Source organism: Ectobacillus funiculus (assembly GCF_004138295.1).
Lineage (GTDB): Bacteria > Bacillota > Bacilli > Bacillales > Bacillaceae_G > Ectobacillus > Ectobacillus funiculus.
Genome location: NZ_SCFM01000034.1, coordinates 1 through 54,500, shown reverse-complemented (window position 1 = coordinate 54,500; position 54,500 = coordinate 1). Strand labels below are relative to the sequence as shown.

51 protein-coding genes and 2 pseudogenes are annotated in these 54,500 nt (G+C 41.1%); 13 read left to right on the top strand and 40 right to left on the bottom strand.

Annotated elements, in window-relative coordinates; genetic code table 11:
• Both EP737_RS19070 and EP737_RS19065 read right to left on the bottom strand, forming a co-directional pair.
• A partial coding sequence (locus EP737_RS19070) for an ArsB/NhaD family transporter (RefSeq protein WP_129729920.1) occupies positions 1–998 on the bottom strand: 998 nt, incomplete at its 3' end.
• Positions 999–1,413: 415 nt separating this feature from the next.
• On the bottom strand, positions 1,414–2,076 hold the full coding sequence (locus EP737_RS19065) for a DUF2642 domain-containing protein (RefSeq protein ID WP_129729918.1): 663 nt from the start codon (positions 2,074–2,076) through the stop codon (positions 1,414–1,416).
• Positions 2,077–2,604: 528 nt separating this feature from the next.
• On the opposite strand from EP737_RS19065, the gene EP737_RS19060 reads away from it, so the two are divergent.
• From EP737_RS19060 to EP737_RS19050, 3 genes are all read left to right on the top strand, one after another.
• The gene (locus tag EP737_RS19060; RefSeq protein WP_129729916.1) at positions 2,605–3,933 is read left to right on the top strand and encodes an amino acid permease; all 1,329 of its coding nucleotides are present in this window, start codon (positions 2,605–2,607) and stop codon (positions 3,931–3,933) included.
• 685 nt (positions 3,934–4,618) lie between these two features.
• A complete protein-coding gene (locus EP737_RS19055; protein ID WP_129729914.1) occupies positions 4,619–5,452 on the top strand; it encodes an undecaprenyl-diphosphate phosphatase in 834 nt (277 codons plus the stop codon).
• Between the two features lie 215 nt (positions 5,453–5,667).
• On the top strand, positions 5,668–6,963 hold the full coding sequence (locus tag EP737_RS19050) for a hemolysin family protein (protein ID WP_129729912.1): 1,296 nt from the start codon (positions 5,668–5,670) through the stop codon (positions 6,961–6,963).
• Positions 6,964–7,123: 160 nt separating this feature from the next.
• Here the strand turns inward: EP737_RS19050 and EP737_RS19045 are convergent, their stop codons facing one another.
• Positions 7,124–7,723: a DUF2238 domain-containing protein gene (locus EP737_RS19045; RefSeq protein ID WP_129729910.1), complete on the bottom strand. Its 600-nt coding sequence runs from the start codon at positions 7,721–7,723 to the stop codon at positions 7,124–7,126.
• A 430-nt stretch (positions 7,724–8,153) separates the two neighbouring features.
• Entirely contained in the window at positions 8,154–9,011 is an 858-nt protein-coding gene (locus EP737_RS19040) for a manganese catalase family protein (RefSeq protein WP_129729908.1), read from the bottom strand.
• Positions 9,012–9,229: 218 nt separating this feature from the next.
• Here EP737_RS19040 and EP737_RS19035 point away from each other — a divergent pair, with 218 nt between their 5' ends.
• Both EP737_RS19035 and EP737_RS19030 read left to right on the top strand, forming a co-directional pair.
• Positions 9,230–9,655 carry a MarR family winged helix-turn-helix transcriptional regulator gene (locus tag EP737_RS19035; protein ID WP_129729906.1) on the top strand — a complete coding sequence of 142 codons (426 nt, stop codon included), beginning with the start codon at positions 9,230–9,232 and terminating at the stop codon, positions 9,653–9,655.
• Positions 9,656–9,788: 133 nt separating this feature from the next.
• Positions 9,789–10,415 (top strand): FMN-dependent NADH-azoreductase, encoded by a 627-nt coding sequence (locus tag EP737_RS19030; protein WP_129729904.1) that lies wholly within the window; start codon positions 9,789–9,791, stop codon positions 10,413–10,415.
• Positions 10,416–10,496: 81 nt separating this feature from the next.
• Here EP737_RS19030 and EP737_RS19025 read toward each other — a convergent pair whose 3' ends face one another.
• The 13 genes from EP737_RS19025 to EP737_RS18965 all read right to left on the bottom strand — a co-directional run bounded on the left by EP737_RS19025 (position 10,497) and on the right by EP737_RS18965 (position 23,630).
• On the bottom strand, positions 10,497–11,249 hold the full coding sequence (locus tag EP737_RS19025) for a sulfite exporter TauE/SafE family protein (protein WP_129729902.1): 753 nt from the start codon (positions 11,247–11,249) through the stop codon (positions 10,497–10,499).
• 230 nt (positions 11,250–11,479) lie between these two features.
• Complete coding sequence (locus tag EP737_RS19020; protein ID WP_129729900.1) at positions 11,480–12,673, bottom strand: NAD(P)-dependent malic enzyme; 1,194 nt, start codon at positions 12,671–12,673, stop codon at positions 11,480–11,482.
• 64 nt (positions 12,674–12,737) lie between these two features.
• A complete protein-coding gene (locus EP737_RS19015; RefSeq protein ID WP_410776219.1) occupies positions 12,738–14,099 on the bottom strand; it encodes a 2-hydroxycarboxylate transporter family protein in 1,362 nt (453 codons plus the stop codon).
• 91 nt (positions 14,100–14,190) lie between these two features.
• Entirely contained in the window at positions 14,191–14,898 is a 708-nt protein-coding gene (locus EP737_RS19010) for a response regulator (protein ID WP_129729896.1), read from the bottom strand.
• On the bottom strand, positions 14,895–16,490 hold the full coding sequence (dcuS, locus tag EP737_RS19005; RefSeq protein WP_129729894.1) for a DcuS/MalK family sensor histidine kinase: 1,596 nt from the start codon (positions 16,488–16,490) through the stop codon (positions 14,895–14,897). Before dcuS ends, EP737_RS19010 begins: the two co-directional genes overlap by 4 nt.
• A gap of 225 nt (positions 16,491–16,715) precedes the next feature.
• Complete coding sequence (locus EP737_RS19000; RefSeq protein WP_129729892.1) at positions 16,716–17,207, bottom strand: HPP family protein; 492 nt, start codon at positions 17,205–17,207, stop codon at positions 16,716–16,718.
• A gap of 274 nt (positions 17,208–17,481) precedes the next feature.
• Positions 17,482–18,705 (bottom strand): cardiolipin synthase, encoded by a 1,224-nt coding sequence (gene cls / locus EP737_RS18995; protein ID WP_129729890.1) that lies wholly within the window; start codon positions 18,703–18,705, stop codon positions 17,482–17,484.
• A 382-nt stretch (positions 18,706–19,087) separates the two neighbouring features.
• Positions 19,088–19,885: an ABC transporter permease subunit gene (locus EP737_RS18990; protein ID WP_129729888.1), complete on the bottom strand. Its 798-nt coding sequence runs from the start codon at positions 19,883–19,885 to the stop codon at positions 19,088–19,090.
• A 17-nt stretch (positions 19,886–19,902) separates the two neighbouring features.
• Positions 19,903–20,700 (bottom strand): ABC transporter permease subunit, encoded by a 798-nt coding sequence (locus EP737_RS18985; RefSeq protein ID WP_129729886.1) that lies wholly within the window; start codon positions 20,698–20,700, stop codon positions 19,903–19,905.
• A gap of 4 nt (positions 20,701–20,704) precedes the next feature.
• A complete protein-coding gene (locus EP737_RS18980; RefSeq protein WP_129729884.1) occupies positions 20,705–21,589 on the bottom strand; it encodes an ABC transporter ATP-binding protein in 885 nt (294 codons plus the stop codon).
• Between the two features lie 15 nt (positions 21,590–21,604).
• The gene (locus tag EP737_RS18975; protein ID WP_129729882.1) at positions 21,605–22,228 is read right to left on the bottom strand and encodes a TetR/AcrR family transcriptional regulator; all 624 of its coding nucleotides are present in this window, start codon (positions 22,226–22,228) and stop codon (positions 21,605–21,607) included.
• A gap of 342 nt (positions 22,229–22,570) precedes the next feature.
• Positions 22,571–23,029 carry a hypothetical protein gene (locus tag EP737_RS18970; RefSeq protein ID WP_129729881.1) on the bottom strand — a complete coding sequence of 153 codons (459 nt, stop codon included), beginning with the start codon at positions 23,027–23,029 and terminating at the stop codon, positions 22,571–22,573.
• A gap of 361 nt (positions 23,030–23,390) precedes the next feature.
• Positions 23,391–23,630, bottom strand: a complete 240-nt coding sequence (locus EP737_RS18965) for a spore germination protein (protein WP_129729879.1) — start codon at positions 23,628–23,630, stop codon at positions 23,391–23,393.
• 172 nt (positions 23,631–23,802) lie between these two features.
• On the opposite strand from EP737_RS18965, the gene EP737_RS18960 reads away from it, so the two are divergent.
• Positions 23,803–24,231 carry a cell wall hydrolase gene (locus EP737_RS18960; RefSeq protein WP_129729877.1) on the top strand — a complete coding sequence of 143 codons (429 nt, stop codon included), beginning with the start codon at positions 23,803–23,805 and terminating at the stop codon, positions 24,229–24,231.
• A gap of 106 nt (positions 24,232–24,337) precedes the next feature.
• Here EP737_RS18960 and EP737_RS18955 read toward each other — a convergent pair whose 3' ends face one another.
• The 4 genes from EP737_RS18955 to EP737_RS18940 all read right to left on the bottom strand — a co-directional run bounded on the left by EP737_RS18955 (position 24,338) and on the right by EP737_RS18940 (position 27,399).
• Positions 24,338–25,087: an SDR family oxidoreductase gene (locus EP737_RS18955; protein ID WP_129729875.1), complete on the bottom strand. Its 750-nt coding sequence runs from the start codon at positions 25,085–25,087 to the stop codon at positions 24,338–24,340.
• Positions 25,088–25,281: 194 nt separating this feature from the next.
• Positions 25,282–26,724 carry an MDR family MFS transporter gene (locus EP737_RS18950; RefSeq protein ID WP_129729873.1) on the bottom strand — a complete coding sequence of 481 codons (1,443 nt, stop codon included), beginning with the start codon at positions 26,722–26,724 and terminating at the stop codon, positions 25,282–25,284.
• Between the two features lie 75 nt (positions 26,725–26,799).
• Complete coding sequence (locus EP737_RS18945) at positions 26,800–26,988, bottom strand: hypothetical protein (RefSeq protein ID WP_129729871.1); 189 nt, start codon at positions 26,986–26,988, stop codon at positions 26,800–26,802.
• A 90-nt stretch (positions 26,989–27,078) separates the two neighbouring features.
• Positions 27,079–27,399 (bottom strand): hypothetical protein, encoded by a 321-nt coding sequence (locus EP737_RS18940; protein ID WP_205650980.1) that lies wholly within the window; start codon positions 27,397–27,399, stop codon positions 27,079–27,081.
• 679 nt (positions 27,400–28,078) lie between these two features.
• Here EP737_RS18940 and EP737_RS18930 point away from each other — a divergent pair.
• Positions 28,079–28,270 (top strand): annotated as a pseudogene (locus tag EP737_RS18930) (rhamnulose-1-phosphate aldolase); the annotation flags it as partial.
• A 43-nt stretch (positions 28,271–28,313) separates the two neighbouring features.
• Here EP737_RS18930 and EP737_RS18925 read toward each other — a convergent pair.
• The 5 genes from EP737_RS18925 to EP737_RS18905 all read right to left on the bottom strand — a co-directional run bounded on the left by EP737_RS18925 (position 28,314) and on the right by EP737_RS18905 (position 34,607).
• Positions 28,314–29,921, bottom strand: coding sequence for an AraC family transcriptional regulator (locus tag EP737_RS18925; RefSeq protein WP_129729867.1), 1,608 nt, complete (start codon positions 29,919–29,921; stop codon positions 28,314–28,316).
• Positions 29,908–31,722, bottom strand: coding sequence for a cache domain-containing sensor histidine kinase (locus EP737_RS18920; RefSeq protein WP_246040305.1), 1,815 nt, complete (start codon positions 31,720–31,722; stop codon positions 29,908–29,910). Before EP737_RS18920 ends, EP737_RS18925 begins: the two co-directional genes overlap by 14 nt.
• A gap of 11 nt (positions 31,723–31,733) precedes the next feature.
• Entirely contained in the window at positions 31,734–32,783 is a 1,050-nt protein-coding gene (locus EP737_RS18915; protein ID WP_129729863.1) for an autoinducer 2 ABC transporter substrate-binding protein, read from the bottom strand.
• A 120-nt stretch (positions 32,784–32,903) separates the two neighbouring features.
• Positions 32,904–33,272, bottom strand: a complete 369-nt coding sequence (locus EP737_RS18910) for a sensory rhodopsin transducer (protein WP_129729861.1) — start codon at positions 33,270–33,272, stop codon at positions 32,904–32,906.
• A 21-nt stretch (positions 33,273–33,293) separates the two neighbouring features.
• Positions 33,294–34,607 (bottom strand): MFS transporter, encoded by a 1,314-nt coding sequence (locus EP737_RS18905; protein WP_129729859.1) that lies wholly within the window; start codon positions 34,605–34,607, stop codon positions 33,294–33,296.
• Between the two features lie 283 nt (positions 34,608–34,890).
• Here EP737_RS18905 and EP737_RS18900 point away from each other — a divergent pair, with 283 nt between their 5' ends.
• Positions 34,891–35,673, top strand: a complete 783-nt coding sequence (locus EP737_RS18900) for a DeoR/GlpR family DNA-binding transcription regulator (RefSeq protein WP_129729857.1) — start codon at positions 34,891–34,893, stop codon at positions 35,671–35,673.
• A 395-nt stretch (positions 35,674–36,068) separates the two neighbouring features.
• Here EP737_RS18900 and rhaA read toward each other — a convergent pair whose 3' ends face one another.
• From rhaA to EP737_RS18870, 6 genes are all read right to left on the bottom strand, one after another.
• Complete coding sequence (gene rhaA / locus EP737_RS18895; RefSeq protein ID WP_129729855.1) at positions 36,069–37,325, bottom strand: L-rhamnose isomerase; 1,257 nt, start codon at positions 37,323–37,325, stop codon at positions 36,069–36,071.
• 24 nt (positions 37,326–37,349) lie between these two features.
• Positions 37,350–38,768, bottom strand: a complete 1,419-nt coding sequence (rhaB, locus tag EP737_RS18890) for a rhamnulokinase (RefSeq protein ID WP_129729853.1) — start codon at positions 38,766–38,768, stop codon at positions 37,350–37,352.
• A 242-nt stretch (positions 38,769–39,010) separates the two neighbouring features.
• On the bottom strand, positions 39,011–39,979 hold the full coding sequence (locus EP737_RS18885; RefSeq protein WP_129729851.1) for an AraC family transcriptional regulator: 969 nt from the start codon (positions 39,977–39,979) through the stop codon (positions 39,011–39,013).
• Between the two features lie 66 nt (positions 39,980–40,045).
• The gene (yidC, locus tag EP737_RS18880; RefSeq protein WP_129729849.1) at positions 40,046–40,804 is read right to left on the bottom strand and encodes a membrane protein insertase YidC; all 759 of its coding nucleotides are present in this window, start codon (positions 40,802–40,804) and stop codon (positions 40,046–40,048) included.
• A 24-nt stretch (positions 40,805–40,828) separates the two neighbouring features.
• Positions 40,829–41,113 (bottom strand): hypothetical protein, encoded by a 285-nt coding sequence (locus EP737_RS18875; RefSeq protein WP_129729847.1) that lies wholly within the window; start codon positions 41,111–41,113, stop codon positions 40,829–40,831.
• A gap of 544 nt (positions 41,114–41,657) precedes the next feature.
• Positions 41,658–43,727, bottom strand: a complete 2,070-nt coding sequence (locus tag EP737_RS18870) for a bifunctional aldolase/short-chain dehydrogenase (protein WP_129729845.1) — start codon at positions 43,725–43,727, stop codon at positions 41,658–41,660.
• 713 nt (positions 43,728–44,440) lie between these two features.
• Between EP737_RS18870 and EP737_RS18865 the strand changes: the two genes are divergently transcribed.
• Positions 44,441–44,902, top strand: a complete 462-nt coding sequence (locus EP737_RS18865; protein WP_129729843.1) for a hypothetical protein — start codon at positions 44,441–44,443, stop codon at positions 44,900–44,902.
• Between the two features lie 5 nt (positions 44,903–44,907).
• Positions 44,908–45,054, top strand: a complete 147-nt coding sequence (locus EP737_RS25725; RefSeq protein ID WP_165350859.1) for a hypothetical protein — start codon at positions 44,908–44,910, stop codon at positions 45,052–45,054.
• A 125-nt stretch (positions 45,055–45,179) separates the two neighbouring features.
• Here the strand turns inward: EP737_RS25725 and EP737_RS18860 are convergent, their stop codons facing one another.
• A complete protein-coding gene (locus tag EP737_RS18860) occupies positions 45,180–45,830 on the bottom strand; it encodes a nucleotidyltransferase family protein (protein WP_129729841.1) in 651 nt (216 codons plus the stop codon).
• Positions 45,766–46,785 (bottom strand): XdhC family protein, encoded by a 1,020-nt coding sequence (locus tag EP737_RS18855; RefSeq protein WP_129729839.1) that lies wholly within the window; start codon positions 46,783–46,785, stop codon positions 45,766–45,768. The genes EP737_RS18860 and EP737_RS18855 overlap by 65 nt, the downstream gene beginning before the upstream one ends.
• Positions 46,786–47,058: 273 nt before the next feature.
• On the opposite strand from EP737_RS18855, the gene EP737_RS18850 reads away from it, so the two are divergent.
• A complete protein-coding gene (locus tag EP737_RS18850; RefSeq protein WP_246040304.1) occupies positions 47,059–47,307 on the top strand; it encodes a spore germination protein in 249 nt (82 codons plus the stop codon).
• Positions 47,308–47,329: 22 nt separating this feature from the next.
• Positions 47,330–47,572, top strand: coding sequence for a spore germination protein (locus EP737_RS18845; protein WP_129729835.1), 243 nt, complete (start codon positions 47,330–47,332; stop codon positions 47,570–47,572).
• A 119-nt stretch (positions 47,573–47,691) separates the two neighbouring features.
• On the opposite strand, the gene EP737_RS18840 is transcribed toward EP737_RS18845, so the two are convergent.
• The 5 genes from EP737_RS18840 to EP737_RS18820 all read right to left on the bottom strand — a co-directional run bounded on the left by EP737_RS18840 (position 47,692) and on the right by EP737_RS18820 (position 52,154).
• On the bottom strand, positions 47,692–48,930 hold the full coding sequence (locus EP737_RS18840; protein WP_129729833.1) for a multidrug effflux MFS transporter: 1,239 nt from the start codon (positions 48,928–48,930) through the stop codon (positions 47,692–47,694).
• Between the two features lie 58 nt (positions 48,931–48,988).
• Positions 48,989–49,378 (bottom strand): hypothetical protein, encoded by a 390-nt coding sequence (locus tag EP737_RS18835; RefSeq protein ID WP_129729831.1) that lies wholly within the window; start codon positions 49,376–49,378, stop codon positions 48,989–48,991.
• Between the two features lie 390 nt (positions 49,379–49,768).
• Complete coding sequence (locus EP737_RS18830; RefSeq protein WP_129729829.1) at positions 49,769–50,932, bottom strand: ROK family protein; 1,164 nt, start codon at positions 50,930–50,932, stop codon at positions 49,769–49,771.
• Between the two features lie 32 nt (positions 50,933–50,964).
• A complete protein-coding gene (locus EP737_RS18825; protein WP_129729827.1) occupies positions 50,965–51,504 on the bottom strand; it encodes a chromate transporter in 540 nt (179 codons plus the stop codon).
• Positions 51,505–51,527: 23 nt separating this feature from the next.
• Positions 51,528–52,154, bottom strand: coding sequence for a chromate transporter (locus EP737_RS18820; RefSeq protein ID WP_129729825.1), 627 nt, complete (start codon positions 52,152–52,154; stop codon positions 51,528–51,530).
• A gap of 392 nt (positions 52,155–52,546) precedes the next feature.
• Here EP737_RS18820 and EP737_RS18815 point away from each other — a divergent pair, with 392 nt between their 5' ends.
• Entirely contained in the window at positions 52,547–53,521 is a 975-nt protein-coding gene (locus tag EP737_RS18815; RefSeq protein ID WP_129729823.1) for a ring-cleaving dioxygenase, read from the top strand.
• Positions 53,522–53,887: 366 nt separating this feature from the next.
• On the opposite strand, the pseudogene EP737_RS18810 reads toward EP737_RS18815, so the two are convergent.
• Positions 53,888–54,370, bottom strand: a pseudogene (locus EP737_RS18810) (gfo/Idh/MocA family oxidoreductase); the annotation flags it as partial.
• Positions 54,371–54,500 lie beyond the last annotated feature (130 nt).

The window sequence follows — 54,500 nt, the reverse complement described above, 5'->3', positions numbered from 1 at the left end:
ATCGGTTCGCACATTTTCACTAGAAGTTCTGTTAGTCCCGAGTTATGCAGACCATAAATGAGCACATACATGGAAAAAGCAAAAATGAAGATATGCCAAGGAGTTTTTTTCAAGATATCAATAGGTTTTGTACGTAGGTAATACCATCTCCATATAAGCAAAATGAGGGAGCCAAGTACCGCCACAAATTCAATTGGGATTGAGAAAAATGATGCTATAAAAAGGGAGCTGCGCATGAGAAAAACAAAGAGTAAAATCTTTAACATAAATTTTGTACGCTGCCGTTTGGTTTCAACTACAAGATGTCCTTTTAACGGATGAAAGTTTTTCGTGAAAAACATTTGTTCAATGTCATACGCTGAGTTTGGCAATCGCTTAGGAAGCTTTCGTTTTACCAATATATACATTAGCCAGGACATAAATAGCAGGCCCAACGCTGTTGGAATAAACATCATTGCTGTCTGCATATAAAGTGTCATATGAAGAATCTTCAATGCGATTAAGTTCACGATATTACTTACACCAATAGGGGTGCTTGAAGCTGTGGCAATTAAAGCGCCAGTTAAAAGATATGGAATTTGATGGTGTGGTTTGAGTTGAAGATTTTTGAGGAGTAAAATTAAAATGGGAGTGGTAATTAAGATACTGCCATCATTATTAAACAAAAGTGTCATCAAAAAGCACAGTAGCTGAATGTACCAATACAAACGGTATCCCGAACCTTTTGCTGCACTTGCAAGTCGTGCTGCTGACCAGTGGAAAAAGCCGAAGCTTTCCAGTATAACTGCCATAACAATCGTTGAGATAATCGTAATTGAAGCGCCGCCAATTTTTTGTAGAATGTCTAGAATATCAGCACGGGATACAACGCCTGTTAATAGAATAATGGTTGCACCAATTGCAGCCGGCCAAGCTTCGCTCATTCCCCTTGGTCTCCAGAATATCACTATTGTTGTCATAAGGAATACGAGTACTGAAATTATGATATGAATATCCATTGTTATATTATCTCTTCCTTTTTGGAATCGCAAATCACTTAGTATTTGCTTGTCTGATTCTTATCATACTATAATATATGCAAATCTACGAAAACAGAGATAGACAATAGACCTAATAGGCGCTCAAGATGTACGCTTGTCCTCTATGCTTTATTACAGGATGGTATAGGTGTTTGCAGATTATATAAAGGTCTTCCTGTTATGAGCAGGCCCTCTGTACGCATGAAAATATGCTTTTCCATATCGCACGGTCAATCTAAGAGTTTCCTCAATTCACTCTTTAGTTGGATTGCCATTAGCTAAAAGACTGCGCATACACATAAATGCTCTGAGAATTGATCCCAGAGCATTTATGTGTATGCACAGTTCACATTCTTTAAACCATTATTCAGCCTGATCTGCTCCTCTGTGTATATTACGGTACATGAGCAGACTTGATATGAGAAAGTTTTAAATACACTGTTTCGCCGCCTGCAATGACAAGCTCAATAATAGAATCCCTCACTTTCTTTACCAACCCGATCTTCGCTGGATCCTCTCCTATATCAAACACTACAAGCTCTCCTTCCCATTTTTTTACTTGTTCCTCGAATGATCGAAGCAATGGGGCAGCTGCTGGAATGACAGGAAGCTTTTCAGTGCTTAAAGTATACGGAGGCGTTTTTAGATTATAAGGAATCAGCCATTTTAGATGCTGTAAGGAAATCAGCATCGTTTTGTAAACAGGAGAGTAAAAAGCAAAATAATCACTGCGAACGCTCATAACATATCCGTGTAATGATATATTGCCTGTCACATAAATTTCAGTAAACAGTCCTTTTGCATTTGTTAAAATGGTACGATACGAAATGGCTTCTACATCTTTTGCTAAAGAAATTTCAGTAGGGTTACTAAGCTCATCATTTATAACTGGGCTAAGATTCACCCGATGGACATGCAACAAAGGGATATATACAAATCTTTGTCCATCAAACAATACAAGAATATCTTTCCCGGTCTCAATCAATATTCCTTGAAAAAAGGCATTTGCCGATATGATTACATCAACTTGTTTGCCGCACAAGGCTGTTATGCTCAAGAAGAACCCCCCTCACGCTGAACACAGGATAGTGGTATATTATATACAGAAACAGTACATTTTAGAAAACATTATTGCAATTTTACGAAGCAATATAATATTTCTTTTCTCTGTACTGTATAGAATAGTTTCTTCAAATGAAAAGAGCATGTTCGGGACAAAAGATTTTGTACATTGCACTTAAGATTGTGTTCTATACCATGAGTAGGTGTTCAGATAAGGTTATAGGATGTATCAAACGCGGGAACGGATGAAAGATGGAGTGGTCTGTTTTATACAACATCCCCCACGTTTTCTACCTTGCGTTTTTCTACACATCACTGCCAAAAGAAGAAATGCACACCCTTGACAATCTTCCAACCCTATCCTTATAATCAAAATCGGACATTATAGCAGAATAAATTATAGTAAAAGCACTAAAATATGAGCTTTTATTCCTACTTCAGGTAGTGCCGTAAAGTTTTTTCGTCCCTGCTGTTATCAGTGGGGATTTTTCAATTGTCATTACTATAAAAGGTGGAATTTTACATGAAAAAAAATAGTTTACAACGTGGGCTGCAGCCTCGCCACGTCCAGCTTATGGCAATGGGCGGGATGATTGGAACTGGTATTTTTAAAGGAAGCTCGGATACCATTTCAGCCGCCGGCCCCGGCATTATTGTTTCATATTTGTTTACAGGTTTTCTGCTTTTGATTGTTATGACCGCTTTAGCGGAAATGGCAATTGCTTATCCAGGTTTAAATATTCAAGGAATGATCCAAAAGGCTTTTGGTTCTCGCTTTTCCTTCGTCGTCGGTTGGCTCTATTGGGTAAACTGGATTTTGGTTATTATTGTCGAAGTATTGGCGGCGGCAAGCTTTTTGCAATACTGGCTCCCAGCAGCTCCATTATGGCTGCTCAGTTTAATATGTACCATACTCATTCTGTCAGTTAATTTAATCAGCGTCAAAATGTACGGAGAGATAGAGTTTTGGCTTGCAGGGATTAAGATCATCACGCTCATATTATTTATTGTCATCGGGGCTGCTCTATTATTTGGGCTCTTCCCAAATCAAGAGGCTGTATATTTTGGGAACTACATAAGTCACGGCGGCTTCCTTCCAAAGGGATGGGGAGGTGTTTTTGCAGCTCTCTTAATCGTAGTTTTCTCCTTTGGAGGTTCTGAATTAATTGGATTAACTGTAACAGAAATGAAACATATGGAACAAACGCTTCCGAAGGTCATCAAGGGCACTATGTTCCGCGTGATTTTGTTTTATACACTTCCTATTCTGGTTATTTGCGGGCTCATCCCTTGGAATGAAATCGGAACGCAAGGCAGCCCTTTCGTTCAGGTTTTCTCTGCGACCGGACTACAGGGCGTTGCTCATATTATGAACTTTGTATTATTGACTGCCTTGCTATCTGCTGCAAATTCAGGAATGTACGCTACATCTCGCGTGTTGTACTCCCTAGCGCAGAATCAAGAAGCGCCCGCTTTATTCTCTTTTGTAACGAAGCGCGGTGTTCCTATTTGGGGAATTATCGTCAGCGGTATTGCTTTACTTATTGGTTCTTTTATCGCTTATCTTACACCAGAGCATGTTTTTTCATATTTAATGTCTATTCCAGGCTTTACGATTTTGTTTATTTGGACCAGCATCTGCCTTGCTCAATTGAAACTGCGCAAGCAATATCCTAGCACCCCGTATTTTCGCTTATGGCTGTTTCCATATAGCACATTATTTGCAGCAGTAGCCTTAGCTACCATTTTTTTCTTTTTCTTGTTCACGGGAAATATTATTAACTCTGGTATATGCATCAGTATTCTAGTTCTTTTATCCCTCTTATCCGTTTTGATCGGGAGAAAGAAATAAATAGAAACTGTTTAGGCCTCTCCACAGGATGACAGCCTTCGCTTGAAGAAGAGGACATTCTTTTCTAAATTAAGCCGCATCCAGCGGCTTTTTCTGTTTTACACTTTAAAGAAGCATCGATTTCTAGCTGGAAGACAATTCGACATGTTTGGAAATTTTAGGAATAAAATATATGAGCAGGACTCGTCAATCTGCGAGTTTTCTTCGTATTGCTCAACTTTTTCCTGCACTTTATTGTTATAGACACCATTAAAATCTAACCAGATGAATATTCAACATAAGAAATGGAATTCATATGGAATTGTAAAAATTAAAATACAAATCTAGAATTCGATTGGCTTTTTGCCAATATTTGATACAATACAATAGGTGCCTTATGAAGGAAGAAATTTGGGATGCTGAAAGATAAAGAAAACTTGCCAACTGGCAGGCGAAGACAAAGGCGTAGTTTCACTTACACTGTATTTCTAGCAGTTCCGACTACGTCGAATTAGCTTCCAGCTGGAAATTTATACTTTCTTGCAGTGCAAAAAACAACTAGGCAGCTTATAAAATCTCCCGATGTGCTGCATAGTTGCGTTTATTAGCTTTTTATATGCACATTTCCTTATATCTCTTCATTTGTTGCCATGACGTACGAGCTTTATCTAAGTACGAATAATGAACTAAGGGGTAGTTGAACACAATGGATTTTCTTACGATTTTAAAAGCTATCATTTTAGGAATTGTAGAAGGATTAACAGAATTTGCGCCTGTTTCATCAACTGGCCATATGGTAATCGTCGACGATATGTGGCTGCAATCCGAACAATTTCTAACAAAGTATGTTGCAAATACGTTTAAGGTTGTTATTCAGCTCGGTTCGATTTTAGCTGTTGTAGTTATCTTTAGAGACCGCTTCATTGAGCTATTAGGATTAGGCCGCCGACATAAAGGTACCAATGTTCACCAGCCGCAGCGCCTTAGGCTTACACAAGTTCTTGTAGGTTTAATTCCCGCTGGTGTTTTAGGGGTATTACTGGAAGACTATATTGATGAATACTTATTTTCAACTGCTACTGTTTTAATCGGTTTAGTGCTCGGTGCTATCTTTATGATTGTTGCCGATCGCTTGGGAGGAAAGGAACCAAAAGTTCAGACTGTTGACCAAATTACCTACAAGCAAGCATTCGCAGTGGGACTGTTTCAATGTCTCTCCTTGTGGCCGGGCTTCTCTCGATCAGGCTCAACAATTTCAGGAGGTGTTTTGCTCGGAATGAGTCACCGAGCAGCTGCTGATTTCACCTTTATTATGGCAGTTCCTATTATGTGTGGTGCAAGCCTTCTATCCTTATTGAAAAATTGGCAGTACTTCACAATGGATGCATTGCCGTTTTTTATCGCAGGCTTTCTCAGCGCCTTTATATTCGCGCTAATCTCCATGCGCTTCTTCCTGAAGCTAATCAACAAAATCAAACTCATGCCATTTGCAATTTATCGAATTGTTTTAGCGGTTCTTATCTATATTGTTTACTTTTAATGAAATGGGCTTGGTCTTTTGACCAAGCCCATTCCATTAAACATGGATAAGATTTCGAAATAAACTATAGGGAGAGTATTATACAGTCCAGCTAAAAACTACAAATAAACATTATTTATATTCCCGCAAAGCTAATATTTCCTTTTTTTCAAATACTCTCCTATTCCTTGTAATGGTATAATGAAGGAAAATGGTTTGGAGGAGATTCGCCACCTATGGAAATCGCGATATTGCTTTTACTGGTTTTCCTCAACGCGTTTTTTGCAGCATCAGAAATCGCCCTTATTTCTTTAAATGATAATAAAGTAAAGTATATGGCGGAGGCTGGTGATAAAAAAGCAAAGATGCTTCGCAATCTACTCAGTGAGCCGAGCAACTTCCTGGCAACAATTCAGATTGGGATTACCCTTGCTGGATTTATGGCAAGTGCCTTTGCCGCAGGAAGCTTTGCAGAGCAATTATCTGCTCTTCTTGTTGAAATCGGCATACCCCTCCCAAAAAATATTCTCGAAACAATATCTGTTATCATCATCACCTTGTTTCTCTCCTATTTTACATTGGTGTTAGGCGAACTAGTACCAAAGCGTTTGGCCATGCAAAAAGCCGAGCTTATTTCAATGCTTGCTGTCATTCCTTTAACAATACTCTCTAAGATCTCGGCCCCATTTGTAAAATTACTAACATTCTCCACGAACCTAATCGTCCGCTTTTTCGGCGTTGATCCGAATGCGGAGCCGGAAAAAATCACCGAAGAGGAAATTCGCATGATGATTGACGTCGGTGAAGAAAAGGGCACCATTCAACCGACAGAAAAAATGATGATTAACAATATCTTTGAGTTTAACAATAAAACAGTTTCAGATTTAATGACGCATAGAACAAATATCGTCGGCATCCCAATGCAAGCTACATTAGACGAACTGCTAACAATCATGAATACAGAAAAATATACCAGGTTTCCAATATATGAAAATAGCTTAGATAATATTATTGGTATCCTTCACGTAAAAGATGTCATTCCACGTCTTGAAAAACTATGCAAAAGAGAATTTAGCCTGCAGGAAGTGCTACGAAAACCATACTTTCTTCCGGCGTCAAGAAGTACAGACAAAGCCTTTCGAGATTTGCAGAAGGATAAAGTCCATATTGCAATTGTCATCGATGAATATGGCGGAACATACGGACTTATTACGATTGAAGATTTAATTGAGGAAATCGTCGGCAACATCTTCGATGAGCACGATGAACCAGAAGAGCAACAGCAGATTAAAAAATTAGGAGAAAACGCCTTTGTAATCCATGGTCTAGTAAATCTATATGAGGTTGAAGATGTGCTCAAAATTAATTTGCCTACAGAGGATTATGATACGTTAAGCGGATTTCTAATCGGTCAGCTTGGCCATATCCCAGATAAGGATACAGTCTCGACTATCGAATATAATGGTGTGCAGTTCCAGGTGGAGAAGGTACAGAATAGACGAATCACGAGAGTAAGGGTAGAACGAATATAGTAAAGAAAACTCGCCGATTGGCAAAGATACGGGCCTAGTTGCTCTTATACTATATTCCTAAAATTTCTTAAAGTGCAAAAAAGCAATTTCCTTTGTGAGGGAATTGCTTTTTTTCTAAGCGTGAAGATGAAAAAAAGCAGCCCAAGAACTGCGCTTAGTTCTATTGCTTCATCGCATTATCTTGTATTCTGCTAAAAAACAGTGCTGCAATAGCCCCTATGAGTGCTAGTGTCATATCCCATTGGGTATCCCACACATCTCCTTGTGTACCAAGAAATGCTTCCGCCGCCGTCCCAGTCAGCCTAGCAACCAAAAATTCCAACAATTCATAAAAAGCGCTGAATGCTAAGCAAACCGAAACAACAAGCACGGCCAACCAACCGTATTTCGTAACACCGACATGCCTCCGCAGTATTTCTCTTGCCATTAATGCTGGTACGAACCCTTGGGCAAAATGCCCCAGACGGTCATAATAGTTCCGATCTAAACCCCACTCATGTTGTATCCAGTTGAATAACGGTACCTCTGCATATGTATAATGTCCGCCAATCATTAAAATAAGCATATGCAGCCATATGAACGTATACGTCATGCTTGTAAACTGAAATGAGCGGTAGGTTCCTATCAGAACAAGTATCAAAAGAATACCTGGTAGTACCTCCAAAAACCATGTGAAATAATCATGCGGACGAATGGCTGAAAGTGCCAAGCAAATAAAAAACACAACTAGCAATATACTAACATAGGTTTGTTTTGACAAAGTTACACCCCCTTAATAGTTAATCTTCAATCCTAATACACTACAGTTTTGCCCTTCCCGTTCATTAGAGAACAATTTTATAAATTAACGCATCAAAGAACCCTTATTTTACCCGATCTTTCTCAACAGATACAAAAATTAATATATATCACTCTCCTTCATAAGCTAAAAATAAAATACTATGCAATCTGTGCTATACTCTTGCATCTCTTTATGACTCTAAAAACCCGGAAAATATTATTCATCCACGAAAAGCTCAGCAACTAATACATTTCTATATATACAAAAGGTAAATGAGCGCTATTCATATGTATTAACGAAAATACGTCGAATGGGCCTCCTGCTAGAAATTTATACTTTCTTAAAGTGCAAGAAAAAGCCCCTAATGAAAATTAGAGGCTGCACATCCTATTCTTAAAGCTCCAATCCATTAAAAATCCATATCCCGCAGTCCAGGGCTATGCTCGTTTGGCATCTCAGGAAGCTCGGGAACTGGGAAGCCCTTTGGTGGTTCTGTTACCGATAACATTCCTCCATTTCTGCTTGGAGTCTGCCCTTGAAAAATCTCTCCGATTTTCGTTTCATCCAATCTAAAGTTAAACTGTGCATTATGGAAGCCCATTTCTACGTACTTTCTGCATTCTGGATATTTATTGATATCATAGTTCGGAACAGGAAAAAGCTTCGCCCATTCAACACCTAATGTTTCTAGTGCTTTGGCAAAGGCATTTTGATGCGCATTGTCGCGCACGATAAGAAACCCGAGCGTTTCACGAAGCGTTTGGTTTGAGCTCATTTCGTAAATTCTTGTTTTTTGCAGAACGCCAGTAGACTCCAGAATAAGATTATTCATCAGATCAGCAATTAAGTTGCCATGATTGTATACCCATGACCCGTTCCATGGGTTTCCGCCCGCATCTACGGGAAGGGAACTTTGTGCCCCCACAATATAGTGATGCGGGTTAGCATACTTAATTGCTTCGTCAAGAGGAGCACCGTCCACACCACCAGCTCCTACTTCAGAAGAAGCACCAGAATCATTCAGTAGTTGATTGATTGTACTTTGCACAAGCTCCACATGGCTAATTTCTTCTAGGAACACTCCGCGAATTAAGTCACGATATGCCTTTTTCTTTCCTCTAAAGTTAGAGCTTTGAAAAAAGTATTGCATCATCGTCCGCATTTCCCCGAATTGTCCGCCGAGCGTCTCTTGCAATACTTTAGCAGCTGCCGGATCTGGCTTGTCCGGTTTAATTATATTAATCAGCTCTTCCTTATAATAGTACATAAGCATGCCTCGCCTTCATAGGTATAGATTACCTTGTTTATACTTTACAGGACTTGAAAACTTATTCATTAAAAACTTATTATCATTAATTCTAAATAAAACATAATCCCGAATATACTGTTACTTCACTCTTTGTTCCATGTGTAACTCTTCCTGTTATTGACAATTGCAATTCTTTTACATATAATGCGTACAGCATGGAACTGCGGAGGATTTATATGAAATTAACTTTAGATGATTATATTAGTATCTTCATTCATCAAACAGACTTAGCCCTTACAAGCTGTGTAAAGGATCGGCTTGCTCCTTTTAATATTGCTCCTGAACAAAATCTGATTATGATGCTTCTTTGGGAGCAAGATGGATTAACTCAAAATGAGCTTGCTGAAAAATTAGATAAGGATAAGACAAATATTGCCCGCATGGTTGCTAATCTTGAGGAAAAGGGCTTTATTCGGCGAGTCGTAAATCAGCACGATCGCCGCTCGTTAGAAGTATACCTGACCGAAAAGGGAACAGAGCTTGGCAGTTCTGTTATTCCAATTGCGGAGGAATTTCACAATCTTATTTGTAATGGAATTACAGATGAAGAGTTAAAAGAACTCAGAAGAATTTTGACTAAAATGCGCGCGAATGTAACATGACCTTCAGCGCATTGTGAGGAATTTTAGTTGCTGTAACAACTAATCCCATGATACAATCAATCCCATAAGCTCAGCTTTATTTATTAGTTGCTATAACAACTAATAAATTAGAGGAATAATAGGAGGAAACATAATGACAAACGTACTATTTGTAAAAGCAAACTCTCGCCCGGCAGAACAAGCTGTCAGCGTTCAACTGTATGATGCATTCCTTGCAAGCTATAAAGAAGCACATCCACAGGATGAAGTAGTAGAACTTGATCTATTTGCAGAAAACCTTCCGTACTACGATACAGATAAAATCAACGGTATGTTTAAGCTTGGCAAAGGTCTTGAGTTAACGGCCGAAGAACAAGCAGCAGCAAATCTTGTCAACAAATACTTAAATCAATTCTTAGCAGCTGACAAGGTTGTATTTGCATTCCCGCTTTGGAACTTTACGGTTCCTGCTGTACTGCATACTTATCTTGATTATCTCAGCCAAGCAGGGAAAACTTTCAGCTATACAGCTGAAGGTCCGGTTGGTCTCTTAACTAATAAAAAAGTCGCTCTTTTAAATGCAAGAGGCGGTGTGTACTCTGAAGGTCCTGCAGCAGCAGTAGAAATGTCTGTAAAATACGTGCAAACAATTTTGGGCTTCTGGGGCGTACAAGATATCACAACTGTTATTGTTGAAGGCCACAATCAGTTCCCAGACAAAGCAAAGGAAATTATTACAGAAGGAATCCAAAAGGCTGTAACAGTTGCAGCAGCATTTTAAGCTTAAAGGCTCTAAAAAAATCCCTCTTGGCTTCTGATGAAGCCAAGAGGGATTTTTTTACGTTGCAGATAATCATATACTTTAGCTAATAAGCATAATCGCCGCAGCAGTGATTGGTGTAAGAACCATCGCGCTCTTTAGCAAACCTTGTGGAGCATAGTTCGTAAACCTCGCTCCGATATAGGATCCTATCATCGTTCCAATCAATACTTGCAACAGCAGGACCACATCTAGGTATCCCTCGGCATAATAGCCAATCCCGCCAGCAAATGCAATCGGCAAAATAACCAGCATCGTCGTTCCTACGGATTGTTTAATTGAGAGCCCTAGCACAGTGAGGAGTCCAATCTGAATAAATGGAGCCGAGCCAATTCCAAAAGTGCCCGCTAATATTCCTGATATGATTCCTACTAATACTGCTTTTGGAAAAATCCATGGAACATTTGCAAGCTCAGTTTTTCGATTCTCAAATCTTTTCTGTACGATAAATAATCGAATTAAAAGAACAACAGCAGATAGAAATAACATTCCTGCTGTGAGCCAATGTAAGGAATGCACCGGAATCCATCCGGCTGTCTGAGAACCGAAATAAGAGCCAATAGCTCCAAATATCCCAGTAAGTAAACCGGTTTTAAGCGAAATATTCCCTTGTCGAAAATGACTATAAGCTCCCGACAGCGTCGTAAAAGCCATTGCTGCCAGCGAGGTTCCTAAAGCAGTATGAATGGGAACTCCAAATAGAACAGTTAAGAGCGCAATAATAAAACCAGCTCCTCCCGCTCCGACAAATCCTAATAAAATCCCCATCGCAAACATTGTTAACGCAATTGCCAACTGTATTCCCTCCAGTGCAAGAATCGATAAAGTATCTCCTGCTAAATTATTTTCTATTTTTCTTACCTAGATAAATATTATCTTTTGCTATTTTCTCAAACAATTGATATCCCTTCAACTATTTGCACACAAAAAGCCCGGAGTGATTTTTCTAATCACCCAAGGCTTTTCTTTCTATATGACCTTTCATGAAATGCATAAGCCGTTCACACTGTTTCGTTCATCATGTATTAGTGCTGCACACACTTGGAAACATGTGCTACTCCCGCCGCAATTGCTGCTTTTGCTACCGCCTCCGCAACGGCTGGAACAACACGTGCATCAAGCGGGTTAGGAATCACATAGTTCGGGCTTAGCTCTTCACCCGAAATAATATTGGCAATCGCATAAGCAGCCGCCAGCTTCATTTCTTCTGTCACATCCGTTGCGCGTACATCAAGAGCGCCTCGGAAAATTCCCGGAAATGCGAGCACATTATTTACCTGGTTTGGATAATCCGAACGTCCTGTTCCCACTACCTTCGCTCCAGCCGCTAACGCTTCCTCAGGGAAAATTTCCGGTGTTGGATTTGCCATCGCTAGTACAATCGCATCCTGATTCATCGTTCGCACCAATTCTCCCGTTAATGCGCCTGGTCCGGAAACACCGATGAATACATCCGCACCGCTAATGATGTCTGGTAATGTCCCTTGAATCTTATCTCTATTTGTAAGCTTCGCTATCTCTTCTTGTGCAGGATTCATCCATGCTTCCCCTTCACATACAACACCTTCTAGACTAACAAGTGAAATATGCTGTACACCTGCCTTGAGGAGGAGCTTCGCGATAGCGATTCCGGCAGAGCCCGCTCCGTTAATAACGAGCTTGATCGCCGCGATGTCCTTTTTTACAACCCGAAGCGCATTTAAGAGTGCAGATAATACTACAATGGCCGTCCCATGCTGATCATCGTGAAAGACAGGAATGTCCAGCTCCTTACGCAGACGCTCCTCAATTTCAAAACAACGTGGCGCTGCGATATCTTCAAGGTTGATGCCGCCAAATGTTGGCTCTAGCGCTTTTACAACCTTAACAATCTCATCTACATCCTTCGTTGCTAGACAAAGTGGAAATGCATCTACACCCGCAAACTTTTTAAATAAAGCACATTTTCCTTCCATAACTGGCATTGCCGCCATTGGACCAATGTCCCCTAATCCAAGTACAGCTGTTCCATCCGTTACAACTGCCACCATATTTCCCCGTGCGGTTTGCTCATAAACAGCTTCGCTATTTTCCGCAATGTCCTTACATGACTCTGCTACCCCTGGCGTATAAGCGAGACTCAAATCATACGCAGAGTTTAGCTCTACCTTGCTTACAATCTCAATCTTCCCAACTAAATCTTTATGAAGCTGCAGGGCTTGTTCTTCTATCTTTCCCATTATCCTCTCTCCTCTTCCGATCCTGCGAAAGACCGTCCTTGTTGTCTTATCTGTCTTGGTGTAATTAACTTAACAACTGCAGTAATAAAGTAGCTAATACAATCGTTCCCGCTCCACCAAGTCGAGTAGAAACCTGTGCGAACGGCATTAATTCCATTCTGTTTGACGCTGACAAAATGGCTACATCACCTGTGCCACCTAAACCGCTATGGCAGCCAGTAACAATTGCCGCATCAACTGGATACATATTCATAAGCTTTCCAACGAGATATCCACTGCTGATCATCGCAACCACGACCGATGCACAAATAACAACATAAGCTGGTGTTACAACATCTACAACCTTATCAAGCGGAATATACAGCAAGCCTAATCCGACCATAAGCGGCCATGTTAAGTTTTTCGATACAAATTGATACAAATGGTAAGCTCCCTGTTCCATCTTCGCTGGCATAATGTTGGTATATTTAACGGCTGCTGCCGTAAAAATCATAATAATAGCTCCCGAAACTCCAACAAATTTATGTGCCAGATTTCCAAAAACGAAGAAGCTGCAAGCAATCAGCAAACCTGCTCCCATCAAGGAGAAATCAACTGGCTTATCTATACTTTTTGCTTCTTGAATATCTCGATCTGCATTTGTTTTGACTAATACACCATTTCCAGTAAGCTCTGGCTTTTTCTCACCTAATTTTTTCATTAAAGCGGCGCCGATAATCGCAACCACATTGCCAATCACCGCAGCCGGAATCATGTGAGATACAAAATGCTCAGCTGGCTGATTTAAAATTTCAGAATAACCGATGGAAAGCGGTAAAATCCCTTCTCCAATTCCCCCGCCAATAATGGGAACAACGATAAAGAAAAGCGTTTCCTTTGCTTCATATCCAAAGAGAAGACCTACTCCCACTCCAGCAACGGCTGCCGCAATCGTACCGACAATAAGCGGAACAAACATCCTCATAAAGCCTTGAATAAGCACTTTACGGTTCATCCCAAGTATACTCCCTGCTACTAAGCAAGAAATATAGAGATATAAAAAGTTTGACGTTTTCATTAAAGACGTAACCGCTGCCATGGAAGCCGGATTCATCCAATTAAAAAATAGCATAATAGATGGAACAAATAATGACAAAATCGCTGGTCCGCCAATATCTTTAAGCACTGGAATTCTCATTCCAACATGTCCTAGAAAAATTCCCATAATCATAATTACTGCAAAGCCGCCGATCATGTCAGCAGGAAGCTGATTATACACAGATGCCGCATAAATAACAGCCGCTAGAACGATATATAGCGGTAATGGGATTACACCTATTTTCGTATTAACAATTTTTGAAAACATAGTTTCTTTTGATTCTGAATTCGTAAGCGTTTGCAGTTTTTTTACTGATTGCATACTGTATACCTCCTTTTTCATATTCACAGCTTAACCTTTTTACAAACGCTTTCATAGTTTTTGTAATTTTTCTCAAGAGTTTTGTAATTAAAATAAGTAAACGACCCATGTAGGCCGCTTACAAAAATTGCTTGATCACGCTCTCATTTTCTTCATCATACTGATACTGATAAACAGGTCTGCCAATTGTACCGTAATGAACCTTTACCCCAAGAAAATGTATATCACTCAAAAATTTCAAATATTTTCTAACAGATACCCTTGAAATGCCTGCACGCTCGGAAATATCCTCTGTAGAAAACGGTGATCTGCCCATGCTTTGCACTGCTTCTACAATTACTTGAAGGGTCCCCCTTGTTAATCCCTTTGGCAGCTCTTCTGTAATAGCTTTCGCTTCCTTCTGAAGAATTTGCCGATCAAGCTCCGCTTGACTTAAAGTATGTTGATTTTTCATAAAGGCAAACTTTTCACGATAAGCGGATAATGCCTCATTAAATCGTTCAAACTCAAAAGGCTTAATTAAATAATCGACCGCCCCGTACCGCAGCGCAGTTTGAATTCGTTCCATATCCGAGGCAGCTGTAATGAAAATAACATCCGTTCTCCGGCCTGTTTCCCGAATATGCCGCAGCAGCTCCAGTCCCGTTTTCCCTGGCATAAAAATGTCCATCAGCATTAAATCGACCGCTTCTTCCTCAAGTACACGCAACGCTTCCTTTACAGAAGCAGCGATGGAAACAAGCTGAAATCCCCCTACCTGCTCCAAATAACGTTTATTAAATTCCGCAACCATTGGATCGTCCTCTACAATCAGTACTCGTATCACTTTGCACCAGCCTTTCCATCATATGGTATATAAACAACAAATCTCGTTCCTTCTGATGGCTTTGAGGAAACCTCTATCTCTCCACCAAGCCTGTCCAAGCTTTGCATCACTAAAAATAGACCGAAGCCCCGGTCTTCTCCCTTTGTGGAAAACCCTTTTTCAAACATCGTGTGCTGTGTTTCTTTATCGATACCAGCTCCGGTATCGTGTACCTCAACAGTTAAAATATCATCGCCATAATCAAAATGCACGTCAATTCTCTTAACAAGAGAGCGTGATACCGCATCTAACGCATTCTCAATTAAATTTCCCAATATCGTAATCAACTCGTGAGATGTATGAGAATGGAGCGGCTCCGGCACTTCTCGTTCGCTTGAGACGAACAGCTCGGCGCCTGCTTCACGCGTATAACTCAGCTTTCCAATTAAAAATCCAGCAAGCACAGGATCTTTCATATATCTCGAGATTGCTCCAATCTCATTGTTACGATGGTGTACGAGTTCACTTATATACTGCGTCATCTGATCATAATACCCCATATGCGCCATCCCTAAAATAACATGCAGCTTATTCATAAACTCATGGGACTGCGCCCGCAGCGCCTCAGCGTACGAGCGTACACCTGTTAGCTGTTCAGCAAGCTGCTGCACTTCTGTTTTATCACGAAGCGTCGAAACAGCCCCAACGATTCTGTCCTGCAGCATAACAGGAACACGATTGGCAACTACCGTAATTCCATTTAACTCCATCTCCTCATCCAGTTCCTCTTGTCCGGTTTCCAATACCCGTCCAAGCTTCGAGTTTGGCAAATACTCTTCCATTTTCATGCCAAGCGGCTCCTTTGCAAGGCCCGCCTTTTGCAGCAAACGAAGTGCTGCTTTATTAATAAGTGTAATCCGGGACTCCTGATCAACAGCGATAATTCCTTCCCTTACGGACTGTAGAATAGCTCCCCGCTCCTGCAGCAGCTTCGCAATCTCAGAGGGCTCCAGCCCAAACAAAATACTCTTAATATACCTTGCTAACAGAATGGCACCAAGCAGACCAGCTACTACACCGAACAATGTACCCATGTATATATCTTCACGAGCTTGACCAACAGCCTTGTGCACATTATTTAAAGAAATGCCAACTGCTGCTACCCCAAGCTGCTTGCCATTATGATCGAAAATAGGTATGAAGGAGCGAAGCGAAATACCTAATGTCCCCTTTGAGATTGAAACATGTTCCTTTCCTTTAAGTGCAAGATACTCGTCACCGCCAACAAAGCGCTTTCCAATCTTGGCCGGATCGGGATGTGATTTGCGAATCCCGTTCATATCCATTACAACAATAAATTGTACATTCGTCAGTCCTCGTATCTCCTCTGTAAATCCTTGGATATCACCATTTCCCTTTTCCAAAGCATCTATCACAATGTCCGAATGTGCTACCACACGTGCCACATTCGTTGCTTTTTCCCGTTGGCTTTTCTCAATAGAATCAGCAATTGTTTTACTAATACGTGCATCCGTTACAAGCAGGCAGACTGCTACAACGCAGCAAACAAGCACGGTTATAGTCGCCTGCAATCCCCACTTTTGTTTCTTCACACGCTTCACTCCCCCTTCAACACATAAAAAAGTTAAACTAACTGTGCAAAGCTCCGTTTCAATCTAAAAAGTAAGGTATGTAAATATACTGTATTCCTAAAATTCCCCGCTACGTCGAATTTTCTTCCAGCTAGAAATTTATTCTTTCTTAAAGTACAAAAAAAGATGACCCTTCCAATTAGGTCACCTTACAAACATAGATAAAACACTTCTACTACTGTTACGCTACAATGTTTCTTCAAAACTTTTCCCTCGAACTGAAGGATATAACCTTGCTTTCTCTTTCCAAGTAATCCATCTTGCTTCCACTAGCTGTGAGCCCCATAATACAAGAAGCAGACCGCTTAGCGAACAAAGGACTGAGACAGGAAGAACCCAAAATGAAGGGGTTTTTGAGAAAAAAGGAATCAATGAAACTGCTACAACTGGAGCAGCGTGTATCTTTAAGATACGCAATAGAGCAATCGCAATCAGGCAAGTAATTAAAAATGTTATAATACCTGCGCTTAACATATGAAGCCTACTGCCACATGTTACGCCAATCACAGCAGCAAGAATCGTTTTAAGAGACTCCGCTTTGCTCATGCTTCGGCTGACAAAAAAGTAGCTAAAAGCGCCTAATGTTGGATAAAATAGTACATTATCTACAGAGATATGAGAAGATGCCCAATACACAAATGTAAGATACAAACAAATCGTAAACAGCCGAACCACCACGAACAATTTCCCTCCAATATGTTCAAACTTTCGTTATAATAACTATAGCTATAGTAATAAAAATTCGCTTATTTCGTCAAGCTAATTTAGGAAATAGTTACTGGTCTGAGGATGTCTTTCCAGTACTTCCATCTGGAAACGTCTGCTTTCTTACAGTGCAAGCAGAAAACAAGCCCTTGCAGCATCCGGCGTTTACCCCCTGTTTATTTTACATAATGTGCATCCTCCATTACAGCTATTTAGTTGACCAATATCTCGGACATCAAATACTAGTTCACAAATAATACTCTACTAATTTGGCCAAGCGCTCCTTTAGCTTTTCTTGCAGCGGCAAATTATTAACATAAGAGGAATGAATCTGCTTCGAACGTTGAAAATCTTCATGAACCTTTTTGTTTAATACCTGCTTGATAAAAGCAGTATCATATATATAACAGTTGAGTTCTTTATTTAGGTGTATGGAACGCGAGTCTAGGTTGGCACTCCCTACCATCGCTACCCTTTCATCAATGACCAATACCTTGCCATGAAGAATCCCATCCCGATACCCATAAACATGCATACCATGTTTTAAGGCTTTCCGAATATAAGGATAGGCGGCCTGCTTAACAAGAGGAGCGTCTGATTCCGGAGACCACAAAATGTTTATCTCTACCCCTCTTTTTTCAGCATCAATTAACGCATGCCAAATAACTTTGTTATTTGGTATAAAATACGGTGATAAAATAGTGATCGACTTTTGCGCCTGATGAAACAAATTCGCATAGTCATATGCCAAATCCTTTCCGCTGTATGCCTTAAACCGAAGCGCAGTTGTTCCTTTTTCAGTGGAAGTATGGGTTTTCCACACTGTTTCTCGGTCGTTCTTTACCCAATCCAGCTCAAACTCCTGTTCTAGGTCCTGTACGCCTTCCCCTTGAATGCGAAGATGATAATCTCTCCAACTTCCCAGCTTTTTGTTTTTTCCTAAATATTTTTTCCCAATATTAAATCCACCTGCATAACCTATCGTGCCATCAATAACTGAAATCCGCTTATGATTCCGGTGTTCTAAAGAAGAAAAGAAATATGGAAAATCAAGCTTATTGTAATAAGTAAAATGAACTCCTGCTTTTAGCAAAGCTTGTTTATCCTGTTCTTTTAATAAAACGCCCCCTAGCCTGTCTACAGCGTAATAAACCTCGACCCCTTCTTTACTTTTTTTCTTTAAAAGCTCCTCAAAACGATGACTAACCGTATCATCAGCAATAGAGAAAAAGCTGATATGTATATATTGCTTCGCATTCGCTATATCATCTAATAAGCGGTCATAAAACTCTTGTCCATCCGTGTATAAGGTTACATCGCTTTTACGAATCGGATATTGGACAGACTCCTGATCGAACACCTTCTCTCTCACCGCCAAGGTTCGATCCGCCTTATCCCAAACAAGTGAAACAAAACATAGACCAACAAAGCCAAATAGAAGTATACGAAGGATTTTCCGTAATTTTTTCACGTATGTATCTCCCTTACACTTTTTTCCTTGATTAGCTTTTGTTATTATAGAAAAACTATCCTCCCCTTTTAATCATGTATTTACTTATTCATTTTCTTTAATGCGAATTTTTGATCAGGTCTTTCATGCGGGATGCTTTATTGCTAAAATTTCCGGCTACGTCGAAGCCACTTCCATATGGAAATTTATACTTTCCTACAGTGGAATGAAAAGGACAGTCCCATTTCGAGGACTGCCCCTTTCGCTGTGTATTTTAATCTATACGTCCATGCCTGCTTTAACACCATATCTGCTTAAAGAGCGTTGGCATATAAAGTGAATGATGCTCCGATCTTTTTAAGTATGTAAAACAGACCGGTTGTGCCAATCGGCCTGTTCCCACCTACACATTCATATCTCTTTTATTAAAGGAAACATATGTGGCCAGCAGTAGGAGAACAATCTCCACAACCGACAACGTGACAAAAACTGAATCTAACCCCCGAGAAGCTAATATTTGCTTTGCTGTATAATATTGAAAGGGTGTTAAATACTTGAGAACTTCTATCTTGCTGTTGATATCAATCATTAGAGATAAAATAAGCATAGCCAAAAGAATGAATGTGCCAATTGAAACAGCAGTCTTCGGATGCTTATGGATTGCTGCAATTCCCGCCCCTAATGCTCCAAAGATCAGCTGCAGGAAAAACATCCCTATCATCAAAACGATAATATCATGTGTCTGTGTTGCTCCCTTACTGTAATAGCTAACCATTTGAATAGATGTAAGCATTGTGATTCCATTTAACACTACTAGATTGGCACATGCCGCCATCAGCTTTGCGGTTACAATTCCAGATCTGGAAATCGGCTTTGCCAATAGGAATTCTGCTGTTTTATCACGTTCTTCCTTTACAATGATCGTAGCACCTAGCGTTAAAGCATGAATGCCCGCCATCAGAACTAAATATAAAAACAAGAGACCATAGTAGCCAAGAGCTTTTGATAGATCAAAAGCTCCCATCCCCATAATCGTTTGCAATGATTTTGGCATTTGCGAGACAAGCTCGTTCATAGACTGACCGGATGCAGAGATAGCTTCATATTTATTCATTCCACCGGCTACCATCACAATCATGCTTATACTCCAGATAATTAAAGATTTTCGGGTTGCCCTCATCTCTCTCAAAAATACATTCATCGCAAGCCTCTCCTTCATTAAACCGCATGGATATCTTTTTTCAAATAGATAATATAGCTAGTAATCGCAGCTGCCAAAATGAACACAATTTCGACGATGATAAATGATACCTCATAAGCCGAATGCTTGATAATGTAGGCGCTATCGTAGTATTGAAATGGCGTCACATATCGGATTACCGTTTCACCAAGCACAGAGCCAAACATGCTAATAATAAAAAAGGCAAATACAATGCTAAGCGAAAGAGACAGCACGGCTTTGATTTTCGGAGCAAGAACCGAAACCAGCATACCAAGCGTAAGAAACATGAATCCAACAAAAAAGGCGGTAAGCGAAATCATGATGAACACTGTAAAGTCAAACGATTGCTTTGACACCCTGAACGCCACTGTACTTGCAGCAGCGGTATAAATAATATTCGTGATCAGCAAAGAAACGATTGCGGCCGAAAGCTTAGCTGTTACGATTTGTGCTCTCGTTACAGGCTTTGTTAACAGAAAATCTGCCGTTTTCTCACGCATTTCCTTTGAGAAAATGGAGACTCCAATATTCATAGCCTGGATAGACTCGCACAGCAAAACATATCCAAACACATAGGAATAAAATCCAAGCAGGGAAGAAATGCTATCAATCGAAATGCCCAGTGCCTTTCTAACAGATTCCGGATATCCCTCAAGAAGTTTTTTAAAGGCTGCTGCGTCACTTGAAAAGGCCGGAAACATCGATAAAAAGAGGACAATTAACGCAACCAATGATAGTGTCCAAATAATGGTCGATTTTCGATACGCCTTAAGCTCATGCAGAAACATGTTCATAGCCTCAGCTCTCCTTTTCATAATAATGCATAAAAATCTCTTCCAAATCAGGCTCTTCAATCAAAAGATTCGTCAGCTGCAATTCAGCAAGCTTTTTCATGATCACATTAATATTTCCTCGAAATAAAAAGCTCACAATCTGATCTCGAATCTCGATTTTACTTACGCCCGGAAGATTAAAAAACTTATCATTGATAGATTCCTTTGTTTCAAGCTTTATCTTTTTATAGTTATTTTCTTGCAGTGTGCTGATTTTTTCGAGTGCAATCAGCCGACCTTCCTTAATGATTGCCACACGATCACATAATCTCTGAACCTCGCTCAAAATATGAGAAGAAAATAGAATTGTCGTTCCTTTCCTATTTTCTTCCTTTAATACATCAAAGAATTTCTGCTGCATGAGCGGATCTAGGCCACTTGTTGGCTCATCGAGGATAATCAGCTTCGGCTCATGAAGCAAGCCTTGGACGATTCCCACCTTCTTTTTATTTCCAAATGACAAATCATCAATTTTTTTATTTACATCCAAATTCATAATCTCTGCTAATTCATGAATCCGTTTGCTGCAATCCTTTTTATAAAAGCTCGCAGAATACTTTAATAAATCCTTTACCTTCATATTGTCGTAATAAAAAACCTCAGAAGGCAAATAGCCAATTTCCTTTTTGATTTCAGGAGCATATTTTACAGCATCCTTACCAAAAATAGTGACACTGCCGTTCGTTGGATAAATCAGTGATAATAAGGTGCGAATGGTCGTGGATTTTCCTGCCCCGTTCGGTCCAATAAATCCAAAGATTTCCCCTTCCTCTACCACAAAACTTACATCCGTAATGCCTCTTGCATTACCGTACGTTTTCGTTAGATTCTTAACCTCAATCACATTCATCTGTATAGCCCCCCGTTATTTATAGAAGCATTTTACAAAAATCTCAAAGTATTCATTTGCAGCAATAAAGCTTTGTTCATAATCAATTTCATGAGCAGAGGATTGCTTTGCCTTTTGCAGCTCCTCTTCTCCAAATTGTTCAAATGTCCACATAATAATTTTAAAGGTCTTTTGAAGGTCAATATCATCCCGAAACCGAGACGTATCAATCCCCTCAAAGATTTTACTCCTATGAATTTCCGTAAGCTCCTTTTTCTTTTGCTGCAGTTCTGCCTTGACCTCATTCGCATCTTCCATATAAGCACTTTCAACAAATCGAAAAATATGAGGATATTGATTCAAAAGCTCCATTTTGATTAACACCGCTTGTCGTACTCTTACAAAAAAGTCAGTTTCAGTAAAATTAATTTTCCCAAAAAACTCCTGTACTAGGATATCGATGCAATAATCATACAGCCACACATATAGCTGCTTTTTATTTTGAAAATAATGAAATAACAGTCCCTTTGATATCCCGGCTTCTTTGACAATTTCATTTGTTGAGGACCTTTCATAACCTTTTTGCGCAAATTCCTTGAGAGCCGCATTTATGATCCGGTCCTGCTTTCCCTTTTCTAAATTGAAAAACTTTGAAAACATGCTTGATGCCTACTTTCCTTTTTAAAGTTACCTAATAAATTGACCACATCGGTCAATTCGATTATACCCCTCATTGACTGATGTGGTCAATTTATTTCATACTTTATTCCCCGAAATTTCATTACAAATTATTACAGAAAATAAAGAAACCTCGCCGATTAGTGAGCCCCGCCTTTGGGCGAAGACAGAGGCGTAGTTGCCCTTATACTGTATTCCTAAAATTTCCGAATACGTCGAATTCACTTCTAGCTGGAAATTTATACTTTCTTACAGTGTAAAACACCCCTTCCACAATCATGTGGAAGGGGTGTTAGCGAGTAAGTGGAGGGTAGTTCAAGCAATTCAATCTTGCCGAAACGAAAAGCTTTGCTTAAATTTTTGTGCTGAATCCTTCTGCTCATTTTCCATCATTCTGCTAGGCTCCTTTCTCCAAGTCACCACAATCTCTATCATTTTGGATTTTACAGATACACCAAGGTTCTGATGCTCGAAAAAGTTCTGTGTCTTTGGGATGTCATATGTACCTAGCCGAGATTTTGTTTGAGTCACAGGATCGTCTTGATATACTTCTATGGTGGCATCATAAACGTTTTCACCAATGTTTGTCACGTTCACTTTATATAAATCAGCAACCCCTTTTGGAGGCTGCATACCATCTAAAACGGGCTCCTCAATGGTGACCTTCCAATGATCAGAGGACTGAGATATGGGGAGCGTTTTGGGTGAAAAGGCTTGAGCAGGCAGGGAATGAACGACCATACAAATGAATACACTCGAAACTAAACCTAGAATATGCTTCATTCTCATTTCCTCCGTTTTTACATTCTCCGTTTACTATACCCATTGAATAATTATTTATTCTGAATAAAAAGGTGTACTTAGGAAAAGCGGACAAGGCCCAAAATGACAGCGTAGGGGTGGGCCGGAGTCTGCCATTTTGGGCCTTGGGAGCTAGACATCCCCCCGAAAAGTTATACTTTCTTGTAAAGAAACTCGCCGATTGGCGGGCCCTGCTCCCCGGGCGAAGACAGAGGCGTAGTTGCACTTATACTTTGTTCCTAAAATTTCTCACTACGTCGAATTGGCTTCCTGCTAGAAATTTATACTTTCTTAAAGTGTAAAAAAAGAGCTGCCTTGGACCACACAAGCAGCTCCTTTCCTATTACTGTTGCTCTGGAGAAGAAATGTCTATTTGACCTTGATCACTGAAAACCGTACTCTTTACCCAGTTATACATTATACATTTTGCTTGTGAGAAATCTCCTATTGTAAAGCAAGCCCCGAAATACTTACTATTTGCGGTATGACTATTATGAACAATAGAACCCTCACTCACATTTAGACTTCCGTTTTGCGTCACACCATTAACGTCTATTCTGCCAACTCTAATATATCCAGCCACGGAGTAAGCCTCCTTCCACGTAATCAGACTTGTACAATAATGTATGCATGTACAAGAAAAGGGTTAACAAATAGAGGCATTTTACTTTTCATAAGAATAGCGGCAACGGTCATTGTACTACCTAAAAGAGGCATACATATAACCGAGGTGCACACATAACGGAGGTGAGATTATGGGAGTTGTCAGTGCTACAGAAGCACATGTTGATCTCTTAGCAAGATTACTAAGAGCAGAAGCTGAAGGAGAAGGCAACACCGGCATGCTGCTTGTTGGAAACGTAGGAATCAACCGCATTCGGGCAAACTGTTCTGACTTTAAAGGGCTTCGTACCATTCCGCAAATGATCTATCAGGAGCATGCATTTGAAGCCGTTCAGCACGGTTACTTCTACCAACGGGCAAGAGAGAGTGAAAAACGCTTAGCCCGGCAAGTCATTAATGGGCAGAAACACTGGCCTGCAAAATTTAGTTTATGGTATTTTCGGCCACCAGGCTCTTGTCCAAGCCAGTGGTATGACCAGCCTCTTGTAGGACGTTTTAAAAAGCATTGCTTTTATGAACCAACAGCTGCAACCTGTCAAAATGTGTATAACACCTATTAGGGAATGGTAAGCAAAAATCAGCAGTAAAACCATGAATCTAATGTTGTTATTTAAAACAAAAAGGGGCTGGTCCTAAATATGCAAGCCTGCCCCTTTAGTATGTTCCTTATCTTACCCGATTGTAAATATTCTTGACAGCTTCATCAATTTCTTCCCGCGACATACGCATCGCTTTTTCAGATGTACCATAACCAATTTCATTCTTTCCTTCCTCTAGTCCTTTAAAAATGCCATCAGCAAATTCATCTACAGGAACTCCGAACGTATGTAAGCCTACCCCGCCTAAATCTGTATTTACCGCAGGAGGGGCCACTTCAATCACCTTGACTGATGTACTTGAAAGCTGATAGCGCAAGCTCATGGAAAATGAGTGCAGCGCCGCCTTAGTAGCCGAATAAATGGGCGCAATCGCCATCGGAGTAAATGCCAAACCAGATGTGACATTAATAATGGCCGCATCTTCTTTGTTTGCAAAGTATGGGGCAAACAACATAGCAAGATGAATGGGGGCCTCCACATTTGCGGTAATCTCCTTGCTGAAATAGCTCCAGTCCTCTTTCGCATTCGCTTCTAGTATATTATATCGCTGCTGAATCCCAGCATTATTCACAACTACGTTCAATTCAGGATACTGGCTTGTTACCCATTCGAATAAAGCCACACGTTCAGCTTCAATCGTTACATCACACACACGAGTAATGAGTTCAGGGAACTTTTCTGTTGCTTCTTGCAGCTTTCTTTCCCTTCTTCCGCAGACAATGACCTTGCTTCCCGCTTTGAGAAAACGCTCTGCAAAAGCGAGGCCAATTCCTGATGCGCCACCTGTAATAAGGATTGTATTTCCTGACAGTTTCATCCATATCCCTCTTTTCCATAGTTGATATATGAAGCTATTGTGCACCTCTATATCTTATCCTGGTATATCCCAGTTCCAAACAGCTTAAATAACCAATGTACACAAAATTTGGAGAAAGATTAGGGAGGACAGTCCCCAACCTTCTATGTTCGAACCATAATTATAGTTTTCTAGAATATCCAAGAATAGGACTGTCACCCTGCTCCTTTTACACTAGCTGTTTCAGCAGGTTGCTTTTTCGACTGCGCACGCTTAATATAAAACGACAATCCTAACCCAAGAACCGCAAACGCTTCGCACACAAGAAAAGCAAGATTGATGCCATGGACAAGTGCCTCATTCATTGTTTTCCCTTCCGCATGTGCCGCACCATTCGTCATAATTGTAACGAGGAGAGCCGTTCCAATGGATGCTCCAACCTGACGCATCGTGTTTGTCATCGCCGTTCCATGCGGCAGCAAATGCAGTGGCAGCTCATTTAATCCCGCTGTATTTACGGGCATAAGCAGCATCGAAACACCGGCCATCCGCACCGTATACATCACGCATATGAAAATAAAAGAAGTGTGTGCTGATAAAAGCCACAGCGGGATTGTTGTCACCACGACAATGCTCATTCCGATTGTCGCAAGCGGGCGCGCACCGTATGTATCAAATATCCGCCCAGCAATCGGCGACATAATTCCCATTGCAATCGCACCCGGCAACAGTAACAATCCGGATTCAAACGCGGACGTACCGCGCGTGCTTTGCATATAAATCGGCAGCAGCATTTCGGCCCCAATCGCCGATGAAAAGGCAATGACGTTAATCATCGTCGTTAACTTAAAAATTCCGTATTGAAATACGAGAAACTCAAGCATCGGCTCCTCCAGCCTTAGCTGACGCCATATAAAACAAATTAAGGTTGCGCCGCCAATTATCAAAGACAACTCAACCTCCGCACTTGACCAGCCGCTCGCACCAGCGCTGCTAAACCCATAAAGCACACCACCAAAGCCAAGTGAAGATAGAACAATAGACAGGACATCGATTTTCGGAAATGTTCGTTTTGTCACATTTTTCAAATAAAAAAAGGCAAATACAAGATCAAGAAGCGCAATCGGAAGTACGATAAAAAAGAGGATACGCCAGGAATACTGGTCTACCAACCAACCAGCAAATGTTGGACCGATAGCAGGTGCAAAGGAAATGACGAGACCAACCATCCCCATCGCTGCACCCCGTTTTTCCCGTGGGAAAATTGTTAGAAACACTGTTTGCATGAGCGGCATCATAATACCTGCACCGCACGCCTGCACAATTCTTCCCAGCAATAGCACAGGAAACATGTTCGCTGTTCCAGCGATCAAAGCTCCTATTGAAAATATACTCATTGCTGCAAAAAATAGCTGCCTCGTTGTAAATCTTCGTAGTAAAAACGCAGTAATAGGAATCATGACCCCATTTGTCAGCATAAACCCGGTTGTAATCCACTGCACCGTGCTTGCCGATATATGAAACTCCCGCATAATTGACGGCAAAGCGGTAATAAGCAGCGTTTGATTTAAAATGGTAACAAAGCCACCCGTAAGAAGCAGCGCAACAATAGGCGCCCGCTTAAACTCTAAAGATGACTCTTCAGATATCCCACTCATTTGTCTTCCCCTCTCTATATTTTCGTCTCTAGCCACGTACACTACATCGGAATCGCAGATGTCTTCTCCTTTCTTTTACGTATCTTCTCTTAAATCGTCCCCATTACAAGGCATAGAAGGATAAATATCACCATTGAACCAGCAGCGGTGCGGCACATCATCGCATAGCGCTGCATGCATGATATTCGCTTCGTTCCCAAACAACGCTAGAAAGCTAATCATCCCGGCAAATGTGACAGCTAGACAAACATGAAGCACAGCCATTAGAAAACGCTTTCATACTAATAGCTTCGGTTTACACTGTAAGAAAGTATAAATTTCCAGCTAGAAGTGAATTCGACGTAGTCGGAAATGTTAGGAATACAGTATAAGGGCAACTACGCCTCTGTCTTCGCTCGGGGAGCAGGGCTCGCCAATCACCGAGTTTTCTTTACTGGAGGGCTGCACATTGCGAGAGTGCATTGCTGCTTGCGGCGCTAGGACACGAATAAGCAATACAAGCGAAAAAATAGTTAATATAGTGAAGAAAGAGGCAGCAATGAGTGCTCCAAAGCCTTGTTCGTAAAGAAGCCACAACCTGGCCACTGAACCAGTCGACATTGCGAGGGAGGAAGAAAATCCAAAATATCCCATCCCATCCCCTATTCGGTGTACAGGAAGTGTGTAAGAGGCCATCGTCGGAAAAGATTGTACTCGTCAAGTAAAAAACCACACCGTACAAAATACGCAGAAGCAGCTAAAAAAATACACTGCCGCACTAATAATATCCGGCGGATGAAACAGCCATAATACATAAACCAACGATTCATTAGCTTCCAGTTAAAAATTTATACTTACAGTGTAACAAAAAGCGAGAGAACCCAAAAGGTAAATGCTCACCGTTTGCATCCTCCCGCTTTTTAGCGTAGATGAAATACTTCTTTTGATTATTTGTTTCCATCTTAGACTTAAAGAGACACATCCAGTACAAACAAAATCCCCAAAACTAACACTATCAACATAAGCAGAAAAAAAAACGATCCATTCTTTTTTTCCTTTTTTCTTCTTAGCTAATTACAGAGGAATGATGGGAAGAAAAATTCTTTGCGGGATATTTCTGATTGTAAAACAAGGAGATATTATACTCTCTTCAAGTGTAAAGCAGGTGTCGAACACTCTTTATTCCGTCTTTCCTAAGAGATAACAAGAAATAATTCACCAAATACAAAAATAAACAAACAGGTGATTGTTAGTCTGCAAGACAGGAAGCAAAACAACCATTGCTATTAAGCATAAAATTGGAGGCTCCTAACAATGAGAAATGAAACCATTGCAAAAAACGGCATATTAAACGCTCCTTTTCTTCACGAGATGATGGATACAACATACAATATGTGGCGCTTTGGCTGGGACGAGAGAAACAGCGGAAAAAGCAGCGCAAATTTATATGCTCATTAGCTCTCATCAAGGCGGCGTGAAACAAGTCATTACAGATCAGCAATTGTCGGATTTGGCAAAGGCGTTTGGCGTAACACCATTAGAGGGAGTATTAGCTGTAGAAGAATAGGACAGCAACAAGCCCAATCACTCCTTGATTGGGGTTGTTCTAGCTATTCCCGATTTACATAGTGCTCCCGATACTGAGAAGGAGATTGACCAATCCACTCTTTAAACAAGCGGCTAAAATATTTTGTATCCTGATACCCGACCTCTGCGGAAATATCATACACCTTAAGATCTGTCATTTTTAATAATTTCTTCGCTTTCTCCAGACGGTTTCTGATGACATAATCTAAAACAGTTTCGCCTGTTTGCTTTTTAAAGGATTCACAAAAATACGTAGGGTTCATATACACATGATCGGCAATTCTCTTGATGGTAATATTCTCGCCTAGATGATCCTGGATAAATTCCTTTGCTTGCTGCATAGGATTGGAATCATGATGTATGAGCATTTTATTTTTCATACGCAACACCCAGTGCTTCACACCATCCTTTAATTGAGCAAAATCTCCAGCATGCTGTGTAAGCTGCAGCGCCTCAGTAAACACATGTGGATCTTCCTTAAATCCTTGGTGCTCCATCCATCTATTTATGATGCGGATGCATAAGTAATGCACAGCCTCTTGGAGAGCAGCAGGCAATGATAGGGATTGGATTTCATGAAAAAACAGCTGTAACGCCTTCTCCGTCTCTTCGCCTGGTTTCTGTTCTAACGCATGTAGAATTTGATGTGTGCTTTTATAAATAGCAGTTGAAATTCCCCTAGGTGCCTCATCTGTCACGTCTTGCATAGAATCCAGCTGAAAAATTTGATTTCCCCCTTGAATCATACGAAACTGTAATAGGGATAGTAATTGGTCTCTTATACTAGGTAGAAAGGATACATCCTTAAACTCATTGCCAAATGCCACCGAAACGGTAAAAGGGGTAAGACGCTGGATCGATTGCTTAAGCTGCTGTAGAGTTTGCTTCGTTTCTGTGGAACTCACCACTTGTTCTTCATCAAGCAGCAATAACCAAAAGCTTAGCTTTGTCCCTCTCCACCACCAATACCTTCTATGGCCGTCTTGCCATTCCCTCCCGAACAATTCTGTTATTAGCTTTTCAATAGCAGCCCTCCAAGCCTCCCATTCTTCACTCTTTGTTTTTGATAGCTTCTGATCAGTGCTCACATATATAAGCCGATATGTCCCCTTTGGAAATTCACGTGTCCAGTTTAATAAGGATACATCCGTATCATGATTCCATGTGACCTCGCTTAGCAGCTGAACTTGTTTGGTATATGTCAATTGCAGCTCTTTTTCCTGTACTTCCTTCTGTTCACTGCGCTGCTTGATAATCCTCTCCTTTACCTCCTCTATTTGTTCCCGAAACTTCTCTCGATCAATTGGCTTTAAAATATAGTTCATCGCCCCTTCCCGCAGGGCAGTTTGTAAATATTGAAAATCATCAAATCCGCTCACAATCAAAGAGGAAAAGGAATGCGTCTTTTTAAGCTCCTTTACTAAAGTTAAGCCGTCCATTTCAGGCATCCGCACATCCGTAATTAACAAATCAAATGATTGATTTTCCTGCATCATCGCTTCATATGCTTCTTTTCCATCAGCAAACATCCCCACAATCTCCCATTCCTCTCCACAGGAGCGAACAAGTCGTTCAATTCCTCTGCGGATTCGCACCTCATCATCTACAATAATCGTTTTAATGATGTCCATTGTCTTCTCTCATGTCTCCTCCGTTCAAAAACTGTGCTGCTTCTTTCTGTGCAATCATCGGAATCCGAATGATAACCTCTGTTCCTTGCCCCTCCACACTATGAATTTGCAGTCCATACGAGTCTCCGAACATCATGGCAACTCTAGCGTGAACATTGATAATGCCAAACCCTGAATCGCGTCCGGTCATTGGATCTGAGTGCAGGAGCATGTGTAATCGCTCTAATGTTTCAGTTGTAATACCTGGCCCGTTATCCCGAACCATCAGCACAATATCCTGTTCCTCCTGCTGAACGTCAATTTCAATAAAAATCCCCCTCCGTTTTTCCAACCCATATTTAATGGCATTCTCCACAACAGGCTGAAGGACAAACTTTGGTGTGTAATAAGACGCACTGTCGACGTTCTCACGAATTTGAAAGGACAGGCGCTCCTCAAACCTAAACTTTTGAATACGCAGGTAGTCCTTAATATGAAGAAGCTCTTCTGAAATCGGTAAAATCCGGTCTTTATTGCCCAGCGAAAAACGAAGCATTCTCCCAAGCAGCGTTACCATATCTACAACCATTTCCGATTCCCCGTCTTCTACCGCCATGCTGATCGTTTCCAATGTATTGTACATAAAATGTGGATTAATCTGGGATTGCAGAGCATATAGCTCAGCATTCTTTTGCCGCAGCTCAATATGATAATTCTTTTGAATCAATTCACGGATTTTTGTGATCATCGAATGAAAGCTGCGTGCCAACATCCCGACTTCGTCCTGTGATTGAATTGGAATATCGACCTGAAAGTTTCCACTCTCCACCTGCTTCATTAATCGGCTCAGCGTATGAATGGGTCTTGTCACAGTCCAAGCAAGAAAAATGGATATCACAACTGTAACAACAGCAAGTATGATAAAAATGAGGATGATTGCATTACGCACAAGATCTATTTTTCCAGTTAAATATTTCAACGGGATTTGGTGAACAAGAACCCAATGATGCGTCTTCGATTCACTCACACTAATCAGTGTCCGTTTCCCATGCAGCGTTGTGCGAAAGCTTCCGTTTAATAGAGGATACTCATCGGTCTCCTCCAGCACCGTACCGATTTTAGATGCATCCGTATGATAAATCACTTGTCCATGCTCATTCATCAGCCACATCACCGCGTTGTTTTGTTCATCTAAGTCCTTTAAAATTTTTTCAATAAATGTTACCTTCACTGCGAGAAATAACGTTCCGAGCGTTTTTCGATTATCAAAATCTGTAACCTGTTTCATAAGCAGCAAATAAGGCGGATGTCCTTCAAATGTTAAATCGACTCCATTTGGCGGAAGAATTTGCATGTTGCCTTCTAAATCAAAATCTTCCCCATAAGGAAATGGATTTTCCGTTAGATGAAAGCCGCTATATGCAACACGCGAGCTGGCAAATAAACGATTTTTGGATAGAAGGAATGCTCCTAATATTTCCGAGTTGTTATTCAGGTACGTTCTTGCCAGAAAATTTTTTACTACAAATTGATCCTGCAGCAGTTCAGATTGACTCTGGTATCCACTATCTCTCAGCACAGTCATAATATCGCTTGAGCTGTATAGCAAATCCGGCAAGTCCTCTAGTTTACTCATTTCATTTTCAATATTTTGATTGGCCTGCTTAAGCAGCTTAGGAACATATCTTCCTACTTCCTCTTCAATAGATTTTGTATATTGGGAATACGCTATATAGCCTAAGAGAGTCATCGGGATAATCGTTAAAAGAATATACGTAATAATGAGTTTGTTTGTCAGCTTAATATTTTTTAGTTGTATCATCATTCTGTACATTAAAAATCATATTGATCAATATTCTCTTTTGTAAAATCAATTGGCTGCCCCATAATGACCATATCTCCCTTCACCTCTATATCACCGATGTTTTTAATATACTTCCCATCTTGTGGCTCATTCCCTTCCAATAGATCCTTTGCCAACCGTACTGTTAAATACCCCAACTTTTTGGGACTCCAAAGTGTTACAATTTGCGCGGCTCCACTCTTTAAGTCCTCTCGCATTAAATTGGGGGTAGACAGTCCCACAACTGCAACCTTTCCTTGCTTTCCAGCCTCCTGCACAGCCTGGGCTGCTGCTGGAGGTCCAACAGATGAAAGTCCGATTATGCCCGTAAGCGTCGGATACTTCTTAAGCAGCCCTTTGGCAACTTCATACGCTTCTGCAGGTGCATCATTTGTCGCTGCAACTTCAACAAGCTCCATATTCGGATAATACTTTTGCTGCTGCACCTTGGTCCATTTCATCCATTCATTTAAATTTGCTGCATTCAAAGATCCTGTCATAATCGCATAGCTTCCTTGCTCCCCTAAGCTCCTTGCCAGCGTATCCGCCAAATGTCGGCCAAGTGTTTCAGGATCTACTGTATTAATAAAAAGCTCTCTGAATGCAGAGTTCGTATCTGAGTCCCACGTAATCACCTTTATTCCTTTCTTCTGAGCTTCCTCTAAAACAGATCCAAGCTTATTTGGATCGTTAGCAGAAACCGCAATCACATTCACCTTTCTCTGCACCAGTTCTTCGATAATCTTTGCTTGATGCTCCCAATCCGCAATGGTCGGTCCCATATAGAGAACATTCACACCAAGATCCCGTCCTGCCTCTAATGCACCATCCTTTACAGCATTGAAATACGGAATACCGCTTACCTTTGGCACGACTGCAATCGTATACTCATTGGTATAGTTACCCTGATTTTGTTTACTCTGTTGGCTTTGTTTGCTCTCACCGTTATAAATAATCTCATATTTCGGTGGATTACTTCGCGAAGCGCAACCGCTTACACTAAATAGTACAAAGATACAAGTCAGCAATTTATAGAGCACACTGCTCCCTCCTCCAAGCTATTATACCAAAACTACTGACTGCTAAATCAAACGGCAGAAAGCCCCCTCTCCGCCAAACTATAGATGCAGCTCGGCGGCAAGGAGACATTCTTTCTAAATTTATAATGGATACGCTATTGTTGACATTAACGCAAGCTCAGGCTGGGTTGCATCCAAACGGCTGTATTGTACAATTACAGCAATATCACTTTCCACTTCAAGTGCGTACGGAACGCCGACTGGAATATACTCAGAGTCCTTTTGAAGGGAGCTGGTACGAATATGGTTTGTTCGTTTTCCCTTTACCACTACAGGAATATTCTCTAATGGTGGGCGATCCTCAAAGTAAACGGTCACCATAAGATTTGCATCCTCTGTATTACAATTGAGTACACAGATCGATTCGTGACTGAGCAGCTCTCCTGAACTCACTGGCGGAATATATCCGTCCGGAATAACCCACTGTGTAGCTCCTTTTACATGTTTCATTTTTCTCTCTCCTATGATCAATTATAAAGCGCGGCTGCTTGCCTGAACCTCGGCAGCTGCCTCATCTCCGTAACGCTCTCTTTCAATTTGCTGCAATGTCTTGCCTTGTGTGCGAGGAGCATAGACAATGCCGATAAAAGCTGCCACGATAAGGAATGCAATCATAATTCCTCCCGCAACCGCAAATCCAAGTTTAGAAATAACCGTTGGCATAACAGCAGTCCATAGCCCTACTCCGATGCGTGCTATAAAGAACATAATGCCTTGCGCTCTTGCGCGGTATTTTGTCGGGAACAGTTCACTTGCCCATAAACCGTAGAAGGCTTGTGCCCCAAATCCTGCGGAGCAGCCCCATAGTAAAACAAAGACGAGTAGAACCGGCATTGTCATTTTTGCATACACGAGTAAAACCCAAGCAAGAATTGCCATAATCGCAGATACCGCATAAATCGCGCGACGGCTCTTTTTATCTCCTAATTTCATAAAGACAGCATATGTGCAAATTACTGTAAAGATCCAAAGAACCGATTGTAATAAGTTTGCTGCGCTTGCGGAAAGGCCGCCGACAGTTTCATAAATGTAAGGCATAAAGAATCCCATTGCTCCAGCTGTTAAATTCCAGAATAGATACACGCCAAGCAGAAGAAATAATGCCCTTCTGTTTACCTTTTTGCTAAATAGTTCTTTTACAGAGCTGGTACTAGCTTGGCCAGTCTGTTGCTGCTTTTTCTTTTCTTCCTTCCATAGAGAAGACTCCGATAAACCTTGTCTGATATACCATGTGATGAATGCGATTACAAGTAAGTGCGCAAAAATAATCCGGCTGCCAAGAAGACCTAATGGTGCTAATAATACAGAAAGCAATAATGCAAGCACAGGTCCGAGCGACCAAGCAAGCTGTGCCATCCCTGTATGCGCTGCCCGTTTATCAGAAGGAGATTCTTCAGCGATATACGTCCAGGAAGCTGGGACTCCGGCACCAACTGCTAATCCTGTTATAATGTAGCCGATTAATAGCATCGGGAAGTTTACTGAGCAAATCGTAATGAGCATCCCCAGCATATAAATAAGCAGATCATACGTATAAATAAACTTGCGTCCATATTTATCGCAAAGATAGCCGCCAAGCAAGGCACCGATTGCAGCGCCGAAAGCATTGGCACTTACTGCACCCAATAATCCAATTTTAATGTTATCGAGATGTAAATACTCTACCCAAAGTGACAATCCGCCTGCGCCGGCCACGATAGAGCCAGCTTCAATATAGTTGGCCATCGCAACAGATGCCGTTGCTTTCCAGCCTGTCGTTTTTTTACTTCCAAACCCTTTTGCCATCCTTCTCTCTCCCCTTTCTCAAAGTGAAGCGGTTACAAACTTTCCTGTGAAATTTTGATGTGAAGCTCTCTTGATACTTTAACTATACAGAAGGATTGAAAGCGCTTGTAGGAGACTATTATCAGGTAGGGGGGAGATTCTTCTGATTTAACCAGAAATATTTTAGAAGATTATTATATCTAATAAACAAAAAAATGGTATACTATAAACAAACATAAATAAAAACAAACAAAAACAAAATTCACAAAATATCCTAGTCTATCGAACAGAAAGGAAGTTCAAAATGCTTGTAGCAGAAAGACACCAAAAAATTGTTGAACTCGTTAATGAACGATTAAGCATTCGTGTAAGTGAACTTAGCAAACTATTCTCTGTAACGGAAGAAACCATTCGCCGTGATTTGGAGAAGCTAGAGAAGGAAAATAAACTAAAACGAAGCCATGGTGGAGCTGTCAGTGTTCAAGAAGAATCGGAAACAGATGTATCTGAGCGGGAAATTACAAATATGGCCGAGAAAAGGGCAATCGCCTATGAGGCGGCTAAACACATCACAAGCGGTGAGCGTATTATCCTTGATGCCAGCACAACAGCTTGGTATTTAGCAAAGGCACTTCCGGATATGCCGCTCACGGTCATTACCAACTCCATCAAGGTAGCTGTTGAACTGAGTAAAAAAGAAAAAATTCAAGTCATTTCAACAGGAGGCATGTTGCTTCCTAAATCCTTATCTTATGCTGGACCTTTAGCAGAACGCTCCCTTGCCGCATATCATGTGGACAAAGCCTTCCTCTCCTGCAAAGGCTTTCACTTGGACAGCGGCTTAAGCGATTCAAATGAATGGCAGGCACTGTTAAAGAAATGCATGATCGACAGCGCAGATCAAACGATTGTAATGGTTGACTCTAGTAAATTTGGCGTCCGTACCTTTGTGCAAACCGCACAAATAAGTGACATTACTCATATTATCACTGATTCCTGCGTAGAAAATACAACCAAGCAAATACTGGAGGAAAAAGGAATTAAATTGACTACAGTACAGCCTAAAACTGAGGCTTTTTCGTTATAAAGCTCATCCCCGCCTTTTATGAGGGCGGGGTTATTTCCTATTGTAATATGGTATAAATTTACATTTAGGAGCCCATTCGACGTAGTCAGAAAACGATAAACGATACTGTATACTGCCGTGTAAAGTATGCAAACCTAAAAAAAACAATGAGATGCTGATTGTGAATTTCCTCCATCAATCCAAGTCGAAGCTGACTTCCGCAGAGTTTGCTGCTTTTTGGACTCAGTATATCAACGAAACGGCAGGACTTTGCTTTCACAAACACATGCTGGAACAACCTCATTTAATAGAAGATCGAACGGCATTAGCAATGAAGGATAAATAATGTAATATTTTCATTTTCGAATAATGCAAAAAACCGGATTCCCTCCAGTGAGGTGAGTCCGGTTTCTCTATTATCGTTTTGCTAATACTTCTTTCTCGTACTGCTTTACTTCCTCTAACCAAGTTTCTTTCACAGGCACACCTGCTTGCTCGCAGTAGTAATCCCAAATTGCGCCGAACGGATATGTTTTGAATTCTTCCATAAGCGCCAATCGTTCTGTGAAATTACCATCTTCCTGCAATTGCTTTAAATATGCATTTGGCGTCAACATCGCATATAGCAACGCTTTAATCATGTTGCGCGTTCCAATTGTCCATGCAGCTACACGGTTGATGCTCGCATCAAAGAAGTCAAGACCGATCATTACTTTATCAGCTGCATCGTTGCGGACGATTTCAAGTGCAATTTCACGCAGTTCATCATCTAAAATGACAACATGGTCGCTATCCCAACGCACTGGTCTGGAAACATGCAGCGCAACCTTGTCACTGAACATCAGCATGGAGGAAATTTTATTGGACACTGTTTCTGTTGGATGATAATGTCCTGTATCAAGCAAGCATAGCTTATTGTTTTTCAAAGCATAGCCCATATAAAATTCATGTGATCCTACTACATAAGCCTCGGAGCCAATACCAAATAGTTTACTTTCAACTGCATCGATATTGTACTGTTCATCAATCTCTACCGCAAAAACTTTATCTAAAGACTCTTTTAAACGCTGTCTTGGAGTCAGACGGTCACTCGGAATATCTTTATAGCCATCCGGAATCCAAACATTTGTCAGACATGGAGTTCCTAGCTCTTTCCCGAAGTACTCCGCAATTTTACGGCTCGCGATGCAATGGCGAATCCAAAACTCGCGAATTTCTTCATTTGGATGAGATAGAGTAAGGCCATCTCCGGCTTTCTCATGAGAGAATAATGTCGGGTTAAAATCTAAACCGTGGAGTCCCTGTTCTTTTGCCCAGTTCACCCAGTTCTCAAAGTGCTTTGGCTCTAATTGGTCACGCTCTACAGCCTCTCCGTTTGTTTCCGCATAAATTGCATGCAGGTTCAATCGGTGTTTCCCTGGGATTAAAGAAAGTGCTTTTTCTAAGTCGCTTCTAAGCTCCTCAGGTGTTCTTGCTTTCCCTGGGTAGTTTCCTGTTACATCGATCCCACCGGATAGTTCGCCTTTGTTTACTTCAAATCCTGCTACATCATCGCCTTGCCAGCAATGGATGGAAATTGGTATATTCTTTAGCTGCTCTAAAATCGCATCAACATTAACGCCCCACTTTTCATACTGCTGCTTCGCCAATTCATAGCTTTGTTTCGTTGTCATAGTCCTAATTTCCCTTCTGCGCTCTTAATTTATACAAGCCTCTATTTTTTCAAATGTTTTTACTTCAAATGACTGTTGAATGAGTTCTCTTGCCTCGTTCAAGCTGTCAATCTCACCTAATGCCATCAGCTGTGCGACAAGATTCCCAATCGCAGTTGCCTCAACAGGCCCAGCATATACCGTCTTATTTGTTGCATCAGCAATCTTTTGGTTTAACAATTCATTTTGACAGCCGCCGCCAATTATATGGATTGTTTTAAATTCTTTTTCAAAAATTTCTTTAATCTCACCAATAGCCTTCTCATAGCTGGCCACTAAACTGTCAAATACACACTTCGCAACTTCTCCTACTGTGCTTGGCACCGCCTGCTCTGTTTCACGGCAATAGTTTTGAATCGCCTTAATCATATTGTCTGGCTTCAAAAACCTTGCATCATCCACATTCACAATAGAACGGAAATCTGCAGCTTCCTGCGCCAATTGCACAAGCTCGGCAAAGGAATATTGATTGTTATAATTTCTTCTCACTTCCTGAATCATCCAAAGCCCCATAATATTTTTTAAGAAGCGATAGCGATAATCCATTCCGCCTTCATTTGTGAAGTTATAATCTAACGCCTTAGGCACACAAATCGGAAACGGATTTTCCACACCGATTAATGACCATGTACCAGAGCTAATGTAAATAGTATCCTCTAATGAAGGAACAGATAGAACTGCTGATCCTGTGTCGTGTGTTGCCGGCAGGACAACCTTCATATCAAAGCCAAATTCCTCTACAAGCTCTTCTGTCAAATTCCCTAAGATTGTCTTTGGCATTTGAATATCTTGAAACACATCAGGATTAATGCCCAATTGCCCCAAAAGCTCCTTATCCCATTTCTTTGTAAAAGCATTTACAAGCTGCGTGGATGTCGCGTTTGTATACTCATTTGCCTTCTTGCCTGTTAATAAATAGTTAAAATACTCTGGAATCATCAAGAATGCTTTTGCTTTTTCTAAAATCTCTGGATTGCTTTGCTTCAAGGCATACAGCTGATAAATGGTATTAAACTTTTGGAACTGAATCCCTGTTTCTAAGTAAAGGCGCTCCTTTGAAATGATATTAAAAACCTCTTCCATCATCCCGTCTGTTCTTGGATCGCGATATGAAACAGCATCCGTTAAAGGATTTCCATCTTCATCCAGCAGCACAAAATCTACCGCCCAAGTGTCAATACCGATGCTCTCTGGCTGTAAACCGAGCTCGCGGCATTTATGAATTCCCTTTTTAATTTCCGCAAATAACGTATCTACTTCCCAGCAAAAATGATTCCCTTTTTGCACAATTTTATTTTCAAAACGATGCACTTCCTGTAGTTGCAGGGTGCCATTCTCAATATGACCCGCGATGAGCCTTCCGCTTGATGCACCGATATCAACTGCTACACAATGTTTTGTCATTTTTATCACCCTCTATACTGAAAGCGTTTGCTTATGTTTATAGGATAAAGGAAATAAGGAAAAAAAATAATAACGTGAGTAGCCTTTTTATTGTCCTTATTTGCACATAAATTATTATTAATTTAGCCTGTAAACTCGGAAAGAAATCATCACAAACAAAGCTGTTATATTCCTTTTTTTGTGAAATTAGAAAGCTATATATTTGCCTCCCAAAAATAAGGGAGCAGCTTTCAAAAAGAAAACTACTCCCTTACTTCACAATCTCGCCATTCCTTTGGTGTTCGGCCATATTTGCTCTTAAAAATACGATAAAAATAACTAATATTATCATAACCTACTTGCTCAATCACTGAGGAAATAGGCAGATCGGTGCTTTCTAATAATTCCTTTGCTTTACTCAAGCGCTTCTCCTGCAGCAGCTCTTTAAATGTATAATTTGTAGCCTTCTTAATATGCTTGCTGAGACCATAATGAGATTGATTCAGCTTTTCTGCTAATTCATATAGAGATGCATTAGGAAAGTGCTGATCAATATATTTTAACGATTCAACAACTAAAAAGTGCTGGAGAGAAGACTCTTTCTTCTGCTCTACCTTATCAGCGTGCTTAATCAATTCAATCATGAAAAGCCCCATATATAGCTTAATTGTGGATTCCGATAATAAGGAGGGATTCATAATTTCCCTAATTATTTTTTCAAGCATCTCTTGAATTTCACTAACCTCTGCCACTTTAAAATACATAAATTGCCCATTTTGCGTATTGTTATATAAGCTGTTAATTAAAAAATCGCTTACAATATTTTCGGATGTTAAGTAAGAGAAAATAAAATCAAAAAATTCCGCGCGTATAATGAAATTGATAACAATGTCCTCTTTTGCACAAGCCTCAATCTCGTGTTCTATATGCTGGTTCAAAATAAGGAATTCGCCTCGCTTTAAAGTAATTGATGTACCGCCTACCTTTTGCTTTAGCGTTCCGTTATATACATAATTCATTTCAATATAATCATGCTTATGCTTTGGGAAGTCAACAAAGCGTGTATGCTTTCGAACCATAATCATTTTTTCTTTAGTGAGAAACTTATCGCCTTCAATAATAAAATTGGTCTGACTTGTGTAAAGCTCTCTTCGCACTTCTTGTTTTTGCTGGAGGATGGCTTGTTCCTCCTCTGTTAATTCCATTAACTCCTGCAGTAAATCGAAGGACATCCAAATTCCCCCTAATCTATTATAGATAAGAGAGCATTCTGCTCTAACAGAATGCTCTCTTCACTCTTATGCTGAAGCTGTCTCGTTTCGGTACAGCTTTTTCAAAACCGTATATTGTGCAATCATAAAAATACTACCTGTCAGCCAATAGAGCACAAGTCCCGATGGTGAAGCGAATCCAAACATAAGAACCATGACCGGTGACATCAATTGCATCATTCTAACCTGCGCCATCTGTTCTGCTGGGACATTCGTCTGAACGACCCTTGCTTGTATATACGTCATACATGCCGCAAGAAGCGGAAGCACATAGTACGGATCAGGATGTCCAAGGTTTAGCCATAAAAAGGAAGCACTGCTAATCTCCTTCGTCTGTCGAATAGCATAATACACAGCTGAGAAAACTGGGAGCTGCACGATAAGAGGAAGACATCCCATCATTGGATTGGCCTTATTCTCTTGCATGAGCTTCATCATTTCCACCTGATATTGCTTTTGTTCCTCCGCATGCTTAGATGAGTACTTTTTTTTCAGCTCCTTGAGCTGCGGCTGAAGCCGTTTCATGTTCAACTGATTCTTATATTGCATAACATTGAGAGGCATGAGAAGCATCCGCACACCAACCGTTACAATCATAATGGCAAAGCCAAAGCTTTGAAATATCCACGCCTTCGCAACATGAACAATAAGCAAAGACATCGGATAAATAAAATAATGGTGCCACAAGTCCGTGTTTGGCCCGGAAGAAGATGCGGCTGCGCTGCATCCCGCAAGTATACCTATAAATAACAATGTTATCGATAAAAGTTTTATGAGTTTTGACATATATGTCCCTCCAATGTTTTTCTGTTATGCGAAAAACATTGAGAGATACGGACCTTCATCGTCTTGCTCTCCGGCAGATTCTTGTCTGTGGACAGAGCAAGTCATTTTATATTTAAAATAAATAGACGGCACAAGGTTACAGTTAGAGCAAACATCAGTCTGTTGTACAATACACAAGCTTCCTTGTCGAAGGGCGGCTTGCTTATGTACAGTCTGAGTTGCAGCAAATTGTGATGCCATACATAGAAAAAACGTTGTCAGCAAGACAAATGCTATATACATAGAGCCATCCGGTATAAAAAATTCCACAGTTTCACATCCTTCTAACCCCATTATAACACAAAGAAAGAAAAACAACCTTTTGAATAGAAAAATGAGCTGCAACAATGCTGTGGCAATTGAATACAGCAGATACAGAAATCCGTGATCCTCGTTCATTATGCTTTGTATTCGTTATAGCTAATAACATCCCCTTCATATCCATATGACCAATTTTGATATTATACAACCTATAAGCATTTTTCTATCAGACTTTGCTAGAATAGTACCCTACTTCAATTTTGTGAAGGGCGTAGGTGAAGTAATTCAATGATAACATTGAATTACTTGATAAGGGATCCATGGAATTCATTACTAAAGAAAACGTGCTGATGGGCGGGCCCTGCCCCCGGGCAAAGACAGAAACGTAGTGGTACTTACACTCTGTTTCTAAAATTTCCTGCTACGTTGAATTAGCTTCTAGCTGGAAATTTATACTCTCTTAAAAGGCTAGAAAAAGGACGAATCCATGGTTTCGGATTCGTCCTTTTTGCTTCTTTATTTATAGGGGGCAAATAAACACTATTACAGCTTCTTATCGAGTAAATGCTGCTGGTACACCGCCGTCAACTGTAATCATGCAGCCTGTTGTTTTCTCTGCCTTGGAGGATGCGAAGAATGCGATAGATTCCGCAATATCCGATGGGTAGATATTAACAAGCAATGTTGTACGTTTACGGTAATGCTCTTCTAATTGATCAGGCTCAATGCCGTATGCTGCGGCACGTTCGTTACGCCAGTTTGATCCCCAAATTGCTGAACCTTGTAATACTGCATCAGGCAATACAGAGTTTACGCGAATGCCATATTCTCCGCCTTCTGCTGCAATACAACGTGCCAAATGTGTTTCAAGTGCTTTCACAGAACTGTATGCTGCTGCGTTTTTGCCGGCATACACAGAGTTTTTAGATCCAACGAATACCATGCTTCCGCCAACACCTTGCACTTTCATTTGCTTGAATGCTTCACGTGCTACTAAGAAATAGCCTGTTCCAAGCACGTTCATATTCAAGTTCCATTCTTTAAGAGATGTTTCATCGAATGGGCTGGATGTTGCAAGACCTGCGTTATTGACGATAATATCTACACCGCCGTATGCTAGAGCTGCTTCTGCGAATGCTGCTTGTACTTGCTCTTCGCTTGTCACGTCCATTTTCACGCCAATCGCACGGCCTTCACCATACTTTTCATTGATTTCAGCCGCAACCTTTTGTGCGCCTTCAAGATTCAAGTCAGCTAATACAACATGCGCACCTTCGGATACAAAACGACGTGCTGTTGCGCTGCCGATTCCGCCTGCACCGCCTGTAATAAAGGCAATCTTACGAGAGAATTCAGCCTCAGCTGGAGCAAGTGTTAATTTGTAAAGCTCTAATGGCCAGTATTCTACGTTGTAGGATTCATTTTCGTTTAAGGATACAAATTCACCTAATGCTGTAGAGCCCTTCATAACTGCAATTGCACGGTGATACAGGGCTCCGCTTACATGTGACATTGCTAAATTTTTGCCTGTGTTCACCATACCGATACCAGGGATTAGGATAACACGCGGAGCTGCTTCAAACATTTTGTCGCCTTCGTGTTTATTGCGTTCAAAATATGCTGCATACTCTTCTTTAAAGCTTGCAACGCCAGCCTTCACTTTTTCAATTAGGCTGTTTACATCTTCAGTTTGTGGGTTCCAGTCAATGTACAATGGTGTACGTTTTGTATGCACAAGATGGTCAGGGCAAGCTGCTCCAACTTGGGAAAGCTCAGGTGCATTGTGGCTGTTTACAAATTGAAGTACATCTTCTGCATCGTCATAAGATAAAATCATTTTCTTTTCGTCGCTTACCGCACCGCGGATAACAGGCATAACTTGTGCCAAGATGTTTCTACGCTCTTCAGCAGCAAGTGCTCCGTATTTTTGACCGCCAAATACTTTCTCTTCTTCAATGCGATCGTTGATATATGCTTCAGCTTCATTAATAATTGCGATTGTTTTTGCATAGGCCTCTTCGGACGTTTCACCCCACGTAACAAGACCGTGCTTTTCCATTAATACAAGCTCAGCGTTCGGATTGTTTTTTACACCTTCCGCAATCATTTTGGATAATGTGAAGCCAGGGCGAATATATGGTACCCAAACGAATCGATTGCCGTAAATTTCTTCCGCCAGCTGTCTGCCGTTATCTGCGCAGCAAAGGCCGATGATTGCATCTGGATGCGTATGGTCTACATGCTTGAATGGCAGGAATGCATGCAATAATGTTTCGATGGATGCGCGTGGATGCTTGCTGTCAATCATACAGTTTGCCAAGTATGCCACCATTTCCTCATCCGGCATTTCGTCACGCTCGATCAGTGGACGAATATCTTCCATACGCAGGCCAGTGAAATGTTGAACTTTCATTGTTCCTAAATCGGAACCGCTTCCTTTTACCCACATTACTTCTACATCGCGGCCGCGGAAGTCCTTCTCGATTGTTTTCATTGATGTATTGCCGCCACCCCAGTTACATACAGAACGATCTGTTCCAATTAAATTGGAGCGGTATGCTAATTCTTCTACCCCTTGCTGCAATTGTGCTGCTTGCTCTGCTTGCCATAGGCTTTTTACCATTTTGATTTACCACCTTTGTTTATGTTTGTTTTTTAATTTTTATAGTTTGTTTATGTTTGAATTCATTATATAACAGATCTTTTTATTTTTAAATACCTTTTTTTATTTTTGTTAACTTTTGTTTACTTGTCTGTTTTATCCTTGTTTAAATCCCTTTTATTCTCTCCTAAAATAAAGAAGACTCGCCGATTGGCGAGCCCTGCCTTTGGGCGAAGACAGAGACGTAGTTGCACTTATACTTTATTCCTAAGATTTCTCACTACGTCGAATTGTCTTCTAGCTAGAAATTTATACTTTCTTAAAGTGTAAAAAAGGATTTCAGCAGGGATATGCTTGATTATAGCTTGTTGTAAAACCGATGTATGTACTGTTCATTCCACATAAAAATAGGTTAATAACACGAATCCATTTTCAGCATAGAATACAGTATCCCACCTTGAACTGCCCACCACCTGCTCGCTAATGCTCCTTTCCCACAAGGGGATTTCCGTTGGTCGAAGGTGGGGGATTCCGTATCTTCTTCCTAGGAAGCGAAATACAGAGTTCTCATAGGGCAATAGGGAGAGCTCACACTCCCTTACAAAGAATGATGGATGCTTCTCTTTTTTCACCCTATACGTGTTGCAATGGTGTTGCACATCTCCCAATTATCACTGGGTTATGCCCATTACAGGTTTGAAACGGGAGTCTTCTGCTGGAAACTGATAAAGGATGTGGTAAATTTGGAAAACAACGCCCTAGAAAAAGAGAAACAAACCATTAGCTTCATTCAGCGGAACATTGATGTCATAACAGCCATATTATTATTGACTGGCCAAATTACAATTATAGGCGTATTTGTTACCCCGGGAGGATTTCGCATTTCAATAGGAGGACCGCTCACCGGAATTAGCCGGCTAGAGGGTAAACAAAAAAATCGAATAGCTAGTTGGTTTATTGATATCATAGATATTATTATAGCTGCATTATTGATTCACGATCAGATTCGAGTATTAGGAACATTTACTTCTTCAAAAAGATTCACACTTACTGTCAGCGGACCTATCTTTGGGGTTTCGAGAACTGAACCGTCCGCTTTGAGTCAGGTAAATAAAGAGTTTAATTCTTTCCAAAAGATTGTATCCCAGCATTTTTATGTTGACCCTGCACTAGTGGAAAAACTAACAAAGGAGTGATATCGATGTCTTTAACGGACCTTCCAACGATTAAACCATCTGAAACTACTATTTTCTTCATGGCGGTGCTCATCATTTCCTTCATCTTTTTCTTCACTCAGCCTAAAGCGAGTGACGTTGCACTCATTTCAGAAAGCACTGTTCATATATAAAACAAAATCACTGCAAAGCCTTCCTGTTTTGCAGTGATTTTAGTTTCACTGTAGGAAAGTATAAATTTCCAGCTAGAAGCAAATTCGACGCAGTCGGAAATTTTAGGAATACAGTATAAGTAGGGCTACACCTCTGTCTTCGCCCAAGGGCACGGCTCGCCAGTCGGCGAGTTTTCTTTAAAAAAAGAACGGCTAGCTGCATGATAGTCCTCCCATGTATCTACATCATAAAACAACCTTGCATTATCATACGGAAGGACCTTCCCTCGAAACGAAGGATCAGAAAAAATGAAACGGGCTCCTTGATCGCCCTTCAGCTTTTTCAAAACCGGAAAAATATTGCTGGAAAATAAAACAGGAGGTCGCGGAATATCTTGATAGGCTGCTGCTACATACTGTAATTCCGGACACTGCTGGAACTCCCGTATGATTGTATTCAAAGTTTCAACTGTAATAAACGGCTGATCGGCCAGCAGGACCATTGCCCCATCCGCCTGCAGGCTTTCCGCTTTCTCAATCCCTTGGCGCAAGGAATAGGATTGCCCCAAGGATGCGTTCTGACAGGAAAGAAGATGTATCCTTTCCTTCTGTCCCCCTCCCAAAATCCAAGAGGAAAAATTTGTAATCACTATCACTTCGCTCAAACTCGAGGCAAGAGCAGTATTCAGTGCCAAATTTCCAAGCGATGTCCCCTTCATAGGAAGACAGAGCTTATGCATTCCTGGTCCCATTCTCCTGCTGCTTCCCGCTGCCAAGTATATTCCTACTATTTTCATTATGCTCCATCCTCACTATTTGTATCATTTCTGCAATGATGCTTACAGCAATTTCCGCGGGCCCCCGCGCTCCAATGGGTAAACCGACCGGGGCAGATATCCACGCGGGCTTTTCCATTTCTCTAAATAACCGGGCGGTACGCTGCCTAGATCCTAGCATCCCCAAATAACGGCATGTTCTCTGTAAGAGAAGTGTTAGAATTTCTTGATCTCGTTTGAAATGATGCGTCATAATCACCACAAAATCACGTTCTGTAATGTCTAAACGAGGCATGACTTCTCTTGGGAAGCCAACTATGCAAGAGTCTGCCTCAGGAAAGCTTAACGGCGTACACAATGCCTCACGCCAATCATAAACTGTGGTGAAAAAACCAGTTTCCTTCGCTAAACGAACCAGGGGCTTTGCATCTTCACCCGCGCCAAAAATAAATAAACGCTGCTGAGGCTGAAGGCACTGCATGTATATGTCCTTGTAAATCCCATTTCTCAGCTCTAAAACGGAAGGAATGTCTTCCGCCCAGCTTCCAAATATATCTCCGTTTTCACTTATAAAAAGAGTTTTGGATTTTATGAGATGCTTCACCATCCAAACATACAGCCCTTGATCCATATACGCTTTTACTCTTCGTAAAGATTCTCGATAAAAAGGATCCACCTTCTCCAACAATATATGAAGTATTCCATTACAACCGATTCCCCATGATAAATCGTCCTCTTCCCCCGTATCAAACTCATGGATAGACCATTTGTCGAAGGTGACATCCTGAGAGTGATGATAAAGATCCTCCTCCACACAGCCTGCGCTCAGCATACCAAGCCGCATGCCATCTTCTCTCATTACCATCATTGTGCCTTCCTTCAGATATGACGATCCTTCCACACGAATAAGGGTTGCGAGTGTACACGATTCAGATATAGTTGTAACGGCTTCTATAATATCATACAAGGCAGCCACTAGATTTCACCCTGCTTTCCATTTTGAAGCACAGATTGTACAGCCTTTTTCATTTCCTGATAGCTTACGCAGCAATCATTGATGCTTTCTCCAATCAAACGATACTGGTTCATATCAGACCTCCTCTCACGGCTACTTTATCATATTAGTTGTCTAGAGCCTTTAGTACTGACATATTGAGGATCCGCTGTAATCCTTCCTAATTCTTTAACGCTTTTCAAACAACTTCATATACTGTGGTAAGTGTAACGGAAAAAGATAGGTGGGTAAATTATGCTTCTAATAAACATCCAAAATGTAAAAATAAACAGCATGGCAAGCAACGCCTCCATCAATATTGGTCCTGCTTTCCATAATAGCCACTCTGCCCATAGCAAATTTTTAGGGAATTCCACCTCAGTGGGTGATACGTCCCCGATACATGCAAATATGGATTTAAATGTACAGGACCCCGATTTTGTAGATCAATCTGATATCGGTACTACAGAATCACCAATTGTTGAGCAACAACAAAACACTTAAGAAAAATTAGGAGGCTTATTTCATGCCATATGCAATAAATGTCTTTAATATTAAAGTCAACGGCGTAACACAAAACGGTAATATTGATATCGGTCCAACCGTTCATAACAGTCACACTGCCAACAGCAAAATGATGGGTGCTTGTTTTACGTTAGGCGATTTATCCTTTGCGAATAGCGTGATGGCAACCGGTGTGAATGATTCTGATATCAGCGATCAAGGTCAAGTGGCGAACCCATCTTCACCTATAGCTACACCATTGTAAGTAAGGCGAATTCCATGTTGTAATACTAGAAAAACATAATGCACCCTAATCTACCGAAGTAGATTAGGGTGCATTTCCATTTACAACAGTGTGATGCTATTTTCGATCCTCTGTTATGATCAGATGGAGTTCTCACGTAATGCTTCTGATTTTTTCACTAAAATCAGATAAGATAAAACAGCACCAAAACCTAAGGCCGCAATAATAATACCCATCGGAACAGCAGACTTCTCACCGCCCATTCCGACGAGAGGTGCAACCATCCCGCCAAAGGCTAACGAAATCACCCCTAGCAAAGCCGACGCACTGCCCGCTGATTTGCCTTGCTTTTGCATAGCTAATGAAAAACCAGCTGCATTTACCATGCCAACACTTGCAACGACAAAAAACAAGGGAATCAATACGACATATAAGCTTGCATGAAGCAATAATACAAGAAGCAATGCGATGCCTCCTAGCGAGGATGCACATAAGCCAGTGACCAGAAGCCTTGTCTCCCCTACGATATTGGCTAATCTGCCAGTTATTTGACTAGCCAGCATAATTCCTATCCCATTTATCGCAAAAATCAAGCTGAACATTTGCGCAGACGCTCCATAAATATTTTGTACAACAAACGGTGAACCCGAGATATAGGCAAACATTGCGGCAAATACAAGACCTTGTGACAGTGCATAACCGATAAAGCTGCGGTCACGAAGAATATTTCCAAACGTAAGAAGCGTATTTTTCACACCGCCCGCTAAACGACGCTCATTTGGCAATGTTTCAGGCAAACCGAACATAACGACAAAAAACATGGCAAAGCCGATAAAACTTAACACGATAAAAACTCCCTGCCACGGTGCGATTCGCAGCAATTGTGCGCCAAATACAGGTGCCAAAATAGGAGCAATTCCGTTTACTAGAGAAAGCAGTGAAAAAAACCTCGTGAGCTCCGAACCAGAGTAAAGATCCCGGACAACAGCACGGGAAATAACAACCCCGGCTGCTCCTGCCATGCCTTGTATTAAGCGCAATACAATAAACGCCCAAATAGAAGGACTAAATACACATAAAATAGAGGCAACAAAGTAAATGCTAAGTCCAATGAGAAGCGGTCTTCTACGTCCGTATATATCACTAAGCGGACCGGCAAGCAGCTGTCCTGAAGAAAGGCCTAGTAAGAAAAAGGTCAGGCTAAGCTGTACAAAAGAGGGACTAGTATGAAAATCTTTTGCCAAGTCCGGCAAGGCTGGTAAATACATATCAATTGATAACGGGCCGAATGCAGCCAAGGTGCCTAATATAACCGCAATCCATAATCGCTTAGATTTTGATAGATTGCTATCTACTGAGTTTACTAAAGAATTCCCCATATTCAATCATTCCTTTCCTAACTAAAAGCTACTACGAAAAAACAAAAAGATTGCCACATTACATGCGTCGGATCAAAAGCCGAATTACCTCAGAAATATCAATATTTTGTTCCATACAAAAATGACTGAGCTTTTGATATGTTTCCTCATCTAACCGAACGTGGATTGAATGCTTAAGCTTTTCACATTCTGACTTCCTCGGTCTGCCTCTGCCAATTTTCCGTTGCCCGCTCTCATCTCTCCAAACAGCTATCGTCACATAACCATCTTTCTCAAGCCATGTCTGGCAGTCGTGCTCTTTCCAAATACGTGCCGCATCATTCTCATGCTTCCGCAAATACTCAGTCAAAGCATCACCTTGCAAGCCTCTTTTTCTTGCTTTATGCGCCATTTTTTCTTTTATATATTGCTCATACTGCTCAAATGATGTGAATGTCAGCTCTTTCATATGTTCTCCTTAGATTTTTTGTTCTACAAAAAATCATAAACCATTTCTAATGGGAAAACAATTTTTGTAGCACAAAAAATATACAGTGATTAGATTTTCAAGTAAAATCAAAAAATGCAACCGAAAGCTTGATTCGGTTGCATAACATACATATTCTCCTTTAGAACACTTAATATTTTACAGCACCACTATCATATCAGCTTCTTTCTATCATTTTCAGCATTTAATATGTATCAAGCCCTACCAATTAGCGAAGACAGAGGCGTGGTTGCCCTTATACTGTATTCCTAAAATTCCCTACTACGTCGAATTGACTTCCGGTTGGGAATTTATACTTTCTTAAAGTATAAAAAAGAGTGTTGGAAAACACTCTGTCCAAAGTTTCGCTATTCAAAAATATGACTGAAACGCCAAAACAGCTGCCCCTACAGCTGCTGCATCCGACTTTAGCACACCTTGGGTAAAAGTAACATGCCCCCGCTCTATATCGTGCATATGCTGCAAAGCTGCACGAATAACAGCATTATAGTATTCTGGATAGCCGTATATCAATGCGCCGCTTAACATTACAACATCCGGTTGCAGCAAATTCACCATATTCGCAATTCCAACTCCATAATAATAAGCAGAATGCATCACCGCTTGTACAGCAGCAGGATGCCGCTTCTCGATCAGCTTCATCATCTCTTCTGCTGTAATAGAACTCCTGTTCAATAGCTGACCCAGTTCTTGTCGAATCGCCTTGTGCGACATATAAGAGGTGATACAGCCTTTTTTCCCACATACACATGGACGCCCGTTTACCTCAATAATCATATGATCGTAGGCGCTCACATCTCCGGTTTTATTTTGGATCAACTCACCATTGGTCATTACGCCGCAGCGAAGACCTTCGCCGCTTATACAGTACAAAATATTCTCCCCCACAAAAGGCTCTTGATAGGATTCCCCAATAATAGCTGTATGCGCCCCATTGCGAAGAAGTACCTGAACAGGAAATGCTTCCCGAAGCTGCTGAACAATAGGTACTTGCACCCAGTTAGATGCGTAAAAGGCTTCTGGACGCAAAATCACCCCTGCGTTCCGGTCAAGCGGTCCAACCGCGCTGATTCCAATGCCCAACAATTCCTCCAGCGCAAATTGATAGTTCTTCATGAATCCGGAAATAATGCTCTTGATTTCGGAAACCGTTCTCTCTGGCGTATGTTCAGCCGTCATCGCAAACGATTTTTTCTCTATCTGCTGAAGACGAAGATCGGTTAACACCACACGTGTTTGAATACGGGTAATGTCTATTCCAATGATAAAATGATTGCCTGCATCAACATCATATAAGGTAGGCGGTCTACCTCCGCTCGACTCACCGAATCCGCACTCGCGAATCAACCCCTTGCCAAGAAGCTCATCCATCATTCTTGTCAGTGTCGTTTGCTTCATTTTCGTTTGCTCAAGCAACCAGACCTTTGTAGTCGGTCCCTTCTTATGAATGAGTTGATACAATGCTTTTAGCTCTTTATCTTTTTTCAAGTCTGCTTGCAAAAAGTGCTTCAGCATCAAGCATCCTCTCCTTCCTCTCCCCTATTTGACTAGGAATATAAGGTTACACCGACTAATCCTGCGAGGATAATCACGTAAACAGGATGCATACGCAGACGCATTAAAGCAAATAAGGATAGCGCAAATAATAAGAAGGCACTGATAGAATAATAAGAAATAGAGTTCATCATTCCATTAGAAAGCGCCAACTTTATCGCTGCATAAATAATCATACCGACTACAACAGGCCGTAATCCGTAAAATGCCGATTGTACCGTTTTATTTTTATGAACTTTGTTAAAAAAGACAGCAGCAAGTAAGATAATAACGACGGAAGGCAAAATCATGCCAAGGGCAGCAACAGTCGCTCCCAGAACACCGGCTGTTTGGTACCCAACGACCATCGCACTATTCGTTGCGATAGCGCCAGGCGACATCCCGGCAATCGCAACAGCATCAGTAAATTGCTGGGTCGTCATCCAGCCGTTTCTTGAAACCTCTGTTTCAATGACAGGAATCATCGCATAGCCTCCGCCAAACGAAACGAGCCCGATCATACAGAACGTTTTAAACAGCCCCCATAAAAGCATACTCTCTCCTTCTTTCCATCTTCTTATATACCTGCGCCCATAAAATAATGAATATCAGGAACTTCTTCTGTCTTCGGTTCATCTAAACGAGTCGCATATCCTAACTTTTCTTTTACCTTTACAAATCCAATTCCCGCTGCTGCTCCGCACATAATTATAAAAACAGGATGAACATGTAGGACTAATAAAAAGAAAACCGTTACACAAACTGTAACGAATGTTGTTTTATCAAAAACAGCAGTCTTCCAAATTTTATATCCGGCGAATGTAATTAACGCAACAATTGCTGGCCGGATACCCTTAAAAGCAGCAGTCATTTTTGGGTTATCTTTTAAATAGAAGAAGGAAAGGCTAATCGCAACAACAACTAAAAAGGTAGGAACTAATACTCCCATCATAGCGACCATTGCGCCGCTAACTCCCGCAATGCGATAGCCAGTGAAGGTAGCCGCATTAATTGCAACCGCCCCAGGAACAGAACCCGCTACAGCGAACACATCCGTAACATCCTCCGCCTTCAGCCATTTCTTTTCTCGAACAACCGCCCTTTCAATGGCAGGAATCATTGCATATCCTCCGCCAAACGTAACAGGACTGATTTTTAGAAAAACTAAAAAAATTCCCCACAACACTTTCAAGTCCGTTTTCATACAACTCCCCCCATGTATGCGGCTTCGTTATTATTATCATAGCATACTTTTCTCCATTTTGGATAAAAGTGTGTAATGAAAGTTTTGTGCGAAACTAAAGAAAACTCGTCGATTGGTGAGCCCTGCTCCCTGGCGAGGACAGAGGTGTAGCCCTACTTATACTGTATTCCTAAAACCTCCGATTACGTCGCATCTACTTCTAGCTAGAAATTTATACTTTCCTACAGTGGAACAAATATACTACTTCCTGACCATTACATATAAAGGTTGACATAACAATCCCATAATAGTATATTAACTTACATAAAGTTAGTTAATTTCAAGTCTTCTTCTTTATATAAAAATTGCACAGAACTATTACATGAGTGAAAATACAGCTAGGAGGAATTTAAATGGAATTAAAAGGAATTCACCACGTATCCGCCATTACAGCTTCTGCTCCGAAAAACTTTGAATTTTACACAAAAACTCTCGGACTGCGCTTAGTGAAAAAAACAGTAAACCAGGACGATACATCCGTCTATCATTTATTTTATGGAGATGAAAAAGGAAACCCGGGAACAGAACTAACATTTTTTGAAATTCCAAGAGCTGGGCATAATTATGAAGGGATTAACAGCATCTCAGCACTTTCTCTTCGTGTAGCGAGTGATGAGGCATTGTCTTACTGGAAGAAACGCTTTGAAGAAGCAGGTGTCGTACATGAAGAGATTAAGGAACGGGCAGGTCGTTCTACTCTTGCATTTAAGGATTTTGAAGGACAGCGTCTAATTCTTGTATCAGATGAAGCAAACAAAGGTGTAGCAGGCGGCATCCCATGGGAAAAGAGCCCTATTCCGCGCAAGTATGGCATTCTTGGCTTAGGACCTGTTCAATTAACCGTGCGCCAAGCTGAACATACAATCACTGTCTTAACACAGCTAATGGGCTTCCGACAAGTTGGACAATATCCATCCTCCGTGCCAAACCAGCCTGATATTATTGTGTTTGAAACAGGAGAAGGAGGAACAGGTGCTGAGGTGCATGTAGAGGAACGGACAGACCTTCCGCCAGCGCGTCTCGGTCGCGGCGGCGTTCATCACGTTGCCTTCCGCGTGGATAACGATGAAGAGCTGCGCGCTTGGATTGAACGGATTAAGAAAGCTAGATTTGGAAACTCTGGCTTTGTGGATCGCTTCTATTTCCACTCCCTCTACTTTAAGGAGCCAAACGGCATTCTATTTGAGCTCGCAACAGATGGGCCTGGCTTTGATACAGATGAAGAACTAGAGCATTTAGGTGAATCCCTCGCACTGCCGCCATTTTTCGAGCCGCAGCGCAAAGAAATTGAAGCACGCTTGAAGCCGCTTGATACGAAGCAGGGCTAAAGAAAACTCGCTGATTGGCGAGACCCGCTCTTGGGCGAAGACAGAGGTGCAGCCCTATTTATACTGTATTCCTAATATTTCCGACTACGTTGAATTGACTTCCAGCTGGAAATTTATACCTTATACAGTGTAAAGGTAAAACCCATTGGAACAATGCAGCCAATGGGTTTTATTTTTGATAAGATAAGAAAGTATAACTTTTCGAGGTGGGGTCTAGCTCCCAAGGCCCAAAATGGCAGACTCCGGGCTGAACCCCTGCAAAAGGCAAAAAGCGCCTTTTACTCCGGCTCACCCCTACGCTGCCATAAAAGGCGGGCCTTGTCCGCTTTTCTTATACTTGTAAGCAAAAATTTGCTATCCTATCAATCAGCTATCCAGCGCGTCGGCCGGTAAATGCAGCGGCAGCGCAGCTGGTCGTTCGCATGTACTCTCCATCAGATAATGTTTTCCTTCCTTTGACGCATCATGAAAGCCATGCATTGCTTCAAGTACATGGTACGCTAAGCCTCCGTTCGCCCGATGCTTTCGTCCCGTTCGAATCGCACACGCCATATCAGCAACGCCTAATCCGCGGCCTTGCTCGGTAAAGCCATGTGTTAATGGCACTTCGCTCCAATTGGCATCTCCGTTTCGTCTTACATACACCGGACCATCAAATGTATTGGGATCCGGTACCTTGAGTGAGCCTTCGGTACCGTAAATTTCAATATACGGGAATGCAGAAGAACCGCCTTTAATATCAAAGCTTGTAATCAGCATCCCGATTGCGCCGCTTGCAAAATCAATGACTCCGGCAATATGCGTTGGCATATTAACTGTAATTATGGTTCCATATTGCGGCTCGCTTGTCCACTAAAAATAGACATTTTTCTAGAAAATATAAATGATTTATACAAAGCAAAAAAAGCTGATGGATTATAATCCATCAGCTTTCCAGCTGCCTAGCGACGTCCTACTCTCACAGGGGGAAACCCCCAAC

What these genes read in the sequence shown, in the direction of transcription:
- EP737_RS19060 (WP_129729916.1), top strand. Translation starts at nt 2,605, where the DNA reads ATGAAAAAAAATAGTTTACAACGTGGGCTGCAGCCTCGCCACGTCCAG.
- EP737_RS19055 (WP_129729914.1), top strand. Translation starts at nt 4,619, where the DNA reads ATGGATTTTCTTACGATTTTAAAAGCTATCATTTTAGGAATTGTAGAA.
- EP737_RS19050 (WP_129729912.1), top strand. Translation starts at nt 5,668, where the DNA reads ATGGAAATCGCGATATTGCTTTTACTGGTTTTCCTCAACGCGTTTTTT.
- EP737_RS19040 (WP_129729908.1), bottom strand. Translation starts at nt 9,011, where the DNA reads ATGTACTATTATAAGGAAGAGCTGATTAATATAATTAAACCGGACAAG.
- EP737_RS19035 (WP_129729906.1), top strand. Translation starts at nt 9,230, where the DNA reads ATGAAATTAACTTTAGATGATTATATTAGTATCTTCATTCATCAAACA.
- EP737_RS19030 (WP_129729904.1), top strand. Translation starts at nt 9,789, where the DNA reads ATGACAAACGTACTATTTGTAAAAGCAAACTCTCGCCCGGCAGAACAA.
- EP737_RS19020 (WP_129729900.1), bottom strand. Translation starts at nt 12,673, where the DNA reads ATGGGAAAGATAGAAGAACAAGCCCTGCAGCTTCATAAAGATTTAGTT.
- EP737_RS18990 (WP_129729888.1), bottom strand. Translation starts at nt 19,885, where the DNA reads ATGAATGTATTTTTGAGAGAGATGAGGGCAACCCGAAAATCTTTAATT.
- EP737_RS18985 (WP_129729886.1), bottom strand. Translation starts at nt 20,700, where the DNA reads ATGAACATGTTTCTGCATGAGCTTAAGGCGTATCGAAAATCGACCATT.
- EP737_RS18980 (WP_129729884.1), bottom strand. Translation starts at nt 21,589, where the DNA reads ATGAATGTGATTGAGGTTAAGAATCTAACGAAAACGTACGGTAATGCA.
- EP737_RS18975 (WP_129729882.1), bottom strand. Translation starts at nt 22,228, where the DNA reads ATGTTTTCAAAGTTTTTCAATTTAGAAAAGGGAAAGCAGGACCGGATC.
- EP737_RS18970 (WP_129729881.1), bottom strand. Translation starts at nt 23,029, where the DNA reads ATGAAGCATATTCTAGGTTTAGTTTCGAGTGTATTCATTTGTATGGTC.
- EP737_RS18960 (WP_129729877.1), top strand. Translation starts at nt 23,803, where the DNA reads ATGGGAGTTGTCAGTGCTACAGAAGCACATGTTGATCTCTTAGCAAGA.
- EP737_RS18955 (WP_129729875.1), bottom strand. Translation starts at nt 25,087, where the DNA reads ATGAAACTGTCAGGAAATACAATCCTTATTACAGGTGGCGCATCAGGA.
- EP737_RS18950 (WP_129729873.1), bottom strand. Translation starts at nt 26,724, where the DNA reads ATGAGTGGGATATCTGAAGAGTCATCTTTAGAGTTTAAGCGGGCGCCT.
- EP737_RS18945 (WP_129729871.1), bottom strand. Translation starts at nt 26,988, where the DNA reads ATGGCTGTGCTTCATGTTTGTCTAGCTGTCACATTTGCCGGGATGATT.
- EP737_RS18940 (WP_205650980.1), bottom strand. Translation starts at nt 27,399, where the DNA reads ATGGCCTCTTACACACTTCCTGTACACCGAATAGGGGATGGGATGGGA.
- EP737_RS18925 (WP_129729867.1), bottom strand. Translation starts at nt 29,921, where the DNA reads ATGGACATCATTAAAACGATTATTGTAGATGATGAGGTGCGAATCCGC.
- EP737_RS18920 (WP_246040305.1), bottom strand. Translation starts at nt 31,722, where the DNA reads ATGATACAACTAAAAAATATTAAGCTGACAAACAAACTCATTATTACG.
- EP737_RS18910 (WP_129729861.1), bottom strand. Translation starts at nt 33,272, where the DNA reads ATGAAACATGTAAAAGGAGCTACACAGTGGGTTATTCCGGACGGATAT.
- EP737_RS18905 (WP_129729859.1), bottom strand. Translation starts at nt 34,607, where the DNA reads ATGGCAAAAGGGTTTGGAAGTAAAAAAACGACAGGCTGGAAAGCAACG.
- EP737_RS18900 (WP_129729857.1), top strand. Translation starts at nt 34,891, where the DNA reads ATGCTTGTAGCAGAAAGACACCAAAAAATTGTTGAACTCGTTAATGAA.
- rhaA (WP_129729855.1), bottom strand. Translation starts at nt 37,325, where the DNA reads ATGACAACGAAACAAAGCTATGAATTGGCGAAGCAGCAGTATGAAAAG.
- rhaB (WP_129729853.1), bottom strand. Translation starts at nt 38,768, where the DNA reads ATGACAAAACATTGTGTAGCAGTTGATATCGGTGCATCAAGCGGAAGG.
- EP737_RS18885 (WP_129729851.1), bottom strand. Translation starts at nt 39,979, where the DNA reads ATGTCCTTCGATTTACTGCAGGAGTTAATGGAATTAACAGAGGAGGAA.
- yidC (WP_129729849.1), bottom strand. Translation starts at nt 40,804, where the DNA reads ATGTCAAAACTCATAAAACTTTTATCGATAACATTGTTATTTATAGGT.
- EP737_RS18870 (WP_129729845.1), bottom strand. Translation starts at nt 43,727, where the DNA reads ATGGTAAAAAGCCTATGGCAAGCAGAGCAAGCAGCACAATTGCAGCAA.
- EP737_RS25725 (WP_165350859.1), top strand. Translation starts at nt 44,908, where the DNA reads ATGTCTTTAACGGACCTTCCAACGATTAAACCATCTGAAACTACTATT.
- EP737_RS18860 (WP_129729841.1), bottom strand. Translation starts at nt 45,830, where the DNA reads ATGAAAATAGTAGGAATATACTTGGCAGCGGGAAGCAGCAGGAGAATG.
- EP737_RS18850 (WP_246040304.1), top strand. Translation starts at nt 47,059, where the DNA reads ATGCTTCTAATAAACATCCAAAATGTAAAAATAAACAGCATGGCAAGC.
- EP737_RS18845 (WP_129729835.1), top strand. Translation starts at nt 47,330, where the DNA reads ATGCCATATGCAATAAATGTCTTTAATATTAAAGTCAACGGCGTAACA.
- EP737_RS18840 (WP_129729833.1), bottom strand. Translation starts at nt 48,930, where the DNA reads ATGGGGAATTCTTTAGTAAACTCAGTAGATAGCAATCTATCAAAATCT.
- EP737_RS18835 (WP_129729831.1), bottom strand. Translation starts at nt 49,378, where the DNA reads ATGAAAGAGCTGACATTCACATCATTTGAGCAGTATGAGCAATATATA.
- EP737_RS18830 (WP_129729829.1), bottom strand. Translation starts at nt 50,932, where the DNA reads ATGCTGAAGCACTTTTTGCAAGCAGACTTGAAAAAAGATAAAGAGCTA.
- EP737_RS18825 (WP_129729827.1), bottom strand. Translation starts at nt 51,504, where the DNA reads ATGCTTTTATGGGGGCTGTTTAAAACGTTCTGTATGATCGGGCTCGTT.
- EP737_RS18820 (WP_129729825.1), bottom strand. Translation starts at nt 52,154, where the DNA reads ATGAAAACGGACTTGAAAGTGTTGTGGGGAATTTTTTTAGTTTTTCTA.
- EP737_RS18815 (WP_129729823.1), top strand. Translation starts at nt 52,547, where the DNA reads ATGGAATTAAAAGGAATTCACCACGTATCCGCCATTACAGCTTCTGCT.